Raw genomic sequence first — 55,315 nt, forward strand, 5'->3', positions numbered from 1 at the left:
AGCTGCCGTCGTTTCCGAAACTGATGTCGCGTAGCAGGAAATAGCGCAGCGCGTCGACGCCGAAGCGGTCGGCGAGCTCGACGGGGTCGACGATGTTGCCGGTCGATTTCGACATTTTCTCGCCGCGGTTGAGCACGAATCCGTGGCCGAAAGTTTGCAGCGGCAGTTCGATGTTGGCGGACATCAGGAAGGCCGGCCAGTAGACCGTGTGGAAGCGGACGATATCCTTCCCGATTAAATGGAGATTTGCCGGCCAGTAGCGCGCGAAGTCGCCGCCAACATCGGGGTAGCCGAGGCCGCTGATGTAATTGGTCAGCGCATCGACCCAGACGTACATGACATGGCCGGGGCTGCCGGGCACGGGGACGCCCCAATCGAAACTGGTCCGCGAGACCGAGAGGTCCGACAGCCCGCCCTCGACGAAGCGGAGGATTTCGTTGCGGCGGCTCTCGGGCTGGATGAACTCGGGATGCGCGGCGTAATGGTCGAGCAGTTTCTGCTGGTATTTGGAGAGGCGGAAGAACCAGGTTTCCTCGGCGGTCCATTCGACCGGCGTGCCGTTGGGCGAGAGCTTGCCCCCCTCCCCGTCGACCAGTTCCTTCTCGTCGTAAAACGCCTCGTCGCGGACCGAATACCAGCCCTCGTAGCGATCGAGATAGAGGTCGCCGGCGGCCTCCATCGCCTTCCACAGCGCCTGGCTGGCGGCGTGGTGATCGGGCTCGACGGTGCGGATGAAGCGATCGTAGGAGATGTTGAGCTTCGCCGCCATCGCCTGGAAATGGCCGGACATTTCATCGGCCAGCGCGCGCACCTCAACGCCGCGGGCGCGCGCGGTCTGGACCATTTTCAGGCCGTGCTCGTCGGTGCCGGTCTGGAAGCGCACGTCGCGCCCCGCCTGGCGGTGAAAGCGCGCAATCGCGTCGGCGGCGATCGCCTCATAGGCATGGCCGATATGCGGGCGGCCATTGGGATAATTGATCGCGGTGGTGATGTAGAAGGGCTCGGCCATGCGCGCCGCTTAGCCGATTGGCGGGCGGGGGCAAAGGGGATCGCGAACGAGGCTCAGTTTGACGGTGGCGTCATTGTCCAAGTCGTCGTGAAATCCGGGTCATTTACGACATCGCCAGTACCCTTCAGATGATACGATCCCGGTTTGGCGGGGAAAAAGGCTCGCAGATCCGGTGGTAAGCGGAACTGTTCTCCAGTTCTGCTGCCTTCCAACCGTAACGTGATGCCGTCGCTCTGATCGACGTTAACGACAGTTCCAAAGAACTGATCCAGCCGATCTCCGCCAGGTTCCTTGTACGTAATGCCGACGAGGACGACCGAGCCGTCCAATCGATTAGCTGCCTGCTGATCCCATCTCGGCGTGTCTTCGCTCATTCCTTCCCCCCTATACATCGCACCGCTAAGCCAGTCGCGCCACCAACCCCGCCATCTCATACACGCTTGCGCGCTGGTCGAGCGACAGGCCGCGGGCGCTGGCGGCGAGCGCGCGGGCCGCTTCGTGGGCGTCGAGGGCGGTGCGCAGGGCCTCCCCTGCCCGCGTCGTCGCGGCTTCGGCGATGAAGGCGGGGGCGCGGTCGAGAAAGGCTTCGTAGCGTTGTTGCTGGGCCTTGAGGGCCAGGCTCTTCGCCAGCGCGGAGCGTTCGGCGTTGGTCGGATCGCCGGTGGTGGCGATCGTTTGCAGCGCCTTGTCCATGCCGGCGATGTCGAGGCCGGCGAAATCGAGCGCGCGGCCGAGCGAGCCCTTGGCGCCGGTGACGATCGCGGCGATTTCCTCGTGCGGGGCATCGGGCATGCGGCGGGCGAGTTCGTCGGCGAGGAGGTGGGGCGGGAGCGGCTCGAAACGCAGGATGCGGCAGCGCGAGCGGATCGTCGGCAGCAGGCGGCCGGGGGCGTGGCTGACGAGCAGGAAGATGGTGCCGGCGGGCGGCTCCTCGAGGTTCTTCAAGAGCGCGTTGGCGGCGGCGCGTTCGAGGTCGTCGATCGCGTCGATGATGACGACGCGGCGCGGCGACAGCGAGGGGGTGGTCGCGAACAAAGGCTGCAGCGCGCGGACCTGCGCGATCGGGATCGAGCGGGCGAGGTCCTGGTCGGGCTTGTCGGGGTCTTTCGGCAGGCGGGCGAGGACGCGGTAATCGGGGTGCGAGCCAGCCTCGATCAGCGAGCGGGTGCGGGTGCCTTCGGGGACGACGAGATCGGGCGATGACGGGAGTTCGCCTGCCGCTTCCGCAAGCATTCGCATCGCCGCCATCCGCGCGAAACTGCCCTTCCCCACGCCTTGCGGGCCGGCGAAGAGCCAGGCGTGATGGAGCGAGCCGCCGTGCATCGCGGCGAGAAATGCTTGTTGCGCCCGCTGGTTGCCGATCGGTGACGTCATGGCAGCAGATCGGCGAGGCTCGCCAACAGGCGCTCGGTCACCACTTGCGGAGCGCCGGTGGCATCGATCAGGCGGATGCGGCCGGGCTCGTCGGCGGCGAAGCGACGGAAGGCTTGCGCGACGTCCTGGTGAAAGCCCTCTCCGCGCGCGGCGAAGCGGTCGGCGGCGGCGCCGTCGCGGCCGGCGGCACGCTCGGCGCCCTCCGCCACCCCCATTTCGAGCACGAAGGTGCGATCAGGCAGCAGCCCGCGCGAGCCGAAGCCGTGCAGGGCAAGGATCGCGGCGTCGTCTATCCCGCCGGCGAGCCCCTGATAGGCGCGGCTCGAATCGATGAAGCGGTCGCAGATCACCCATGTCCCCGCGCCGATCGCGGGATTGATGCGCTTTTCGACATGGTCGGCGCGCGCCGCGGCGAACAGCAGCGCCTCGGCATGCGGGCTCCAGCGCGTCACCTCGCCCTGCATCAGCAGCGCGCGGATCGCCTCGGCCCCCTCGCTGCCGCCGGGCTCGCGGGTGACGAGCGTCTCGATCCCGCGTTCGCCGAGCGCGGCGGCGAGACGTGTCGCCTGGGTCGACTTGCCCGCCCCTTCCCCGCCTTCGAGCGAGATGAAGCGGCCCGGCGTCACAGCCCCGAACTCACAGCAGCGTCAGCAGGCCATTCCACGCGCGGCGGAAGAAGCCGGCCTTGCCGACGTCCTTGGCGGCGACCAGCGGCATGGTCTGTGCGCCGCTGTCGGGCGTGGTGACGACGATATCGGCAATGTGCTGGCCGGCCTTGATCGGCGCCTGGATCGGGCCCTGATAAACCACCTTGATCTGCATGTCCGGGTTCGAGCCCGCCGGGATCGACACCGCGATATCCTGCGGCGCGACGAGGCCGACCGTGGTCGAATCGCCGCCCTGCACGTCGGCCTGCTCGACCACCTTGCCCTTGGGCGCGAGCGTCTTGTCCTGCCAGGCGTGGAACCCCCAGTTCATGAACGCGACTGATTGCTGGATGCGCTGGTTGAAGCTGGTCATCCCGCCCATCATCATCACGATGCGGCGACCGTTCTGTTCGGCCGAGCCGGTGACGCTGTAGCCGGCTTCCTCGGTATGGCCGGTCTTGAGCCCGTCGGCGCCCGGCACGCGGCCGAGCAGCGGATCGCGGTTCGCCTGGGTGATGGCGTTGCCGCCCATCGTCTGGCCCCAGGTGAAATCGGGCTTGGCATAGAATTGCTTGTAGAGATCCGGGAAGTCGCGGATCGTCGCCTCGGCGAGCTTGACCATGTCGCGCGCGGTGACGTGGGTCACGCCATTGTCCGGCCAGCCATTGGCGGTGCCGAAATAGCTGCCGGTGAGGCCGAGCTTCTTGGCATTCTCGTTCATCCGCTGGACGAACGCCGCTTCGGTGCCCGAAACGCCGTCGGCAAGCGCGATACAGGCGTCGTTGCCTGACAGGGTGATGATGCCGAGCAACAGGTTGGCGACGCTGACCTCCTCGCCCGAGGAAAGGAACATGGTCGAGCCCTGGCTGTGCCACTGCTTCCAGGCATCGGGCTGGAACGTCACCTTCTGATCGAGCTTGACGTCGCCGCGCTTGATCATGTCGAACACGGTATAGACCGTCATCATCTTGGCGAGCGAGGCCGGCGGGATCTGCTGATCCGGGTTCTTGGCATAAAGCACCGCGCCGGTGTTCATATCCTGCATGAAGGCGACCGTCGCCGGCGTATCGAACGGCGGCGCCTCGGCCAGCGTGGGCGTGGCGATCAGCGCGGCGAACAGGGGGGCGGCAATAACGATCTTCATGGGATTACGACTCGGCTCCGTACGCTGGAGGGTGAACGATCAATCGGTGATCACGCGAGCATCGCCATAGCCCCGCTTGGCGGCGCCGTCACGGGCGCTTTTCGCGGCGGCGGCATCGGCGAAGGGGCCAAGCTCGACGAGCCAGAACTTGCCCGATTGCGAGACGTGGCCGCCGAGCCTGGCGGCAAGCCCCTTGGCATTGCCCTCGTTCGAGAAGGTGCCGACGCGGACGCGGTATTTGCCGGTTGCGGGAGCCGGCTTGGCCGGGGGCTTGGCGGCTGCACGCTCCGCTGTCGCCTTGGCCGGCTTTACCGGGCCGGGGGCGGAGGCTTTCGCGGGCGCCGCGGGTTTTGACGGCGGCGCATAGGATGTTCCGGGCTTCGGCGTCGCGGGCACGGGCTTGGACGTGGCGGGCCCAGGCTTGACAGCGGCGACGGGCGGCGCCGGCCTTGCGGTCGCCGGCGCGGCGACATCGGCGACGCGCGCGCGCAAGCCATTGAGCAGGATCGGCGGCGCGTCGAGCCGGGGTGCCGCGGGCCGCCCCTGCGACAGCGCGACCTGATCGGCCGCGATCGGATCGACCTGGCGGATTCGCACGGCCGCAGTGCCCGTCATCCCGATCAGCTTTGCCGCCTTGGGCGATAGCTCGGCGAGAACCCCGCGTGTCGCCGCCGGCGTGGCACGGGTTTCGAGCAGCGCGGTGCGGCCGGTGGCGAGATCGGTCACTTCGGCAAAGCCCCCCGCGGGCAATCGCGCGCCCGATACGGTGATGCCGCCGGCCCCCGCCCCTGCGACGGCGGCATAGCCGACCTCGTCGAACCGTTCGGCCCCCGATGTCGCGCTCGGGCCGCTGCCGGCGGGCAGGTTCGCGGGCGGCGTCGCATCGCCGACCGGCGCGACCGACGGCACGCCGACCGGCTTTTGCTGGGCAGCAGCCGCAGCGCCCGCGATCAGCCCCGTCATCGCCAGCGCGGCGAACGCGCCCTTATTGAGATACCGCATCCGCCAACAGCCCCACCGATAATGCGTAGAAATTCGAGCAATTGTAATCGAGGATCACCCGGTAATTGCCGGTCAGCAGATAGGCGGTGCGCCCCGGCCCGTCGGGCTCCAGCAGCGTCGCCAGCATGTCGTTGTCGGCCGGCCAGCTACGCGTCAGCGGCACGAGCCCCAGCGCGCGCCACTCCGCCATCGTCTTCCATTCGCTGTGCCGGGCATAGACCTTCTGGCAGCGCGGCGCGACCGTTTTGCCGGCAATCGCATCGGCATCGACGCTCGACGGCACCGAGACGGCGAAGCCCCAGGGCTCCCCCTTGCGCCAGCCGGCATTGACGAAATAATTGCCGATCGAGGCCAGCACATCGGCATCCGAATGCCAGATATCGGCATGGCCATCGCCATCACCATCGGTGGCGAGGCGCAGATAGACAGATGGCAGGAATTGCGGGCCGCCGGTCGCGCCCGCCCAGCTTCCTTGCAGCGTGCTGCGCGAGACGCCCTTGTCCATGATCTTCAGCGCGTCGATGAATTCCTTCTCGAACAAGCTGCGCCGGCGGCCTTCATAAGCGAGCGTCGCCAACGAATTTGGCAGATCGAAATTGCCGGTATAGCCGCCGTAATTGGTCTCATGCCCCCAGATCGACACCATGATCGATTCGGGCACGCCGGTTTCTTCCTCGATCCGGGCGAGCTTGCCACGATTTTCCTGATACGCGGCCTGACCACGACGGATTCGTGCGGCATCGACATGCTTTGCCTTGTAGGGCGCGAACATCGGGATCGGCGCGTTGGGATTGCCGCCGGGCTGGCCGCGATCGAGTTCGATCACGCGATCACTCATCGTCAGCGTCGGGAACACGCTGTCGATCGTGCGCTGCGAAACGCCGGCGGCGGCGGTCTTGGCGCGCAGCGTCTGCAGATAGGATTGAAATCCGTCCTCGGTCTGCGCGACGGCAGAGCCGCCGGTCAGCGCACAGGCGACGACGCCCGTGGTGATGAGAAGGAAACGCTTCGCTCGTGCTGGTACACCCCACATAGCGGCGACGATGCCACAGTGCGGGCGCGGGATGAACCCCCTGTCGTCGGGGCTCTTGCACAAAATGCCGCTTGATGCCTATGCGCTTGGCGCACGCGGAGAGGTGGCCGAGTGGTTTAAGGCAGCGGTCTTGAAAACCGCCGTGGGTTCACGCTCACCGTGGGTTCGAATCCCACCCTCTCCGCCATTATTCGATCTCGCGGCCTGTTCGCTTCGCTCACGCCTCCGATAGGGCGGCCGGTCGCGCAGTCGCGCTCCTGGCTCCGAGTTCGAACTTCGTCCCGAACTCTCCGCCGCTCACCAATCGCAGCGCAGCGTTTCGTCGAGGTCGAGCAGCGTTTCGAAGGACTCGTCGTCGAGCGGCTCGTCGAACTGGCAGCCGGCGAGGAAATCGTCGGACCAGATGATCGTCGCCGCGCGCGGACCGATTACCGGCAAGGTAAGCCACATCGTCGTGCCGCGCTTCAATGCCGAATAGATTTGCAGCCGCGCGCCGTGGAGCGACAGATCGACCACCCGGCACAGCGCGCGATCGAGCCCGCCGCGACCAATCCGCGCATCGAGCGACACCGGCTTGCGATGGCTGCGCCGGCCGACCGCCAGCGTCAATTCGATTTCGGCAGCGAGCATGACCCGTTACTCCTCACGCGACGAACGCGAGGAAGGCTATGCCCGGGAGGGTTAACGCGCCGTCAACGAGGACGGCGCGTGAGGCGATTACTTCTTGCCGAGCGAGAGGCCGCCGAAGCGCTTGTTGAAGCGCGCGACCTGGCCGCCCGAATCGAGCAGGCGCTGGTTGCCGCCGGTCCAGGCCGGGTGCGAGGTGGGATCGATGTCGAGCGCCAGCGTGTCGCCTTCGCTGCCCCAGGTGGAGCGCGTCTCGAACACGGTGCCGTCGGTCATCTGCACCTTGATCATGTGGTAATCGGGGTGGGTGTTCTTCTTCACGTCACAAACTCCTTGAGCCGCTGGTTTCCGACCAGCCGCGAGCGCGCGCCTGTACACGGCGCTTCGGTGAATGGCAACCTTCGGTCAGGCTTTCGGCGGATCGGCGATCATCGCGGTGAAGTTCGCTTCGGCGGCGACCTGACCGTCGATCGTCGCGCGGCCGGTAAATTTGCACACCGTCGCGCGCTTCTGGACGAATTCGACCTCGAGCTTGAGCAGCACGCCGGGCTCGACCGGCTTGCGAAACTTGGCGCCGTCGATCGCCATGAAATAGACCAGCTTGCCCGAACCCGCGAGGCCGAGGCTTTCGACTGCCAGCACGCCGGCGGCTTGCGCCAGCGCCTCGACGATCAGCACGCCGGGCATGATCGGGCGTCCGGGGAAATGGCCCTGGAAAAAGCCCTCGTTGATCGTCACCGCCTTCACGGCCGTGATCGACCGGTCGAGGATGATCTCCTCGACGCGGTCGACCAGCAGCATCGGATAACGGTGCGGCAGCGCCGCCATCACCTGGCCGATATCCATCGGCCCGGTGCGGCGGTCCGCCGTCGCGTCGTCGCTCACCGGCCCGCCGGCGCTGACGGGTTGGCGGCCGGTGCCGCGGGGGCAGCCTGTTGCTGCTGCTGACCCGGCTGCCAATTGGCCGGCGGCGTGACGCTGACCGGCGCGGTGATCAGGCGATCGAGCTCGGCGGTGACGGCGCTGGTGACGTCAGCCGAGGGATCGGCGACGAAGGTCGCTTCCGGGCGCAGCAGCACGGCGATCTTGCGCTGCTTGACGACGTTGGAAACAGCATCGTCCTCATGCCCGCTGATCTGTTCGATCGCATAGGCCTTGGCACGATTGAACGGCAGCGACATCCGCTGCAATTCCTGCTGCGCCGACTGCTCCTTGGCCTGGAGCGCCTTCACCGCGTTCGGATTCGAGGTCTGCGCGGCCTGCAGTTCGGCCTGCGAGATCTGGCCGTCCTTGTTGGTATCGAGCGGCGCGGCCGAGGTCTTGATCTCGTTGGCGAGCGCGGTCTGGCGCGCCTGCACCTGGGCGATCTGGGCCTTGTAGGTGGTCTGGATCGTCTGCGCCGCCGTCTTCCATGCATTGGAATTGGCGATCGCCGCATCGGGATCGAGCACAGCGACCGACTGGGCGCTGGCCGGCGCCGCGGCAGCGATCAGGCCGGGAGCGGCAATCGCGGCGGCAAACACGAGTTTGGAGATATTGGTCATCAGTAAGAAGCCCCTACATTGAAGGTGATAAGTTTCTTGTCATCGCCCGGTTGCGTCACCAACGCCTTGGCGACGTCGATCCGCAACGGGCCGAACGGTGAATTCCAGTTGACGCCGATGCCGACGGAGACGCGCGGGCTCGGCGAATCGCCGAGATAGACTTCCTTGAACGGCGAAACGGTCTGGCCCAGCGCGGTGTTCGAGGTCACACCGTTACAGCCGCCGCTGCCGTCGGGCACGCCGGCCGCGCAGGTCGTCTGGATATAGGAGCCGTCAGCACCGACATATTCGTACAGTGGGTTGCCCGAGCTGTCCTTGGTGGCGATGAACAGCGGATCGACGATCGTGTTGCCGTTGGTATCGACATGCGTCGGGAAGCTCGCGGTCGGCAGCGGCTTCTTGAGCCCGAACAACGCGCCGACATCGACATAGATCGACGGCCTGAGCCCGAGTTCCGATGCGCCCGCGCCGAGCGGCAGCTCGAGCTCGAGGTGGCCGAGATAATAAGCGCGCCCACCAAGTGCGTCGTCCGCCACCGAATTCTTGTCGGTATTGAGGACCTGCTTTCCGTCGGAATCGGTGGTGTAATAATAACGCTTCACGCGCGGCCCGATGCCGCGAATGTCGAAGCCGCGGAACTGCGGTTCGCCGAGCAGGAAGCGGTCGGTCAGCCGCACCGCGTCGATGCCCGGGCCGGGGTTCTTCTCCAGCGGCGCGATCCAGCCGCCCTCGGCACGCGCCGACAGGATCCAGCCGCTGCCGAAGCCCCAATAATGGGCGTAATCGGCGCGCGTCTTGACGTAGCGCACATTGCCGCCGAGGCCGGCGAAATCCTGGCTGAACGTCATCCGCGTGCCGGCGCTGGGATGCAGCGCATTGTTCAGCGTCGAATAGATGATCGAATAGCCGAGCGCCGAGGTCCAGCGATTGCCCAGCGAATCGCAAAGGTAGCGCCCGGCCTTGAGCGGATCGCAGGCGCCGTCGGTATAATAGGTGCCCTTGTCGAGCGACACCTGATCGTAGGTCAGCTGATAGCGCCCGGCGAGGCTCCAATATTCGGTAATCGGCACGCCGGTGCGGATCTGGAAACCGGTCGAAACGTCGCCATAGGTCGTCTCGCGGCTGTCACCGATATAGTTGAACGCGTTGTAATCGCGGCGGAAGATATTGCCGCCAAGCGCGATTTCCTTGTCGAACAGATGCGGCTCGGTGAAGCCGAGATCGATCGACTTGGAATAATAGGACCATTGCACGTTGGCGCTGAGCGTCTGGCCCATGCCGCGGAAATTGTTCTGGGTGATGCCGCCCTGGATGATGAAGCCTTCGAGATCCGAATAGCCCGCCGAAAGCGACAGCTCGCCGGTTGCCTTTTCCTGGAGATCGGCCTGCAGGATCACGCGATCGGGCGCCGAGCCCTGCGCCTGCTTGATCTCGAACTTGTCCTGGAAATAGCCGAGGCTGTTGATCCGATCCGACGACCGCTTGACCTGGAAAGTGTTAAAAGCATCGCCTTCCGCGAGCCGCATCTCGCGACGGATCACCTTGTCCTGTGTCTGCGTATTGCCGTTGATGTCGATCCGCTCGACATAAGTGCGCTTGGCCTCGCCGATATGGAAGTTGAGGTCCATCGTCTGCGTGTCGGGATGGGGCGTGTATTCCGGATCGACATTGGCAAAGGCATAGCCGAACAGGCCGGCCGTGTTGGTCAGGCTGTCGAGCGCGTCCTCGACCGACTTGGCGTTGTACCAGTCGCCCTTGTGGAACGGCAGCGTCTTGGCGAGGCGCTTGCCGTCGAAATCGCGGATGTCGCTGTCGACCGTGACGTCACCGAACTTGTAGCGTTTTCCTTCCTCGATCACATAAGTGATGATGAAGTCCTTCTTGTTCGGCGCCAGCTCGGCAACGGCGGACGTCACGCGGAAATCGGCATAGCCTTCGGTCAGGTAGAATTGACGCAGCTTCTGCTGGTCATAGGCCATGCGATCCTGATCGTAGGTCGTGTTCGACGACAGGATCGTCAGCAGCCGCGCTTCCTTGGTCGCCATCTGCTTGCGCAGCTTGCCGTCGGAAAAGACGTGGTTGCCGATGATGTTGATCTGGCGGACCTTGGACTTGTCACCCTCGGTAATGTCGAAGATCACGTCGACGCGGTTCTGATCGAGCGCGACCATCTCCGGCTGCACATTGGCGCCGAACCGGCCTTCGCGGCGATAAAGCTCCAGGATGCGCGACACGTCCTGGCGAACGCCGGTGCGGGTGAAGATCTGCCGCGGTGCGAGCTTGATCTCCTTCTGGATTTTGTCGCTCTTGAGGTGCTTGTTGCCTTCGAGGATCACCCGGTTAATCAGCGGGTTTTCCTTCACCTTGACGACGATGTTGCCGCTTTCGACGCCATCGATGCTGACATCGGCGAAGAAGCCGCTGTTGTAGAGATCGCGGATCGCCTGATCGAGGATCGCATTGTCATAGGGCTCGCCGACCCGCAGCTTGGTGTAGGAGAGCACCGTCGCGGGCTCGATCCGCTGCGAGCCGTCGACGCTCAGCGACTTGATGATGCGCACCGGCGCCGGGGCGGGTGCAACCGCGGGCGCGCCGGCCGCTCCGGCGGGTTGCGCGGCCGCCGGGGCGGTCTGCCCCTGAGCTGGAGCGGGCGCAGACTGGTCTTGCGGCGTGGCCTGACCCTGGGCAGCCGCATCCTGCGCGGACGCGACGGCGGGCAGGCCCGACAGGATCGTGCCGGCCAGCAGCCAGGTCAATGCTCGCGTGCCGAGCTTCGATGCGTTGGTTACTGTCACAGTCCCACCCTAAACGGAATCGCTTTGCCGGAAACGGCGCGCCATGCCCTGCCCTAACCGCCTCACCCGATCAACCCGGCGAGGTTCTTCCACAGTCCGAAAGCGCCCAAATCGTTGAACGTCACCACCAGAATCAGCGCAGCCAGTGCCGCCAGCCCGCCGCGAAACGCCCATTCCTGCGCTTCGGCGCCGAGCGGCCGGCGCCGGACCGCCTCAATCGCGTAGAACAGCAAATGGCCACCATCGAGCATGGGAACTGGCAACAGGTTGATGAATCCGAGGTTAATCGAAACGACCGCGATCAACGCGACGAAGGCATCGGGCCCAAGCGTCATCTGCTCGCCGGCGATCCGCGCGGTGCCGACCGGGCCGTTCAAGTCCTTGACCGAGCGCCGTCCCGAGACGATCTGGCCGATCCCGTCGATCGTCACCTGAACGAGCTCGCCGGCTCTGCGCAGGCCGACCACCGGCGCTTCGGCAAGGCCGACCGTGGTGAGAACGGGATCGGTCGCCTGCACGCCGAGCTGCCCGATGACGAAATGGTTGCCGAAGCGATCGCGCTGCTCGACGCGGCCGAGCGTCGCCTGCTGCGCCATCGGCTTGCCGTTGCGGACGAAATCGATCTCGACCTTCTCGCCGGGCCGCAACACGACATAGCGCGCGAGCTGATCGAACGTGTCGAACGAACGCCCGCCGACGGCGGTGATGCGGTCGCCCGCCTGCAGCCCCGTGACCTGCGCCGGACTGTTCGGCATCACCGCGCCGACCACGGTGGGCGTGCGCAAGTCGCCATAAGCGAAGGCAAAGGCCGACAGGATGGCGATGGCGATGATGAAATTGGTGATCGGGCCGGCGGCGACGATGATCGCGCGCTGCCACAACGGCTTGGCCTGGAAGGTCTGCGCGCGCTCGGCCGGCGGCAACGAAAGCCAGTCGGCGCTCGGCTGGCTGGCCGGGTTCATGTCGCCGGCGAAGCGGACATAGCCGCCGAGCGGCAGCCAGGCGAGCTTCCAGCGCGTGCCGCGCTTGTCGGTCCAGCCGGCGATTTCGTGGCCGAAGCCGATCGAGAAAGCCTCGGCCTTCACCCCGAACCAGCGGCCGGCGAAATAATGGCCGAGCTCGTGCACGAACACGAGCGGACCGATCACCAGCATGAACGCCAGCAAACTGAATAAAATGCCGGGATTTTGAGTCAAACGAGGCAATCCTCTACACGCTGACGCGCCACCGCCCTGGCTTCTGCGTCCACCGCCAGGACCGCTTCGAGCGTTTCCGGCGCCTGGGGCTGATAACGCATCATCGTATCGGCGACGATTGCGGCAATTTCGAGGAAGCCGATGCGCCCGTCAAGAAACGCCGCAACGGCGACTTCATTGGCGGCGTTCAGGATCGCCGGCATCGCGCCGCCCGCAGCCAGCGCCTCACGGGCCAGACGGAGCGCAGGAAAGCGTTCCTCGTCCGGCGCCTCGAAATCGAGCCGGCCGATGCGGACCAGATCGAGCGGCTGCATCGGCGTCGCGATGCGATCGGGCCAGGCGAGCGTGTGCGCGATCGGCACCCGCATGTCGCTGGGCCCCATCTGCGCCAGCATCGAGCCATCGACATAATCGACGATCGAATGGATGATCGACTGGCGATGAACGACGATCTCGATTCGCGCCGGATCGACCGGAAACAGCCGCGCCGCCTCGATCAGTTCGAGGCCCTTGTTCATCATCGTCGCCGAATCGACCGAAATCTTGGCGCCCATCGACCAATTGGGATGCGCGACGGCCTGCGCAGGAGTGACGACGCGCATCGCTTCGCTCGTCCATTCGCGGAACGGGCCGCCCGACGCGGTGAGGATGATGCGCCGTACCCGCTCCGGCCGCTCGAAATCGAAGCACTGGAAGATCGCATTATGCTCCGAATCGGCCGGCAGCACCGTCGCGCCGCGCCTCTTCGCCTCGGCGAGCACGAGGTCGCCGGCCGAAACCAGCGGTTCCTTGTTGGCGAGCACCACCGTGCCGCCGCCCGCCAGCGCCGCGATCACCGGCTCGAGCCCGGCGCAGCCGACGATCGCGGCCATCGTCCAGTCGCTGTCGGCCGCGGCCTCGCACACCGCCTGCCGGCCTGCCGCCGCGGCGATGCCGGTGCCCGACAGACGTGCGCGCAGATCGGCGAAGCAGCTTTCGTCGGCGACCACCGCGCGCTTGGCATTGGTGCGGATCGCCGCGGCGGCAAGCTCCACGACGTTGCAATTGGCGGTCAGCGCGACCACCTCGAACTCTTCCGGCGACCGCTCGATCAGGTCGAGCGTCGACCGCCCGACCGATCCGGTCGCGCCCAGCACGGAAACGCGCTTCACCATCCGATCAGCGGATACAGCTTTGGCACGACGACGACCAGTACCGCCGCGACGGGCGCCACCGGCACCAGCCCGTCGATACGATCGAGCACGCCGCCATGGCCGGGCAGGATGTTGCCCGAATCCTTCACGCCCGCGCGGCGCTTGAGCCAGCTTTCATAGAGATCGCCCGCCTGCGCGACGATCGCCAGCAGCGGCGAGGCCAGCGTCAGCCGCAGCGCAAGCCCGTAAGCGACGTGCATGATGATCCCGAACAGCGCCGCCAGGACCATCCCGCCGATCAGCCCGGCCCAGGTCTTGTTCGGGCTGATCGCCGGGGCGAGCTTGGCGCCGCCGATCGCGCGACCGGCGAAATAGGCGCCGATATCGGTCACCCACACCAGTGCCATCGCCCAGAAGGCGTAGAGGATGCCGTCCTCCTGCCGCCTGATCAGGATCAGCGACAGCACCGGCAAGCCGGCGTAGACAATGCCCAGGGCCAGCGGCGGACGCTGGCTGACGATGACGATGAAGAATGCCGCACCGGCCAGGATGCCGAGCGCGAAGAAGCCGGGGCCGGCGGCGAGCGGGCTCATGATCGCCAGCGGCACGACCAACGTGAATTGCGCCAGCCGCTTGGTTCTGGCTGGCACCGCGAACAGATCGCTCCATTCGGCCATCATCAGCAAGGCGACCAGGCAGGTCAGCGCCCAGAACACCACGCCACCGACCATCAGCGCGATCGCGGCGACCGCGATCAGCGCGACGCCGACCAGCGTCCTGAGCGTCAGCTCGGACATCTGCCTTGGGGGAGCGTCGTCGCTCACAGGCCCCCGAAACGGCGCTGGCGGCGACCATAAGATCCGATCGCTTCGGCCAGCGCGGCACCGTCGAAATCGGGCCACAGCGTGTCGACGAACAGCAATTCGGCATAGGCCGCCTGCCACAGCAGGAAATTGGACAAGCGATGCTCGCCCGAGGTGCGGATCAAGAGGTCGAGCGGCGGCAGGTCGCGGGTATCGAGCCGCGCCTCGATCGCCGCTTCGTCGATCGTCTCGGGGTTGAGGTGCCCCGCCGCCGCGTCCGCCGCGAGCGCCTTGGCCGCGGCGATCAGCTCGGCCTGCGCCCCGTAATTGAGCGCGATCGCCAGGATCGGGCCGGTGTTGCCCGCGGTCCGCGCCAGCGCGTCGTCGACCATCTCGACCAGATCGGGCGCGAAACGGCGATAATCGCCGATCACGCGCAACCGCACGTTTTCGCGGATCAACTCGTCGAGATCGCTGCGGATGAACAGCCGCAGCAGCCCCATCAGGTCGCTGACTTCGCTTTCGGGCCGGCGCCAGTTTTCCGAGGAGAAGGCGTAGAGCGTCAACGCCTCGATCCCCATCGCGCGCGCCGCACGCGTCACCTTGCGCACCGCTTCGACGCCGGCGCGATGCCCGGCGGCACGCGGCAGGAAGCGCTTCTTCGCCCAGCGCCCGTTGCCGTCCATGATGATCGCGACATGGCGCGGGGTCGCGCCCTCGCCACCATTGGCCAGGGCCGGAACGGTGCTCATCGGGCAGCCCCCTTCACGCTCGCGCCGAGCATGTCGACGCACGAGAAAGCGCCCTTCGACAAGCTCAGGGCAAACGAATTAGGGGCGCGCGGCTCGATCACTGCCCCATGATTTCCTTTTCCTTGGCCGTCGCGGCCGCGTCGATATCGGCGATCGTCGCGTCGGTCAGCTTCTGCACCTCGGTTTCGAGCCGCTTGCGCTCGTCTTCAGAATAGACGCCCTTCTTCTCGTCGGTCTTGAGGCTGTCATTGCCGTCACGCCGCACGTTGCGCACCGCGATCCGCGCCTTTTCGGCATATTGCCCGGCGAGCTTGGCGAGCTCCTTGCGACGTTCCTCGGTAAGATCCGGGATCGGCAGGCGCAGCGTGTTGCCGTCATTGATCGGGTTGAGCCCCAGGCCGGCCGAACGGATCGCCTTTTCCACCGGCCCGATGTTCGACTTGTCCCATACCTGCACGCTGAGCATGCGCGGCTCCGGCGCCGAGACGGTGGCGACCTGATTGAGCGGCATGTGCGCGCCATAGACCTCGACCGTCACCGGATCGAGCAGCGCGGTCGACGCGCGGCCGGTGCGCAGGCCGGCGAGATCGTGCTTGAGCGCCTCCACGGCACCGCCCATGCGGCGTTCGAGATCGGCCTTGTCGTATGCGGGCATCACTGGCTCTCCTGATCGGTGACGATCGTCGACGTTCCCTCGCCCTGCAGGACGGCGGCGAGATTGCCCTCGCCGCGAATGTTGAAGACGACGATCGGAATGTGGTTATCGCGGCACAAGGCCACCGCGCTGGCGTCCATCACCTTCAGATTATCGGCGAGGACCCTGTCGTAAGAGACTGTTTCGTATCGCTTCGCGGTGGGGACTTGCTTGGGATCGGCATCATAGACGCCATCGACCGAGGTGCCCTTGAACAACGCGTCGCACTTCATCTCGGCGGCGCGCAAGGCAGCGCCGGTATCGGTGGTGAAATAGGGGCTGCCGACGCCCGCGGCGAAGATCACCACGCGGCCCTTTTCCAGGTGGCGTTCGGCGCGGCGGCGGATGAACGGTTCGCACACGCTGGCCATCGGGATCGCCGATTGCACGCGGGTATCGACGCCGATCTGCTCGAGCGCGTTCTGCACGGCGAGCGCGTTCATCACCGTCGCCAGCATGCCCATATAATCGCCGGTCGCGCGATCCATGCCGCGCGCCGCGCCCGAGATGCCGCGGAAGATGTTGCCGCCGCCGACGACGACGCAGAGTTCATGCCCCATTGCGCGCACCGCGGCGATTTCCTCGGCGACGCGGCCGGTGACCGCGGGATCGATCGCGAGACCGCCCTCGCCCATCAGGACCTCGCCGGAAAGCTTGAGAAGGATGCGTTTGAAACGGGGCGTGGACATGAAACCTACAGGATTGTCAGCGAGGCGGCGGCGCGGACCTTAGAGGCGCGTCTCGCGTGTGCCAAGCGTTGATACCACCGAGCGATCGTGCAGAAACGATGCACGTTCGCCGGGCGCAAAAAGGGCGGACGCCAGCCGCTGCCGGCGCCCGCCCCTTCGATGGTGCGCGATTACTTCTTGATACCGGCGGTCGCGGCGACCTCGGCAGCGAAATCGCTCTCTTCCTTCTCGATGCCCTCGCCGAGCTGGAAGCGGACGTAATCCTTGAGCGTGATCGGCTTGCCGGCGTCCTTGCCAGCCTTGGCGACGACGTCGGCCACGGGGGTCTTGTTGTCCATCACGAAGAGCTGCGACATCAGCGCATTCTCCTTGGCGAACTTCTTCACCGCGCCATCGACCATCTTCGCGACGATCTCGGCGGGCTTGCCCGATTCGCTGGCCTTTTCGGTCGCGATCGCGCGCTCGCGCTCGAGCACGTCCTGGTCGAGCCCGGTCTCGTCGAGCGCCAGCGGGAACGCCGCGGCGATGTGCATCGCGATCTGCTTGCCGAGCGGCTCGAGCACGTCGGCGCCGGCCTCGCTCTCGAGCGCGACGAGCACGCCGATCTTGCCGAGGCCGGGGGCCTGCGCATTGTGGACATAGGGCACGATCGCGCCGTTCGACACTTCGAGGCGCTTCGCACGGCGGATCGACTGGTTCTCGCCGATCGTCGCGATGTTGTTGGTCAGCACTTCCTCAACGGTCTTGCCGTCAAGCGGCGCCGCCTTGATCGCCTCGACGTCGTCGCCCGCGTCGAGCGCGACCGTGGTGACGTCACGGACGAACGCCTGGAACTGCTCGTTCTTGGCGACGAAATCGGTCTCCGAATTGACCTCGACGGCAGCGCCCCTGGTGCCCTGCACCTCGATGCCGACCAGGCCCTCGGCCGCGGTGCGGCTCGACTTCTTGGCGGCGGCGGCGAGGCCCTTGGTGCGCAGCCAATCGACCGCCGCGTCCATGTCACCGCTCGCTTCGGCCAGCGCCTTCTTGCAATCCATCATGCCGGCACCGCTCTTTTCGCGGAGCTCCTTGACCATCGCTGCCGTGATCTCGGCCATGTCTTTTTCCTCTAGCTTTCGTGAATATGGGTGCGGGCGAGGTAGAGCGCGCGCCCTACCCCGCCCGTATTGCAGTTCCGCGACGGCGGATCAGGCGTCGATCTGGCGCTCGGTCTCGGCAGCCGCCTCGGCGACTTCGGCCTCGGTCGGCGCGTTGGTCTCGGTGACCGCGGCCGACTGCTCCTCGGGCTCGGCCGCCGGGGTGGCGACGGCCTGCTCGACCGGCGGCTCGGCCATCGCGCCGAAATCCTGCCCGCTCATCTGCGCGGCGTCCTGGCCGCCACGGGTCGCGGCGATCGCCACGGCTTCGCAATAGAGGCGGATCGCGCGGCTCGCATCGTCGTTCGCCGGAACCGGGAAGGCGATGCCGTCGGGCGAGACGTTCGAATCGAGGATCGCAACGACCGGGATGCCGAGCGTGTTGGCTTCCTTGATCGCCAGCTCTTCCTTGTTGGCGTCGATCACGAACATGACATCGGGGATGCCGCCCATGTCGCGGATACCGCCGAGCGACAGCTCGAGCTTGTCGCGCTCACGGGTGAGCTGAAGGACTTCCTTCTTGGTCAGGCCCGCGGTGTCGCCCGACAGGCGCTCTTCCAGCGTCTTGAAGCGCTTGATCGACTGCGAGATCGTCTTCCAGTTGGTCAGCATGCCGCCGAGCCAGCGATGGTTGACGAAATGCTGGCCCGACTTGCGCGCGGCCTCGGCGATCGGCTCCTGCGCCTGGCGCTTGGTGCCGACGAACAGCACCTTGCCGCCGGCGGCGACGGTCGAGCTGACGAATTCGAGCGCGCGCGCGAACAGCGGCACGGTCTGCGACAGGTCGATGATGTGGACGCCGTTGCGATCGCCGAAGATGTACGGCTTCATCTTGGGGTTCCAGCGGTGCGTCTGGTGACCGAAATGCGCGCCGGTCTCGAGCAACTGCTGCATGGTGACGACGGGAGCCGCCATAATCAAATTCCTTTCCGGTTAGTCCTCTGGGAAGCAGTGACCCTTCAAGGGCACCGGTATGTGCGCTTCCCATGCGGGGTTGAGGCGGCGCGCTTAGCCCAGCGCTGCGCGCAAATCAAGCGTTGACATGGGGAACATTGATGGAACATAAAGGCTCCGAAGAACGAACACGGAACCTTGGCGGCTTGTTTTCGGTTTAGCCGCTCGCGTTTCCGCCCGAGGCAGGAGAATGGTCATGGCGGTGATTTCGGCTCTGATTTTCGCAGGCGCGGTGGCGCTGATCGTCGCAGTGATCGCGGGCACGCTGGTGCCGTCATGGGATAGCATCGTTGCCGCGCTTGCCGGGAAACCGATGCCGCAGCCGCGCCTGGTGTTGGCGCGCCGGCATCAGGCCGTCAGGCAGGATCGGCGGGTGACGCGTCTCGCGGAGCGGATGCGCGAAGCCGCCTGACTCGGCTATAAGCGCGCACGCTGAACGGGATCGCGAGGACGTAACCGACGCACAGCACGGTCAGCGTCTGCCAGGGCGCGGTAAGCAGTGCCGCGCCGAACAGCACGATCACCGCCAGCGCCTCGAAGCGGATGTTGCGGCGCAGGCGCATCGACGACCAGCTGAAGGTCGCGACGCTCGACACCATCATCAGCGCAACGAACGCGACCCAGGGGGCCACCAGCAGCGGCGAGCGGAACCAGTCGAGATCGCTCCAGAACCAGCAATACATCGGCAGCATCGCCAGCAGCGCCCCCGCCGGCGCGGGGACGCCGGTGAGGAAGCCCGCCGATTTATGCGGTTGCTCGCTCACGTCGATATTGGCGTTGAAGCGCGCCAGCCGCAGCGCGCAGAACACGGCAAGGACGAGCGCGCAGATCCAGCCCAGCTTCGGCACCCCGATCAGCGCCCATAGATAGACCACCACCGCCGGCGACACGCCGAAGGACACAACATCGGAAAGCGAATCGAGCTCGGCCCCGAACCGGCTCGCACCATGCAGCATTCGGGCGACGCGACCGTCGAGCCCATCGAGCACGCCCGCGACCATGATCATCAGGACGGCACGCTCCCACTCGCCGCCGATCGCGTAACGGATCGCGGAGAGGCCGAAGCACAAGGCCAGCGCGGTGACGGCGTTGGGCGCGACGGCGCGAAGCGGCAGGCCGCGAACCGGCCGGCGGAGCGGCGGCCTCATGCTCGGCACGCCGCCAAAGCCATCACCCCGGACGTGTTCCGGCATGACGAATGGTGTGAGCGGTGCGTCATCATCACCACGCTCTACGCCCGACGCAGCCGGATCTTTCCGTCACTGCGCCACGCCGATCGCCGCCGGCAGGCCGATCCGGCCGAGCACGGTTTCGCCGGCGATGCTGCGCTGGCCGAGCGCGACCTGCGGCTCGACGCCCTCGGGCAGATAGACGTCGACGCGGCTGCCGAAGCGGATCAGCCCGACGCGCTGCCCCGCCGCGACGATGTCGCCCGGCTTGACGAACGGCACGATCCGCCGCGCGACCAGCCCCGCGATCTGGGTGAACCCGATCCGCCGCCCGTCGAAACTCTCGACCAGGATATGCTGCCGCTCATTCTCCTCGCTCGCCTTGTCGAGATCGGCGTTGAGGAACTTGCCCGAAATATAGACGACCGAGCGGATCGTCCCGGCGATCGGCGTGCGGTTCACATGCACGTCGAACACGCTCATGAAGATCGAGATGCGCACCAGCGGCGCATCGCCGAGCCCGTTCGGCCCGGCCATCTCGACCGGCACGGGCACGCGCTCGATCATCGTCACCAGCCCGTCGGCGGGTGCTACGATCAGGTCGTCGCCCTGCGGCGTGACGCGCACCGGATCGCGGAAGAACACCGCCACCCACACCGCAAGGCCGATCAGCGGCCAGGTCGCGATATCCCAGATCCAAAACGACACCAGCGCGATGACGCCGGCGATCAAGACATATTTGCGCCCCTCCGGATGCATGTCCGGAAAGCGCCATTTTACCGTGGAAGTGCCGACCGGCGGCTTTTCGAGCGAACTCATGGGCGCCGGGTCTAGCTGTGTCGCTGACATAAGACAACGCGCTCCGCTCGCCGAAATCGCTTTCCTACACGCGTGTCTCGTCATATGTTCTTTTTATGTTCTATACGCACGCCCTCCCCCTGCCGCTTCCTCCTCTATCATGCGGCGATCGCGGCGAAGTGGACGAAACCGTGCGACGCTCTCCACTTTCTCCACTTCACCGGTCGAGCGAGCCGCGGCTTGATCGCGCGACGCCATGCCCTTAGTGGCCAGCGCGACCCCTTCCTTTTGACGAAAGAGAGACAATGGCGAAGATCAAGGTGAAAACGCCCGTCGTGGAGATCGACGGCGACGAAATGACGCGGATCATCTGGGAATGGATCCGCGAGCGCCTGATCAAGCCGTATCTCGACATCGGCCTCGAATATTACGACCTGTCGGTCGAGAAGCGCGACGAGACCAACGACCAGATCACCATCGATTCGGCCAAGGCGATCCAGAAATACGGCGTCGGCGTGAAATGCGCGACGATCACGCCGGACGAGGCGCGGGTCGAGGAATTCGGCCTCAAGAAGATGTGGCGCTCGCCCAACGGCACGATCCGCAACATCCTGGGCGGCACGATCTTCCGAGAGCCGATCGTCATTTCGAACGTCCCGCGCCTGATCCCGGGCTGGACCAAGCCGATCGTCGTCGGCCGTCACGCCTTCGGCGACCAGTATCGCGCGACCGACTTCCGCGTCCCCGGCCCCGGCAAGCTGACCATGAAGTGGGAAGGCGAGAACGGCGAGACGCTCGATTTCGACGTGTTCGATTTCCCGTCGTCGGGCGTCGCGATGGGCATGTACAATCTCGACGATTCGATCCGCGATTTCGCCCGCGCGTCGATGAATTACGGCCTCAACCGCAAGTGGCCGGTGTACCTGTCGACCAAGAACACCATCCTCAAGGCCTATGACGGCCGCTTCAAGGATCTGTTCCAGGAAATCTACGAGGCCGAATTCGAAGGCAAGTTCAAGGAAGCCGGCATCGAATATCAGCACCGCCTGATCGACGACATGGTGGCGAGCGCGCTCAAGTGGAGCGGTGAGTTCGTCTGGGCGTGCAAGAATTATGACGGCGACGTGCAGTCGGATCAGGTCGCTCAGGGCTTCGGCTCGCTCGGCCTGATGACCTCGGTGTTGATGACCCCCGACGGCAAGACGATCGAGGCCGAGGCAGCGCACGGCACCGTCACGCGTCACTACCGCCAGCACCAGCAGGGCAAGGCGACCTCGACCAACCCGATCGCCTCGATCTTCGCCTGGACCGGCGGCCTCAAGTTCCGCGGCCAGTTCGACGGCACGCCCGACGTCACCAAGTTCGCCGAGACGCTCGAGCGCGTCTGCGTCGAGACGGTCGAGAGCGGCCAGATGACCAAGGATCTCGCCATCCTGATCGGTCCGAACCAGCCGTGGATGACCACCGAGCAGTTCTTCGAGGCGATCCGCTCGAATCTGGAGAAGGCGATGGCGGAACAGGGGCTGGGCTGAACGATTTGGTAGGAAGCGACCTTTCTTCTATCGTCATGCTGGACGTGTTCCGGGTGACGACTGGAAGAGAGGTCGCTTCAATGCCAGCTGATCGGAACCGCCCCTAAATGCCCCGTTCGACCACCAAACGCCTCGAAGTCCGCCTCGCCACGACGCGCGACGTGCCCGGCATCATCGATCTCGTCGAGCGCGCTTACGACCGCATCTCGGGCTACAGCCGCGGTCAGGTTCGCGGGCAGATCAACCACTTCCCCGAAGGCCAGTTCGTCGCGCTCTACGACGGCAAGATCGTCGGCTATTGCGCGTCGATGCGGCTCGACGAGGACGTCGCCTTCGCACCGCACGACTGGGAAGAGATCACCGCCAACGGCTTCGGCTCGCGCCACGATCCGACCGGCGCGTGGCTCTATGGCTACGAGATGTGCGTCGACCCCAAGGTCCGCGGCGTGCGCATCGGGCAGCGGCTCTACGATTCGCGCAAGGCGCTGGCCGAACGCCTCGAGCTGAAAGGCATCGTCATCGGCGGCCGGATGCCCGGCTATCAGCGCAATCGCCGCAAGGTGGATGGCCCCGCCGGCTATCTGGAAGCGATCGCAACGCGCAAGCTGCGCGATCCCGTCGTCAGCTTCCAGTTGCGCAACGGGTTCGAGATCAAGGGCGTCTTCGAGAATTACCTGCCCGAGGACAAGCGCTCGGCGGGCAATGCCGCGCTGCTCGTCTGGCGCAACCCTTATGTGCCCGACGATGCCGACAAACGCTATTCGCTGCCACGCGACGTCGAGAGCGTGCGCCTCGCCACCGTCCAGCTCCAGGCGCGTGCCGTTACCGATTTCGAGGACTTTCTCGGCAACATCGAGTATTTCGTTGATGTCGCGGCCGATTATCGTTCCGATTTCGTCGTTTTTCCGGAGCTGTTCACCCTCCCCCTGCTCTCGTTCGAGAAGCGCGAACTATCGCCGATGGATGCGATCGACGCGCTGACCGATCATACGCCGCGGCTGGTGAGCGAGCTCAGCCGGATGGCGCTCAAATACAATATCAACATCATCGGCGGATCGCATCCGACCCGCACCGACGACGGCGACATCCAGAATGTCGCCTATGTCTGCCTGCGCGACGGATCGGTCCATGCCCGCGAAAAGATCCATCCAACCCCGAACGAACGCTATTGGTGGAACATCAAGGGCGGCGACGAGGTAGACGTGATTCAGACCGATTGCGGGCCGGTCGGCATCCTGATCTGCTACGACAGCGAGTTTCCCGAGCTCGCGCGGCGTCTGGTCGACGAGGGCGCGCGCATCCTGTTCGTGCCGTTCTGCACCGACAACCGCCAGGGCTATCTGCGCGTGCGCTATTGCTGCCAGGCGCGCGCGATCGAGAATCAATGCTACGTCGTATTGTCCGGAAACGTCGGCAATCTGCCCAATGTCGACAATATGGACATCCAATATGCGCAGAGCTGCATCCTGACGCCGTGCGATTTTCCCTTCGCGCGCGACGGTATCGCGGCCGAAGCAAGCGAGAATGTCGAGACGCTGACGATCAGCGACGTCAATCTCGCCGATCTTACCTGGGCACGCACCGAAGGCACGGTGCGCAACCTCACCGATCGCCGCTTCGACCTCTATCGCATCGATTTCGAGCAGCACACGCCGCACAATGCGCCGCGCCGGACCCCCGCCGAGGGGCCGCACGGGCCCGGCGGGGGGTGAGGATCAAGCCGCGACACGCGGGGCCGCCTGGCGGACACCTTCGTCGACCGCTTCCTCGAACTGGGCGAAATTCTCGACGAACAGGTCGACCAGCGTCGCGGCCATCGCATCGTAAGCCTGCTTGTCGGCCCAGGTCGCGCGCGGATCGAGGATCGCCGGATCGACTCCCGGCACGGCCACCGGCACCTTGAACCCGAAATTGGCATCGGTGCGGAACGCGGCATCGTTCAGGCTGCCGTCGAGCGCGGCATTGAGCAGGGCGCGCGTCGCCTTGATCGGCATGCGGCTGCCGGTGCCGTATTTGCCGCCGGTCCACCCGGTGTTGACCAGCCAACAATCGACGCCGCCGCTGGCGATCCGCTGCTTGAGCAGATTGCCATAAACCGAGGGATGCCGCGGCATGAACGGCGCACCGAAACAGGTCGAGAAGGTCGCCTCGGGCTCGGTGACGCCGATCTCGGTGCCGGCGACCTTGGCGGTGTAGCCCGACAGGAAATGGTACATCGCCTGATCGGGCGTCAGCTTGGCGATCGGCGGCAGCACGCCGAACGCATCGGCAGTGAGCATCACCACGTTGCGCGGCACCGGCCCCATGTTCTCGGCCGAGGCATTGGGGATGAAATCGATCGGATAAGCGCCGCGGCTGTTTTCGGCGAGGCTGTTGTCGTCGAGATCGAGCATGCGCGTCTCGTCATCCAGCACGACATTTTCGAGCACCGTACCAAACCGCTTGGTGGTGGCGTAGATTTCCGGCTCGGCTTCGGCCGACAGGCGGATCATCTTGGCGTAGCAGCCACCCTCGAAATTGAACACGGCGGTATCCGACCAGCCATGCTCGTCATCGCCGATCAGCGTGCGCGCGGGATCGGCGGACAGCGTCGTCTTGCCGGTGCCGGATAAGCCGAAGAATACCGCCGTGTCGCCTTGCGGGCCGATGTTGGCTGAACAGTGCATCGGCATCACGCCGGTCGGCGGCAACAGGTAATTGAGCACGCCGAACACCGATTTCTTCATCTCGCCGGCGTAGCGTGTGCCGCCGATCAGGATCAGCTTTTCGGTGAAGCTGATCGCGATCACCGTCTCGCTGCGGCAACCATGGCGCGCGGGATCGGCGCGAAAACTCGGCAGGTCGATGATCGTGTAATCGGGCGTGAATGCCGACAGATCGGCCTCTTCCGGCCGGACCAGCATCGTGCGGATGAACAAGCTGTGCCAGGCGAGTTCGTTGACGACCCGCACACGGACGCGATGGGCGGGCTGCGACCCGCCGTAGAGATCCTGGACGAAAAGATCGTCCTTGTCGGTCAGCTCAGCGAGGAAATCGGCCTTGAGCGCGGCAAAATGTGCCGGCGCCATCGGCTGATTGGTCTTGCCCCACCACACCGTCCGTTCGGTCTCGGCATCGCGAACGGTGAACTTGTCCTGCGCCGAGCGGCCGGTGTGCCGCCCCGTTTCGACGACCAGCGGCCCATCGGCGGCCAGCCGCCCCTCGCCCCGCGCGACCGCCGCTTCGACAAGCGGTGCAGACCGCACGTTCCAGTGAATTCTTGCAGACGTAAAAATGCCCTGGGCGCCAAGGCCCGTGGCCGGTACGCGATCCGACACCATCACTCTCCCCAGTCATTACATCGCCGCGATCTGTCGCCGCGTGCCGATGCGATTGCCTTTAACCGGCTTATCCCCGGCTCCTTGCCGCGTCAAACCCTGCTCCCCGGCTTCGTCATTCGTTAACGCTTTGGGGGTATGCGCCGGCAGTGGTGGGAGAATAGGCGATGACAAAGGCGCTTGCGCGGCTGTGCCTCAGGCTTGCCGCAAACCGCAGCGGTGCAACGGCGATAGAATACGGCCTTATCGTCGCGTTAATCGTCATTGCCATGATCGCATCGCTACAAGGTCTAGCTAACGTGACGACCAAGATTTGGAATAATGTCTCTACCCAGGTGAGCACGTCGCATTAATCGTCGGCCATTTAAACTTTCTCAACTTCTTCCGCTTACACGAGTCGACGCTGGTCCGGTTCCATCCGGTTCAGCCGGGTGACTGAAGCATTAGAATTATTGGAGACCGGAAATGCAGAAGATTCGTCATTTCATTCGCAACAACAAGGCCGCGACCGCCATCGAATATGGCCTGATCGCTGCGCTGATCGCGGTCGCCGCGATCGCTGCGATGCAGGGCCTCGGCAACTCGCTGAAGAAGACCTTCAACAACGTGTCGGACACGATGAGCGCCAAGGTCAGCTGATCGACCGACAATCGGTAAGAGGGGGCGGTGGAACTTCAGTTCCGCCGCCCTTTTTCTTTTGTGCCTAAAGCCGCCCGATCGCGAGGAACTTGTCGCGGCGCTGACGGCGCAGCGCATCACGATCGAGCCCCGACAACGCATCGAGCGCTTCGTGCATCGCCTCGCCCAGCGCGGCCGCCGCCGCAGCGGGATCACGGTGCGCGCCGCCCAGCGGCTCGGGCACGATCGCGTCGATCACGCCGAGCTTGTAGAGGTCCTGCGCGGTGACTTTCATCGCTTCCGCCGCATCGGCGGCCTTGTCGGCTGTGCGCCACAGGATCGACGCGCAGCCTTCGGGCGAGATCACCGAATAGACCGCGTGCTCGAACATCAGCACCTTGTTGCCCGTGGCGAGCGCGATCGCGCCGCCCGAGCCGCCTTCGCCGACAATCGCCGCGACCAGCGGCACGCCCAGGGCGAGACACGCTTCAGTCGAGCGCGCGATCGCCTCGGCCTGCCCGCGTTCCTCGGCCTGCACGCCGGGAAACGCGCCCGACGTATCGACCAGCGTCAGCACCGGCAGCCCGAAACGGTCGGCAAGCTCCATCAGCCGGATCGCCTTGCGATAGCCTTCGGGCTTGCCCATGCCGAAATTGTGCTTGAGCCGGCTAGCGGTATCGTCACCCTTTTCGTGGCCGATCACCATCACCTTGCGGCCCCGGAACCGCGCCAGTCCGCCAAGGATCGCCTGATCGTCGGCAAAGGCGCGATCGCCGGCAAGCGGCATGAAATCATCGAACAACGACGCGACGAGATGCTTGAAATGCGGCCGCGCCGGATGGCGCGCGACCTGCGTCTTCTGCCACGGCGTCAGCCTGGCGTAAGTGTCGCGAACCAGCCGGTCCGATTTGGCTTGCAACCGCGCGACTTCCGCGTCGATGTCGACGGAGCCGTCGGCGGCCGTTTCGCGCAATTCGTCGATCCGGTTCTGCAACTCGGCGACAGGTTTCTCGAAATCCAGAAAACTAGGCATCAGGCGGCCTCGGTTAGGGCCGCTTGGCGTTTACGTCAACGAGCGGGTGGCGCTGGTTGACCAGCTCGACCAAGCGGCGGCTTTCGACATGGGTATAGATTTCGGTCGTCGCGATGTCGGCGTGGCCGAGCATCGATTGCAGCGCGCGCAGATCCGCGCCGCCCTCCAGCAGATGCGTGGCGAAGGCGTGGCGCAGCACGTGCGGGCTGACGCGATCGGGCGGAATCCCGGCATCTGCGGCCAGCGCCTTGAGGATCTGATAGAGCCGGATGCGCGAAAGATGGCCCTTGCCGGACGGGAACAACCATTGCCGATCCGGGGCGACGTGCGCGCGCCATGCGGCAACCGCCGCACGGGCACGATCGGAGATCGGCACCAGCCGCTCGCGCCCTCCCTTGCCCTTCAGGATGATGAACGGGCGATCGGGCGCCACGGCGTTTCGCGGCAGCGATACCAATTCGCTGGCGCGCAATCCCGAACCGTAGAGCAGTTCCACCAGCGCGGCGAGCCGGAGGTCATTGGGATCGGTCGGCACGCGCGCGATCCGCTCGGCGATACCGGCAAACAGGCGATCGACATCGGCGCGGCTGAGCGTTTTGGGCAGCGCGCGGGCGGTGCCGGGGCGCGGCAGCGCGGCGCCGGGATCGTCGGCGCGCAATCCTTCATCGGCGAGAAACGCGAAGAATCGCCGCAACGCCGCCGATTTGCGGGCCACGCTGGCCCGCGACAACGCGCGCCATTCGTCACCGAGCCGCCCCAGCGCCGCATCATCCGCCGTCGCAAGCGCGCCGCCGAGAAACGTCGACGCGAGCCTGAGGTCGCTGCCATAAGCCGCGATCGTATTCGCCGCGGCGCCGCTTTCGGCCGCAAGCATTTCGAGAAAGCGATCGATCAGCGCGGCGTCGCCGCCGGTCAAGCGCGCGCCACCGCTTCGGCAGCGATCATCCGCGCTTCGCCGCTCAGCCCCACGGCATTGAGCGCGGCGACAATGCGATAGAGCGCCTGGGGCGGCACGCCGTCCCACCCCGGCGTCTGCATGCCTACAGCCGCAAGCAGGACGACCATCCCCGGCTGTCGCGCCTCCACTGCCCGGGTCAACGCCCGCGTCCAGGCGTTTTCCGTGCCGATCGATACACCGACCGCCTTGGCCGCGCGTTCACTGTCGCTCGGCGAAAGACGCCCCAGCCCGGCAAGCCCGGCGGCCAGCATCCGCGAGCGGATCTTGCCCGGGCTGTCGTCATTGTCGCTGAACGCGTCGAACAGATGATAGGAAACTGGCCCCGCCGGTGCCGGATTGGCCACTGCGAGCAAACCGGCAGCGAGCGACCCCGAGGCGACGTGGTCTTCCCAGCGCATCGCGGCGCGATCGAACCCGGCCGACAGCATCGAGGCGATCAGTCGGTCGGCATGAGCGACCTTGTCCGCCGGGGTGATCCGCGCAGCAGCCACCGCCGTCATCACCTCGCGGGCATAGCGCCCCTGCTCGGTGTCGGGCGCGTTCCACAGCTTGTCGAGCGCGGCGAGGCGGCCTGATTGATCGGCATCGTCATAGGCCGAACGCAGATCGCGCGCGACGCCGTCCTCCGTCGTGCCGCCGTTATCGCCGGCATCGATATCGCCATAGAGATCGATCAACGCCGCCGACGACAAGACGCCACGCGCCGCGGCGCGATCGGCGAACACGGCGCGCGCCCGCGCGTCCAGCATCGGCGACAAGGCCTGCCAATAAGCGACCTGATTGCCGACCGTCTTCATCAGATCGGCAGGGATCTCGACGCCCGTCGCGGTGGCGAGCCCGTAACGCCAGGCGTTGAGCTGGGTCACCCCGGTCCATTCGATCGTGACCGATTGATCGCCGCGCATCCCGGCGCCCATCACCTTTTCGGCGAGGTGCAAATCGATGCCGGTCGCGACCCGGTGCCGGCGCGCGTCCTTCATCAGCGCATCGGCCTGCTGCGGATAGCCCGCAAGCCCCGCACAGATAGGCTTGGCCATCACCCAGGCCGGTTCATCAGGCGCGAACCGATCCGCGACGCCGGTCAACGAGCACCATTGCCCCGGATCGCCATTGGCCAGCGCCGTCTGCATGGCGACCTGCAACAGCTTGGGCGTATAATCCTGCCGGTCGACCTGCTGGACGATTGCCCGCGCGACGGTCGATTCGCCCATCCGCAACAGCAGCCAGGCGCGCTCGGCAGCGAAATCGGCTCCGTTGACATGGGCCGGCGATGCCAGCGGCGAGGCCAGCGCACGCCGCAGGAAGATGTGCATCCAGCGCGACGCCAGCGGCGCATCGAGCCGCCGCATCAGTCCCTCGACGAACCGCCCATCGGCATTGCCGAACGCGTCGGCGGGCAACGTGCCGCGCCCGTTGCCTACGCCAATCCGATCGAGCGACCGCCGCGCGAACGGCGGCAATTCGTACTTGCCCGGCATCTCGGCATAGGTCGGCACCGGGGTCTCGGTCGGCGTGGGCGTCGGGCTCGGGCCAGGCGTCGCCTGATCGCCGGGAAGGATCGACAGATTGAGCGGATTGGTCGGCGCCGACGCCTGCCCGCTCGCACTCGCTGCCGGGGCCGGTGCCGGCCGCGCGGCGGATGGCGCCGGGCTGGGTGCAGGCGCGGGTGCCGGCGCCGATTGGCCGAAGCCCGGCGGCAGCAGCGATTCGGGTTTGTCCTGCTGCTGCCCGAGCGCCGGGATACCGACGCCGACGAGCACCAGCGCGATCGCGCCGAGCGCGACCTTATTGCGGGGTGGCTGCATTCTGCAGGTTCGCCAGCGGGACGGTCTTTTCGATCTGGTGGGTCGGCCGCTGCGCGTCGCGCCCGGCGAGCCAGAACAGCCCGCCGACAACCACGACGATGACGAGGATCAACACAACCAGCGAACGAGACATGCAGCTACCTATAAAAGAATCTTGTGATCGGCCAAGTGCGCGGCCTTTTGCCCGAAGCCGACCCTCGCTGTATAGCCCCCGCCGCGATGTTGCAAAGACGTGACCCCCATTCCCGCTGGAGCGGCAAGCCGATCGTGCTGGTCGGGCTGATGGGCGTCGGCAAATCGACCGTCGGGCGCCGGCTGGCGCAACGGCTGGGCCTGTCGTTCGTCGATGCGGATAACGAGATCGAGGCCGCTGCCGGCATGTCGATCGCCGACATCTTCGATACCTATGGCGAACCCTATTTTCGCGACGGCGAGCGGCGCGTAATTGCCCGGTTGCTCGACGGACGGCCCAAGGTGATCGCCACTGGCGGCGGCGCCTTCATCAACGACGAGACTCGGGCGCTGATCCTGCAAACCGCCATTGCCATATGGCTCGACGCGCCGCTCGACGTGCTGGTCGATCGTGTCGCCCGGCGCGATCACCGGCCGCTGCTGCGCAATCGCGATCCGGCGACGGTGCTTGCCGAACTCGCCGCCACGCGCAACCCGATCTATGCCGAAGCCCCGATCCGCGTGCCGAGCGATCATAATCCGCACGACGTGACGGTAAAGGCCATACTGGAGGCACTCGACGCATGAACCGCATCCCCGTCGCGCTCGGCGACCGCAGCTACGACGTGGTGATCGAGGCGGGACTGCTCTCGCGCGCGGCCGACTATCTCGCGCCGCTCGCGCGCGGACGCACGACGGCGATCGTCACCGACGAGAATGTGCGCCGGCACCTTGCGACGGTGCAAACCGCGCTTTCCGCCGCCGGCGTCGAAAGCGAGGCGATCGTCCTGCCGCCGGGCGAATCGACCAAGAGCTGGGCGCAGCTCGAAGCCCTGACCGATCGGCTGCTTGCGCTGGGCGTGGAGCGCAACGATCACGTCATCGCGCTCGGCGGCGGCGTGATCGGTGATCTCGTCGGCTTCGCTTGCGCGATCCTGAAGCGCGGTTGCCGTTTCGTCCAAATGCCCACCACGTTGCTCGCTCAGGTCGATTCGTCGGTTGGCGGCAAGACGGCGATCAACGCGCGCGCCGGCAAGAACCTGATCGGCGCCTTCCACCAGCCCAGTCTGGTGTTGATCGATCCCGACACACTCGACACGCTGCCCGAGCGCCAGGTCCGCGCCGGCTATGCCGAGGTGGTGAAATACGGCCTGATCGACGACCCCGATTTCTTCACCTGGTGCGAGGAGAACGGCGTCCGCCTGCTCGCGGGCGATGCGCAAGCGCGGGCTTATGCGATCGCGCACTCGGTCGCCGCCAAGGCGCGGATCGTTGCCGAGGATGAGCGCGAGACGAGCGGCAAGCGCGCGCTGCTCAACCTCGGCCACACTTTCGGCCACGCGCTGGAAGCCGAAGCCGGTTTCTCGGACGAGCTGCTCCACGGGGAGGCCGTCGCCGCCGGCATGGCGCTGGCGTTCGCCTTCTCCGCGGACAAGGCTCTCGCGCCTGCTGAGGATGCAGCACGGGTGGCCCGCCACCTCGCCGGAAGCGGCTTGCCGGTAGACGCAAGCTCAGCGGGCATTACCGCGTCGGGACAAACCCTTACCGCGCACATGCTGCACGACAAGAAGATGGAGGCAGGCACCCTTCCCTTCCTCCTCGCGCGCGGCATCGGCCGAACCTATCTCGATCGCGAAGTCGATCTGGCGAGCGTCGCTGCGTTTCTCGATTCCACGCGCGGCGCGGCCTGAGGCGAGCGGAACTCGCTTCGGCATCGGAACGTTTGAGGCATCCAACCATAACCAGGGGACATTCGATGCTTCTGACGCTCGCCGGTATTCTCGTCATTCTATGGCTGCTCGGCTTTCTTGCCTTTCACGTCGCGGGCGGGCTCATCCACCTGCTGCTGGTCATCGCCGTCATCGTCATCATCGTTCACTTCATCCGCGGCCGATAGCCGACGACCGGGCCTGGGGCGGATCGCAATTGCTGCAGAGAAGAACTGCAAGCAGTCCGCCCTAGCCGCGCAGGCCGCTCCACGCGAGCCACAGCCAGCCGGCGATAAGCAGGACGCCACCGATCGGGGTTACCGCGCCGAGCCAGCGCGGGCAGCCGAACGCCATCAGGTAGAGCGTGCCACCGAATATGGCGCCGCCGGCAAGAAACAGCCACGCCGGGCCGCGTGCGCCAAGGTGCAGCGCAACCAGCGCGGCGATCGCGTGGATCAGTTGATAATGGCCGCCGGTCTTGAGCCATTCGGCTGCCTCGCCGCTCGCACCATGCGCGCCGAACGCGCCTGCGCCGACGGCGATCGCGCCTGACATCCCGGCCAGCGCGACGATCCAGTTCATCCGCATTCCCCCTTGGCGACCGGCCTGACGATCATCCTGTCGTCACCGGCGTGCATGTCGCCCGATTCGGCCTGACGCCGAAGCCGTTCGCCATCGCGATCGCGATAATCGGCCTCTCCATTGTTGATCGCTTCATCGTCGAGCCCGAGTTCTCCGAGCGCCAACCGCCCCATGCAGATCGCCGATTCGTAGACTTCGCGGACCACCGCCTTGTACGGCGCGCCGTCGAGCTTGATCATCGCGCGACGATCATAAGCGCGGATGAAGATCGTGGCGTCCGGAAAGGCATTGGCGATCGCGCGTACCGCGTCGGCGTCGAGCGGGTCGCCGTCCATGCAGAACAGCAGCAATTGCGCGTCTGCCGCCCCCGCCTGGCGCAGCAGATCAAGCCGCGTCCCGTCGCCATAATAGACTTTCGCGCCGAACGTACCGGCGACCTGGATCATCTCGACATCCTGATCGATCAGCGTCACCGAGACATTCTGGCCCATTAGCATCTGCGCCACCGTCTGCCCGAAGCGGCCATAACCGACCACCAGCGCGCTGGCGCCATCCTGGTTGGGCGTCTCCAGCCCGTCGGCACTTGGCGCGGCTTCCGCCCGCAATCGCCGCGTCGCCATCATCAGGAACGGCGTCGTCGCCATCGACAGCGTGACGACCGCGCCGAATAGGCTCGCGGCTTCGGGTGCGATCAGATAGGCGCGCTGCGCCTGCGCAAACAGGACAAAGCCGAACTCGCCACCCTGGCTGAGCAGCAGGCCGAGCGCGAGCGCACCACGCCAGTTCATCCGCGCGACCAAAGCCATGCCGCCGATGATTACCGCCTTGGCGACGATCAGCGCCGCGGCCATCGCGACGACGAACAGTGGCCGCTCGGCGATCGCATGAAGATCCAGCACCATGCCGATCGACAGGAAGAACAGCCCGAGCAGGATCGATCGGAACGGCTCGACATCGGCCTCAAGCTCGTGCCGATAGGGGCTGTCGGCGAGCATGACGCCGGCGATGAACGCCCCGAGCGCGGTCGACAGGCCGAGCGATTCCATCACAGCGGCGCTGGCGAGCACGGTGAACAGGCCGGCGAAAACGAACATCTCGCGCTCGCCGAGGTTGCCGATCAGCATGAACAACGGCCGGAGGATGAACCGCCCGGCGAGGATCAAACCGGTGATCGCGACGACGGTATAGACCGCCAGCAACCACCCCGGCGGCCCCATCTGGTCGGCCGGATTGCGCGACAGCGCGGCGACGATCGTGATCATCGGCACGATCGACAGATCCTGGAACAGCAGCACCGAGAAGGCGCGTTCACCGAACGGCGTGCGCATGCGCCCGGCCGATTGCAGCATCGGCAGCACCTGAGCGGTGGAGGACAGCGCCAGCGGCAGGCCCAGCGCGATCGCCGCGGCCAAAGTGAAGCCGGTGAACAGCCAGACGATCGCCGCCACCGCGAGCCCGCACAACACCACTTGCAGCAGGCCGAACCCGAAAATGTCGCGCTTCATCCGCCACAATCGGCTCGGCGACAATTCGAGTCCGACGAGGAACAGCAGCAGCGTGATCCCAAGCTCTGCGACGCCCATCTTGCTTTCGGCATCGCCGACCAGCCCGAGCACCTGTGGCCCGACGACCGCGCCCGCGACGAGATAGCCCAGCGTCGCGCCGAGGCCGAGCTTGCGGAAGAGGAGAACGAAGGCGAGGCCCGAGCCCAACAGCAGAAAGCCATCGCGCAGCAGGGAGGTGCCCTGCTCCATCAGCGGCGCGCCTCGGCCGCGGCCTGGGCGACCGCCTCGAACGCCAGCCTGATCGACGGATGGCGCGCGGTGACGCCGAGCGCCGGCGTAAAGAGGTCGAGCCCCGGCCATTCGGGGGGATCGTGCCGCTCCCCGGCAAGCCAGGTGGTCAGCTCGTCGCGCGCGGCGGCGAGTTCATCGGGCGATTTGCCGATGGCATGGCTGGCCATCAGCGCCGAGGATGCCTGGCCGAGCGCGCAGGCGCGCACCAGCAGGCCCAGTTCGGCAACCCGCCCGCTCGCATTGAGATTGACGTCGACCGTCACCCGGCTGCCGCAAATCGGCGACCGCTTTTCGGCCGATGCCATCGGCGCGGCGAGGCGTTCATGGTGCGGGATCGATACCGCGAGGCGAAGAATCTCGTCATTGTAGAGCGGCGCATCCATCGCCTGCATGTAGGACGTAGCGGCGATTCCGCCCACCCTGAATCAACCGCCCGTGTTTCCCGGCACCGGCGGCTGTTCGTAGCGATGCCCGAACACCGGTTCGCCATGCCGTCGGCGATCGACAAAATCGGCAACGCTGGCGCTGGTCACGTCGAGCAGCGGGTAAACGCGTGCCTCGGTCAACCATTGCGGGCGATCGCGCGGGCCGCCGTGCAGCGTATCGAGCACCAGCACCGCGAGCAGGAAAGCGAGGCTGGCGACGATCAGGCCCTTCAGCGCGCCGAAGCCGAATCCCAGCGCGCGATCGATCGGCCCGAGGATCGAGGTTCGCGTGCGTCGCCCGATCGCGTTGGCGACCAGGCGGCCGCCGAGATAGGTCGCCCCGGCAATCACGGCGAAGGCGAGCACCGCCGCCCCGGCATCGGTGCCGACATAGCCGGCCAGCGTGTGCGACAGCGTCGTGTGGAACATCTTGAGCATGAACACGACGAGGAACAGCGCGATCACCGACAGCACCTCGGTAACGAAGCCGCGCATCCAGCCGAGCACGGCGCTGCCGCCGACGAACAGCAGGACGATGATGTCGAGTGCGTTGAGGCCCATGACGAGCGGCTAGCCGCGCCCGAGCATATGATCAACCAGCGCGCCGAGCGTACGGAAGCCGGTGAGCCGCAACCCGCCATCGTCACGCGTCATCGCCGCGGGCACCAGCGCGCGCTCGAAGCCGAGCTTGCCGGCTTCCTTGAGCCGCAGCGCGCCGTGCGCGACCGGACGCACCTCGCCCGACAATGCGACCTCGCCGAACGCCACCGCGTCGGCCGGCACCGGACGTTCAGACAGCGCCGAGACCAGCGCCGCCGCCACCGCGAGATCGGCCGCGGGGTCCTGCACGCGGTAGCCGCCGGCGATGTTGAGATAGACCTCGGCCGACGAGAAGCTGAGCCCGCAGCGCGCTTCGAGCACCGCGAGGATCATCGCGAGGCGCCCCGAATCCCAGCCGACCACCGCCCGCCTGGGCGTCGCTCCGCTTGCCAGCCGGACCACCAGCGCCTGGATCTCGACCAGCACCGGGCGCGTGCCTTCCAGCGCCGGAAACACCGTCGCGCCGGTCACGCCCTCGTCGCGGTGCGTGAGGAACAGCGCCGATGGGTTCGCCACCTCGCTCAACCCGCCGGTTTCCATCGAGAAAACGCCGATCTCGTCGGTGCCGCCGAAGCGGTTCTTGATTGCGCGCAGGATGCGATATTGGTGGCTGCGCTCGCCCTCGAACGACAGCACGGTATCGACCATATGCTCGAGCACGCGCGGCCCCGCGATCGCGCCGTCCTTGGTGACATGGCCGACCAACACCAGCGCGGTGCCGCGCTCCTTGGCGAAGCGGATCAGTTCCTGCGCCGAGGCGCGCACCTGGCTGACCGTTCCGGGCGCGCCCTCGATCAGATCGGAGTGCATCGTCTGGATCGAATCGATGACGAGCAAGGCGGGCGGTCTGCCCTGCCCCAGCGTCGTCAGGATATCGCGCACCGACGTCGCCGCGGCGAGCCGCACCGGCGCGGCACCGAGCCCGAGCCGCCGCGCGCGCAGCCGGACCTGATCGGCCGCTTCCTCGCCCGAGACATAGGCTACCCCGCGCCCCGCCAGCGCGAGCCGCGCCGCCGCCTGGAGCAGCAGCGTCGACTTGCCGATCCCCGGATCGCCGCCGATCAGCGTCGCCGATCCCTCGACCAGCCCGCCGCCGAGCGCGCGATCGAGCTCGGCAATGCCCGTCGCCATCCGCTCGGGGAGCGCCACCTCGGCATCCAGCCCGACCAGCGACAGCGCGCGACCGCCACCTTGCAGATTGTGCTTGGCGGCAAACGGCGTGACGACCGCACCGGCTTCCTCGACCAGCGTGTTCCACTCGTTGCAATCGGCGCACTGCCCCGCCCAGCGATGGCTTACCGAGCCACACGATTGGCAGACGTAGCGCTTCTGGGGCTTGGCCATTCTCAGAGCCTAGCAGCTGCGGAACGAGAGGGGAACATCGAATCGCGATTCGGCCGCTGCCATAGTGTGTCGATCGCGCGGAAATTGACCAAGTTGACCATCCGCCGACCTTGAATCCGGCACGCGCGGCAACGATCGATGAAACCCGAGAAAGAGCGTGCGAAGGGCTCGGCACCGCGCATGCGACCGCTATGACAGCGATAGTCCAACATTGGTAGGTGCCGCTGCCTAATTGATGGAAATCAACACGATTCCAGCGGAACGCCGCAAGCAGTTGATGCGTATGTTCCGCCAATGTCCGCTCGTTCCCCGATCTTCCCCTGGCTCCACGCCGCGCAAGCCGATCTGCAGCAGAAATTGTTCGCACATGTGGGGGATCGCGCATTTCCGTGCGTTGGCGCCAAAGCGGCGTTGGCGCGCGGCAGCCTGAACGTGCTCGCCTGCGATCGCATCGACAGCGCATGGGACGATCTGCGGATACATGACGCGTTGCTTGATTTCGTCCAGACGTATCGAGCGGATCCCGGATTGTATCGCAGCTTCGCGGTGATCTTCGCGGATCCCGCCGATCTCGACGAGGCGGCGTTCGAGCGCGCGCTGTGGGCGCGCGTTCAATCCTTGTCGGACAAGGACGTCTGGCGCGGCCAGGACTACGATCCCCGGGTCAGCGCCGATCCGGACAATCCGCATTTCTCATTGAGCTTCGGCGGCGAGGCGTTTTTCATCGTCGGGCTGCATCCGCGCGCCAGCCGCCCCGCCCGCCAATTCGAGCGGCCAACCTTGGTGTTCAATCTGCACGACCAGTTCGAGCGGTTGCGCGCGGCCAGCAAATATGAAGGCATGCGTGAGAAGATAATGGTCCGCGACGAGGAACTGGCCGGATCGCGTAACCCGATGCTCGCGCGCCACGGAGAGGCAAGCGAAGCCCGCCAATATAGCGGCCGGCTGGTCGGCGACGACTGGCGGCCGCCCTTCGAATATCACGGAGAGCCATGAGCAAGACGCACCGTATACCCGAACGCAGCGGCGCCGCCTTTCGGCTGGACAAGGGTGAGACGTTGACGGTGATCGACCCCAAGGGCAAGCAGGTCGCCGATCTGCTGGCGTTCAATGCCAAGGATATCGACGAAGTGATCTCATCGGGCCGCACGCTCGATTATGCCGAGACGATCGCGCTCACCACTGGCCACAAGCTCTATTCCAATCGATCTAACGTGCTGCTGGAAATCGTCGGAGATACCGTCGGGCGGCACGATTTCCTGTTGACGCCGTGCTCGGTCGATACGTTTCGCCATTTCTATCCGGATCAGCCGGAACATCGCGGGTGTTTCGGCAACCTTGCCGAGGCGTTGGCGCCCTATGGCGTCACCCCGGACCGTATCCCGGTGGCGTTCAACTGCTTCATGAACGTGCCGATCGACGGCGAAACCGGCAAGCTGCGGGTGCTGCCTCCGATCAGCAAGGCGAACGACCGCATCGTCTTTCGGGCGGCGATGGACCTGGTGATCGGCCTGACCGCCTGCTCGGCATTGGACAGCAACGGCGGCAGCTTCAAGCCGATCGACTATCGGATCGACTGAGGCCGTCGGCCGTCGTCATTCTTTCGACGGAATCTTCAGCCCCCGCTGCACAGCCGGACGGGCCAGGCCGCGATCGAGCCAGGCCGCGACGTTCGCGAAGCTATCGAAGCCGACCAGGTCGCGCGCTTCGTAGAAGGTGATGAGGTTGCGGACCCAGCCGAGCATCGAGATATCGGCGATCGTGTAGTCATTGCCGAGGAACCAGCTCTTGCCCGCGAGCGCGTCGTCCACCACGCCCAACAGGCGCTTCGATTCATCGACGTAGCGTTGCAGCGGGCGCTTGTCCTCCCAGTCCTTGCCGGCGAATTTGTTGAAGAAGCCGAGTTGGCCAAACATCGGGCCGATACCACCCATCTGGAACATCACCCACTGGATCGCATGCCAGCGCCCGGCGGGGTCGGCGGGAATGAACGTGCCCGTCTTGTCCGCCAGATAGAGTAGGATCGCGCCGCTTTCGAACAGCGCCAGCGGCGCGCCGCCCGGCCCGTCGGGGTCGATCATCGCCGGGATCTTGCCATTGGGATTGAGGCTGAGAAACTCGGGCGATTTCTGATCGTCCTTCGCGAAATCGACGAGGTGGGCCTCATAGGGCAGGCCCGTTTCCTCGAGCATGATCGACGCTTTCACGCCATTGGGCGTGTTCAGCGAATAGAGCTGGATGCGGTCCAGATGAGCGGCCGGCCAGCGGCGGGTGATCGGGAAATCGTCGAGCGACGCCATATACGGTCTCCTTGAGCCGATCGAATCGGCTGTGTTTAAGGAGATAGGTGGAATTCGCCTCGACGCCACCGCCATTTCAACGGCGCCAGTTCCGAGTGGCGTTTCGCGAAAAGGGCGGCTATCGGCGCTCCATGAAGCCGAGCGATCTCCGCGTGGCGCTGTTCAGCGGCAACTATAATTATACCCGGGATGGCGCCAATCAGGCGCTCAACCTCCTCGTCGCGCACCTGCTCGACGCGGGGGTGTCGGTGCGCGTCTATTCGCCGACCTCGAAGCACCCGGCGTTTCCGCCGACAGGCGATCTCGTCTCGGTGCCGGCGATCCCTTTTCCCGGCGAGCGCGGCGAATACAAGATGGCGGTGGGGCTGCCGCGGCGGCTGCGGCGCGACCTGGAGGCGTTCGCGCCCGATATCGTTCATGTTTCCGCCCCCGATTTTCTCGGCCATGCCGCGTTGCGCTGGGCGAAGCGGCGCGGGATCGCCACGCTCGCCTCGTTGCACACGCGCTTCGAAACCTATCCGCGTTATTACCATCTGTCGGTAATCGAGCCGGCGATCGTCGCGCTGCTCAGGCGCTTCTACGGCCGCGTCGACAAGGTGATGGTGCCCGGCGAGAGCATGGCGGCGCTGCTGCGCGAATGGGGGGTGACGACGCCGACCGGCATCTGGTCGCGCGGCATGAACCACGATCGCTTCAAGCCCGAGCGGCGCGACCTCGCCTGGCGGCGCGGGATGGGCATCGCCGATGGCGACATCGCGCTCGGCTTCCTCGGCCGGCTGGTCAAGGAAAAGGGGCTCGACATCTTCGCCGAAGTATCGCGCGAGCTGGAACGCCGCGGGGTGCCGCACAAGGTGCTGGTGGTCGGCGAAGGGCCGGCGCGCGACTGGTTTGCCGAGCAGGTGCCCGCGGCGGTGTTCGCCGGCTTCCAGTCGGGCAACGATCTCGGCCGCGCGGTCGCGTCGATGGACGTGTTCTTCAACCCGAGCGTGACCGAGACGTTCGGCAACGTGACGCTGGAGGCGATGGCGGCTGGCGTCCCCGTGGTCGCGGCGCGGGCGACGGGCGCGATCGACCTCGTCGACGAAGGCGTCACCGGCTATCTGGTCCCGCCGCGCCAGATCCAGGCCTATGCCGACGCGATCGCGCGGATCGTTGCCGAGCCCTCGCTGCGCGATTCGCTCGGCGCGGCGGGGAACGCCAAGGCGGCCGGATACAATTGGGATACCGCCAACCAGGCGGTGCTCGACGCGTATCTGGAATTGTTGCGCTAGTCACCTGAATCTGACGTTCGCGTCATAAGTTTCGTCATGCTGAACTTGTTTCAGCATCCATGGCGCAACGCAAACCGGCGCGCTCGACGGTGATGGAGCGCCATGGACCCTGAAACGAGTTCGCCGGTGACGGTTCGATCTTGATGCAGCGAAGTTCGTTTTCACCGCACCAGAAGCAGCCGGCAGGACGTTTTGAGCTCAGGCGCGTTGCCAGTCGAACGGCAGCGGCGCCTCGCGGAAAGCGAAGCGATCGAGATGGCGCTGGACGACGCCTTCCAGCGCCTCGGCATGATCGGGGCCGCTGGCGTCGATCGTCACGGTCAGCGCGTCGTCGGCCGCATCGAGCCGTGCGACGCCATCGCTCGGCCAATTGGCGCCGCGGGCATCGCGCGGAAAGGTGATCCTGCCCTGCTCGGGCGTGAACTCGACAGCGAGATTGTGCTGCCAATGCTTGCACAATTGCTGCAGATATTTGCTGGCGTGAGCGGTCGGCACGCGGGCGGTGGTCGTGGTCATTCGATATCCTCGTTGCGTGGCTGCGGCGGCGATACCAAGTCGCCGCCGCAGCATTTCCAGTCTGGTCAGAGCCGCTCGACCTTCTTGGCGGTCTCGTCGATCAGGTCGACCAGCTTGCGCAGCGTCTCGTCGTCGAAATCGCCCGCCATATAGCGGTTGCGCAGCGCCATGCCGAGATTCATCATCGCCCGGCGGACGCCATGGCCCTGCGAACTGCGGCTCTTCTCGCCGAGCCGGGTGAGCCGGGCGATCAGCGCCTCGACCTCCTCGGCATGCTCCTCGAGATGGGCGCGGCCCTCGTCGGTGACGGCGTAGAGCTTTTTGGCGCCCTCCGCCTGCTGTTCGGCGATCAGGCCGGTGTCGTCGAGCAGCGTCAGCGTCGGGTAGATCATTCCCGGGCTCGGCGTGTAGCCGCCACCGGTGATCTCCTCGATCTCGCGGATCAGATCATAGCCGTGGCGCGGCTGATCGGCGATCAGCTTCAGCAGCACGAGCCGGAGCTCGCTGCCGTCGAACATGCGCCGGCCGCGACCGCCGCCGCGTCCGCCCATGGCACCGCCGAAGCCTTCCCAACCCCACTCGCCGCCGAACCCGCGACCGGGGCCGGCATGGCGACCGTGATGGCCGTGATGCCCGCGCGGATGCCCGCCGCACTCTCCTCGCATTGCAAACATAAAGTCACTCCTGTGTTTTCGATTGCGTCAAGATATATCTTGATCGCATTCTGACAAGCCCCTTGATGCAATTTTTTCAGCTCGCCTTATGTTCCGCGAACGATGGCCGACCTGTTTGCCGATTTCGATCCACCGGCCGCCGACGCCGATGCGCCGGGCGATGATGCGCCGCTTGCCGATCGCCTGCGCCCGCAGCGGCTGGAGGATGTCGTCGGGCAGGAACACCTCACCGGCCCCGACGGCGCGATCGGCCGCATGGTCGCGGCGGGCAAGCTGTCGTCGATGATCCTGTGGGGGCCGCCCGGCACCGGCAAGACGACGATCGCGCGCCTGCTGGCGGATGCCGTCGGCCTGCACTTCGTGTCGATCTCGGCGGTGTTCTCGGGCGTTGCGGACCTCAAGAAGGCGTTCGCCGACGCGCGCGAACACGCCCGGATCGGCAAGCGCACGTTGCTGTTCGTCGACGAGATCCACCGCTTCAATCGCGCGCAGCAGGACGGCTTCCTGCCCTATGTCGAGAACGGCACCGTCACGCTGGTCGGCGCGACGACCGAGAACCCCTCGTTCGAATTGAACGCCGCGCTGCTCAGCCGAGCGCAGGTGTTGATCCTGCAACGGCTCGATCGCGGCGCGCTGGAGCAATTGCTCGACCGCGCCGAGGCGGTCGAGGACCGTCCCTTGCCGCTGACCCGCGAAGCGCGCGACGCGCTGGTGGCGAGCGCCGATGGCGATGGTCGCTTCCTGCTCAATCAGGCCGAGACCTTGTTCTCGGTCGCTCTCGACGACCCGCTCGATCCCGCCGGGCTGTCGGCGTTCCTGCAGCGCCGCGTCGCGGTCTACGACAAGGATCGCGAGGGGCATTACAACCTGATCTCCGCGCTGCACAAGGCAATGCGCGGCTCCGACCCGCAAGCCTCGCTTTATTACCTCGCGCGGATGCTGACGGCGGGCGAGGAGCCGCTCTACGTGTTGCGCCGCATCACCCGCTTCGCCAGCGAGGATATCGGCCTCGCCGATCCCCATGCGCTGGTGCAATGCCTCGCCGCCAAGGATGCCTATGAGTTCCTCGGTTCGCCCGAGGGCGAGCTCGCGATCGTCCAGGCGTGCCTCTATTGCGCGACCGCGCCGAAATCGAACGCCGCCTACAAGGCCGCTGGCGCCGCCTGGCGGAGCGCGAAGGAAACCGGCTCGCTGATGCCGCCGCAGAACATCCTCAACGCGCCGACCCGGCTGATGAAGGAAATCGGCTACGGCAAGGGCTATGCCTATGACCACGACACCGACGACGGCTTTTCCGGCGCGAACTACTGGCCAGAGGAGATGAGCGCGCAGACGTTCTACACCCCTACCGGCCGGGGCTTCGAGAAGCGGGTGGCGGAGCGCATGGCGTGGTGGCAAGAGCTGCGGGCACGACAGGGAGGCGAGGCATGACGATCCGATTGCTGCAAGGCCTGGCGATTCTGTCGCTGGTGCTGATGGTTGTTGCGGTTTTCGTGCGCGGCGGTTTCCCGGCGGTCGGGCTATTGCCGTTCCTGCTGGCGGCACTGGTGTTCCATGTTCTGGCGCGTATTCTGATCCTGCTCGAAGAGATACGCGATCGACGCAGCGGAGCAGCCGATGACCTTCGATGACGCGATCGCTTATGCGCTGACGCTGCCCGATACGGTGCGTTCGACCCATTATGGCGGCCCCGCGGTCAAGGTCGCGAGCAACGGCCGCGCGTTCCTGTCGGCCGGACACGAGCCGCAGGAGGCGTTCTGCCTCTCGATCGATCGCGATACGATCGAGATGCTCAAGGAAACCGATCCCGACAGCTTCTTCCAGACGCCGCATTATATCGGCTGGGATGCGGTGCTGGTCCGCTACGACAGCCCCGATCCCGAGCGTGTCCGCGCGACGATCGCCCGCGCGCGCGATTGCGCCGCGGCAAAGAAGCCGGCGCGATCGCGCAAATGAGCCGCTTCGCCCATTTCGTGGCGATCGACTGGTCCGGCGCAATAGGCCCCCGACAGAAAGGCATAGCGGTGGCGATCGCTGCCATCGGGGACGCCGCGCCACAACTCGTTCGCCCCGGCCATATCTGGTCGCGTGGCGACGTGCTTGCCTGGTTGCGCGAGGACATGCCGCCCGACGCCATCGTCGGCCTCGACCTCGGGCTGTCGTTTCCGTTCGTCGATGCCGGCGCCTTCTTTCCGGCGTGGGAGGCGAGCCCGGCGGACGCCCGCAGCCTGTGGTCGCTGGTCGATCGGTTGTGCGATGACGACGCCCATCTCGCGGCGTCGCGTTTCGTCGATCATCCGATCGCCGCGCGTCATTTCCGCCGTCCCGGCGGCCGCACCGGCGATCTGTTCGGGATCGGCCGCGGTCGCCTGCGCATCACCGAGCATGCCCAGCGCGACCAGGGGCTCAATCCCTACAGCAATTTCAACCTCGTCGGCGCCGCGCAGGTCGGCAAGTCGTCGCTGACCGGCATGCGCGTGCTCAACCGGCTGGCGGGCACGATCCCGGTCTGGCCGTTCGATCCACTGCCTGCCGCCGGCCCGGTGATCGTCGAAATCTACACGAGCCTCGCCGCGCTCGCCGCCGGGCGCCGCAAGGGGCGGACCAAGATGATGTCGGTCGATGCGCTCAACACCGCCCTCACCCACCCCGCGATCGCCAGTGCGCCGACCCTCGGCGCCGGCGCGATCGACGACCATAGCGCCGACGCGCTCCTCACCGCTGCCTGGCTGCGCCGCAATGCCGATCGCGCCGCGCTTTGGCGCCCGGCGGCGCTCACCCCGAGGATCGCCGCAACAGAGGGCTGGACCTTCGGCGTCGTCTGACGCATGGGGAGGATCGCTGGTGGGGCAGCCGGCCGACGCCGCGCCCGCACCGATATGCCGGTTTAGCTCAGTTGGTAGAGCAGCGGTTTTGTAAACCGAAGGTCGCGGGTTCGAATCCTGCAACCGGCACCGCTGATCATTGATCGTGTTGTGGTGCGAGAAGAAGGACACCGGGCGGCGACCGTCTCCCACTTGCGACACCTACAAGCAAACGCCCGGAAGCCTTCGGCTACAAAGACGTGTAGCGGTAGCCATGGACCGTCATCAACAGCGCTTCGTTGGGTGCCAAGCCGGCCCATTGGCCGGCCCAAAACGAAAATTGGCTGTTGGATGGATTCGCCGCCCACATCTCCATCCACGGCTTTAGCCGATGCGAGACGAAGAACGGCATCGTCTGGCGATCCCATTCTTGGATCATCTGCCCGTTCAGGAACATCTGGATGACGCCGGCATATTCGTCGACCTTGATCTCGAACCGCATCCGCCGCCCTGAAAAATCCTCGCCGGCGAACAGTCGCACCGTCTGCTTGTGCTCGACGCCGTCCGGATAGGCGTGGATCGAAACGTCCAGTCCCTTGCGACCGGCGAATTCGAAATCGATCTCGTCCTTACTACCTGAGTTATAGAGCCATAGCGGCGCGACGATCAGGCCGTCCTTCAGCTGCGGCAGTGTGACGTCGGTTTCCCACAGGCCGCTGTTATAAGCAGGCGTGCCATTGACCGCTTGCAATTGGGGGGCGCCGTTCGCGTCCAGCGTGAAATAGGTGTCCCCTCCATTCGGCTGCTGGATATGGTTGTAACGCCAGGGGATCGGGCTGAACGCGTTGTCCCAGTTGGATGCGGTCCATTTCGCGTTCCAGTTCCACAACGCCATATCGGTGAGATCGAGCGGCGGCAGCGTGCCGACCGTCTGCGAAAGCGCCGGGGAAACGTCGCTGACGGCGACCGCGGCGGATTTCGCGGGGGCTTTCGGCAAGGCCGATGACGTCGTGTCTCCCGTCACCGGCGCGGTAACGACAGTTAGAGGGTTGTCGGACCGGACTGCTCTCCCGTTCTTAGGATGAGCCTCCATGGTCACGGCGAAAGCGGTCGTGGCGATAGCTGTGACGGCCGTGATGATCGCGCGCACCATGCGATCTCCTGAACAGGATGGAAAAATCTTCTCCTGCGATAATCTCGGGTCTCTGGAGGACCAGCGGGCTATCGCGCTAAATTGCCGCGACAACAAGGTGAACCTGCGAACAAATGGTAAATTTTTTATTAAGATTTGGTCCACTGCGTAAGAATCATCCGTGCGGCGGGGCGGCAGACCCGACCGGCTATCCCGCCTCACTCGAACCGAAAGCTACCCGAGCATCCCGACTATAGCCGTCGCAGGGATCGTAACCGAAGGTCGCGAACTCAAATCCTGCAACCGGCACCATTAACTTTTGAAGTTATTGCAGATTTGGCAGAATTCTGCGGCAAAATGGTTTTGCCGGGATCCCGCAGCGGCCATTGAGCGTCAGCGGAAAATATCCGGATAGCTGCCAATTTTATTCCGCGATGCGAATATCGCATCCGAGCCGGCGTGCTTGATCGAGGCTTTCTTCCGGGGCTCCAGCATCTGTTACAAGCATGTTCACCTCTTCGATGCCCATGATACGGTGCAAGCAGGTACGGCCGAACTTGCTGCTGTCGGTCACCGCGATGACCTCACGCGCGACGCGGGCCATCTTGCGGTTGAGCGCCGCCTCGCCCTCGAAATGCGTCGTGATGCCGCGTTGCAGGTCGATGCCGTCGACGCCGAGGAACAGCCGGTCGACCTGCAGGCTGTCGAGCGCCGCCTCGGTCTGGCCGCCGTAAAAGGCCATGTTCTTGCGCCGAAGCCGCCCGCCCAGCAGCACGATCTCGATATTGTCGCGGCGCATCAGCTGGTTGAGGATGCCGGCATCGTTGGTCAGCACGACGATGTCGCCCTTTTCGGGCAGGAAGCGCGCGATCTGCGCGGTGGTGGTGCCTGAATCGAGGATGATCGCGTCACCGGGCCTCACCATCGAGGCGGCGAGCCGGCCGATGCGTTCCTTTTCTGACATGTGCAGCCCACGCTTGGCATCGACCGGATCCTCGTCGACCACGCCGATCACGCCCGCCGCGACGGCGCCGCCATAACAGCGCACCGAAACGCCACGCTCTTCGAGGAAGGCGAGGTCTTTCCTGATCGTTTGCGTCGAAACCCCGAACCGATCCGAAAGCGCCAGCACCTGGACGCTCCCCTGATCGCTGAGCATGCCGATGATTTCCTGACGACGCCTACTTGTATCCCGCATCATGCCTCCAGCGGTCGATCTAGCGGCAAAATGCACACCACTCCATGCGTTTTTGTTTCGATGTGGTGCGGGCCGGCGCCGAGGGGCGGCGCTCATCTGTTCGTCGGCAGCTTCGTCGATCACCATTGGCCAAATCCCTCGTTGCAACGAAACATCATATAACGCAATATATCGCACAAACACTAGTCGGTTATAAGTTTCGTTATGTATCAAATTGGGGATCGACATGCAGCACAAACGGATTTCCGCTTTTCTCTCGGGCCTCGCGCTAATCTCCTTTGCGGCGAGCGCGGCGAGCGCTCAGGACAGCTATAGCGAGGCCGATTTCGTCCGGGTCGCCAAGTTCGACGCGCATGTCCACGATAATGTCGATCGCGACGCGTTTTTGGATATTGCGCGCAAGGACAATTTCGAGTTGTTGTCGATCAACGTCGATTATCCCGACTTCCCGCCGCTCGCGCTCCAAGCCGAGGCGGCCTTGCGTCATCACGGCGAGGATCCACAGCGCTTCCACTTTGCCACCACCTTCTCGATGAAGGGCTTCGGTGAGCCGGGCTGGACCGAACGTACCAATGCCGCGATCGATACCGCCGTCGCCAGGGGCGCGGTGGCGGTGAAGGTGTGGAAGAACATCGGCATGACGGTGCTGGACAAGAACGGCAAGCACATCTTCCTCGATGATCCGCGCTTCGATGGGGTGATGGCGCATATCCAGAAGCTCGGCATTCCGCTGATCGCGCATCAGGGCGAGCCGCTCAATTGCTGGCTGCCGCTCGATCAGATGACGACCGACAACGACCGCAGCTATTTCAAGGACCATCCCCAATATTACATGTACCTCCATCCGGAGGAGCCGAGCTACGAGATGCTGATGGCGGCGCGCGATCGCTTCGTCGCCTTTCACCCCAAATTGTCGTTCGTCGGCGCGCACATGGCGAGCCTCGAATGGAGCGTCGACCGGCTGGCGACCTTCCTCGATCGCTTCCCCAACGCCAATGTCGACATCGCCGCCCGGATCACGCAGGTCCAATACCAGTCCGACCACGATTACCAGAAGGTCCGTGACTTCTTCATCAAGTACCAGGATCGGCTAATGTACGGCACCGACATCGCCGACAATCCGCCCGATCCGTCTGCAAAGGCAGAGAATCCGCCTGTCAGCAACACGAATTTCGAAGCTGACGTCGATCGCACCTGGAGATCGGACTGGCGTTATCTGGCGACGCCCTTGACCCAGCACGTCGATGACCTGAAGGCCGATGTCAAAGGGCTCGCCTTACCCCGCGCGGTGATCGACAAGCTCTATTACAAGAATGCCCACCGGATCTATCTGAAGGGCAAATAAGGCTTCCTGCTGTCGTCACCCTGGCTTTGCCGGGTGATCGAACAACAAAAAGCCCGCCCGGAATTACCGGGCGGGCTTTTTTTGTCGCTGCCGGAATCAGAACCCGAAGCGGATGCCGGCGGTAAACGTCCGGCCGTAGGCGGTATAGCCGGCGCCGATGCTGCTGCTGGTGCCGGTTGCGCCAGAGGCCCAGATAATGTTGGGATCCCCGTTGAGATAGGTCCGGACGATCGAATTGGTCAAGTTACGTCCCTCGAGCGAGAGCTTGATCCGCTTGGTGATGTCGAACGAAGCGGTTGCCGTCACCCAGTCATAGGCCTTGGCGATCGCCGGCACCCCGTCGATCTCGGTGTAGGTGGCATAAGTGAACGAGCTCGAGTGATCCCATGATACGCTGAGCGAGATCGGGCCCTTTTCGTAGAACGGGTTGATCGAGAACGTCGTCGGCGAGATGCCGGCGATCGTACCGACGTTCTGACCCTCGACGGTCGATGCACTCCACGTGTGGGTGAACTGCGCGCGAATCCCGAGGCCGTTCTTGAGCATGTGCTGCCACGACGCTTCGACGCCGTAGACCCGCGAGCTGTCGCCGTTGATCGGCTCGACAACGCTGAACAGCAGTGGGGCACACGGATTGCCGTTGAAACAGCCCACCGCACCGATATCGACGCCGTTGCGCTCGATCGTGGTGATGTCGCCGCTCAGTTTCTTGCCGAAGACCGCCAGCGACAGCATGTCGTTGGGGTGGTAATACCATTCGAGCGACGTATCGAATTGCCAGGCCTTGATCGGCTTCAGCGCAGCGTTACCGTCATAATAGACGACATAATTCTGATTGCTGGTATCGTCGGTCTCGGTCGGCGCGAACTGGTTGAGATCGGGACGCGCCATTGTCCGCGCCGCCGCGACGCGCAGGTGCAGATTGTCGGTCAGCCCGAAATTGACATTCGCGGACGGGAGCGGGATCGTGTAGCTGCCCTTGGCACTGAGTGGCGAGGCTTCGGAATAGTCGGTCACCGCCGACGCTGTCGGGTTGGCGGTATCCTTCACCGTCACCGAGATGATCTTGTTGATCGCTGTCGCGGCGTGGGTGGTGGTGTGAACGAGCCGCAGGCCGATGTTGCCGGTCCAGCCATAACCGCTGAACGATCCCTCGATATAGCCCGAGATGGTCTTTTCGCTGACGACATAGGAGTTGGTCGGGTTGAATTGCGGTAACGTGTCGGCGAAATTGTAGACGCCCTCGCCCGAGGTGTAGTTCGGCGTGCCGTCGAGCGATTTGAGCCCGGCGAGCAGCGCATCGGCATTGATAAGCACCTGGGTGCGCGGGAAATTGCCGCCGGCACCGGCAAAATAATTGGGGAACGCGAAGGTCGAGATGACGTCTTGTCCCATCGACGCGAAGGTGATCGGGCCCGGCTGACCTGGCATCGTGTTGTACAGCGTGCTGTACTGGTTCGAGCCGTTGGTCCAATCGTTCGAGATGTCACGACGTGATTTCGAGCGCTTGAGGAAGCTCACGCCGGCGTCGATATGCTTGAGAACGCTGTTGTCGACCTCATAAGTGCCGTCGAGCTTGGCGCCGGTTACGGTGTCCTTGATCGTATCGCCCGACAGGCCGTCATAATGCGTGCTCCACAGACTGTTGTCGTCGAGCGCGCCCGAGGCGAGCGCCGTCGCGTAATCGCTGCCATCGGGCAGTGTCACGCTGATATCCGGCATCTTGTTCTTGTTGGCCGAGAAGGTCATGGTGTTCTGATTGTACGGTGTCGGCGAAACCAGTCCTGCGGTCAGGAAGGTATCGAGCCCGCCTTCGGGGCGGCTGGCGTGCGAGCGATAGACGTCGCCGCGCAACGTGAAGCGGTCGGTCGGCTTCCATTCGACATTGCCGCCGATCAGGTATGTGCTGACCTTGCGGTGGATCGTCTGATTGACCAGCTCGGGGTCGAAATTGTTCGCCGTGAACTGGGTTATGTACCCGTTTTCGACCGTTACGTTCGACCATTCGGGCAGGCCGTTCGCGTCATAAGTGAAATCGGGATAATAGCTCTGGTTGTACGCGACCTGCGGGTCGTTGAGCTTGGTGTACATCCCGTCGAGCGTGATGTGCAGTGTATCGGTCGGCTTCCATTCGACCGTACCGGTTATCGCCATGCGCTTCTTGCGATCGACCACCGAGCCGAACTGGATGCAGCACAGCCCGTTGACCGGCATCGCGTCGGCCGGCGGCTCGCCATCCGCGGTCGGCGCGGGTGGCCATACGCCGGGGCTGTACGGATCCCAGGTCGAATAATTGAGCGCGTCGGTACGGAATTTCATGTCCGAATAGACGACGCCGAGCAGCGCGCCGAAGGTGCCCGAGCTGTTGGTGTCGCTGACGAAGCCGGAGAGCTTGTAGCCCTTGTAATGCGACATGTCGTTGTAATTGCCTTCGACCCGCATCGCCATGTGTAGCCCGCGATGATCAAGCGGGCGCGCCGAACGCAGGTTGACGGTGCCGCCAATGCTGCCCTCGACCGCAGCGGCCTGCGGCGATTTCAGCACGTCTGCGCCCGAGATGACGTCCGCCGGAAGGATGTCGAACGCGAAGTCGCGGCCGTCGTCGTCGGTCGCCAAGATGCGATCGTTGAGCGTCGTGATATTATATTGCGAGCCGAGGCCGCGGACGCTGACATATTGGCCTTCGCCGCCGGTCGTGCGGTTGATCGTGATGCCGGTGATATGCTGCAGCGAGTCGGCGACGTCGCTGTCGGGGAAGCGACCGAGCTCGGTCGCATTGACCGAATCGAGCACCACGGCGGACTGGCGCTTGATCTCGACCGACTTGTCGAGGCTGCCGCGAATGCCGACGACGACGATATCTTGGCTCGCCTGGTTGGCGGCGGCGGTGTCCGACGTGCTGGTTGCCGGGGTGGACTGGCTCTGCGCTAATGCCGCGGTCGAGGCCGAGGCGAGTGCAATGGCGAGAAAGCGGGTGGTCGTGCGTAATGTGTGTGTGGCCATGATTTCCCCCTCAACCTCTTCGTGAAATTTCACTATGTTTCATTCTGTGTGGCGTTTCGTCACAAAGCAACCCCCTTTTTGTCATGGCACCGTAATAACCGTCACGTCACGGAATCTGCTGCAAAATGACCGCAGGTTGAGCATCGGCGCCGGTTTTTCGCGATTTTCAGGCCCTTTCGCTGCGAACAGCCGCCACACTCATGCGCATCTCCTGCTTCAATGGTGCGAGCCTACACCGAAAGAAAACGAATTTTTTCGGTTCATTTTCGTTTGCGTCTTTCGCGCGGCTCGTGCACCTTGGCTACTAGCAGGCGGAGAGGGGAGATCGAATGGCCAATCCGACAATCACGCGCAGGGCGACTTTAGCTGGCCTGATGGGCGGTGCCGCGGTCGTCGGCGCGGCTATTGCCGCGCCGCGCCGCGCCTGGGCGGCGCCGCGTCCCGCCGCCAGCGCCTCGGATGGCAATCTGACGATCGACTTCGACAGTGCCCTGCATTCGCGTTTGTCGCGGGGCGGCCAGCCGCTGACCGAGCTCGAAGCGGGCGAGGGCTTACGCTTGTCCGACGGCACCGTGCTGGATCGCTTCCTGCTCGTCGACCATCGCGAAAAGACGCTGGCCAACGGCAAGCGGCACAGCCTGCGAGGCATCGCCGGCACGCAGATCGAGAAGCAAATCGATATCGTCTTCGACGATTCGCGGCCGGGTGCTGCGCTGATGACTGTCCAGTATCGCAATCTCGGTAAGCGGCCGGTAACGATTGCCGCCTGGTGGTCGGCCGCGCACACGCTGCTCCCGCATCCCAGGGGGGCGTGGACCTTCGCGGGCTCTTCGCATCCCGACCGGCGTGACTGGGTGCAGCCGGTGCGCCCCGATTTCCAGCAGCGCAATTATATGGGGATGAACGGCTCCGATTACGGCGGCGGCACGCCGTTGGCGGTGGTGTGGCGGCCCGACGTCGGCTTGGCGGTCGGCCATGTCGAGACGGTGCCGAAGCTGATCGCGCTCCCTGTCGCGTCGCAGCCTTGCGGCACGCGCATCGCGATCGAGGGCGATCAGCCGATCGTGCTCGCCCCCGGCGAGTCGGTGACGCTGCCCGAAACCTTCATCATGGCGCATCCCGGCGACCATTTTGCGGCGCTCGACACCTATCGCCGCATCATGGCCGAGCGCGGACTCGCTGCGCCCGCAATCCCCGATTCGAGCTACGAGCCGATCTGGTGCGCCTGGGGCTATGAGCGCAACGTCACCCCCGCGCAGGTCTATGGCACGCTCGACAAGGCGAAGTCGGTCGGCTGCACTTGGGCGGTGCTCGACGACGGCTGGCAAAAGGCGGTCGGCGACTGGGTCGCGGACACGAAACGCTTTCCGAGTGGCAACGCCGGCGTGAAAGCGATGGCCGATCGTATCAAGACATACGGCATGCGGCCCAAATTGTGGATCTCGCCCTTGTCGGCAGCACCCGACAGCGACCTGATGCACGACCACCGCGACATGCTGCTGCTCGATGCCAGCGGCAGCGCGCAGAACGTGACCTGGTGGAACAGCTACACGCTGTGCCCGGCCTACCAGCCGACGGTCGACTATTTCAAAGCGGTCACGAAGCGCATCATCGGCGACTGGGGCTATGAGGGGCTGAAGATCGATGGGCAGGACCTGAACGGCGTCGCGCCCTGCTACAATCCCGCGCACAATCATGCGCGGCCGGAGGAATCGGTCGAGAAGCTGCAGGATTTCTGGAAGGCGATCTACGACACCGCGATCGGCATCAACCCGGACGCGAACATCGAAATCTGCCCCTGCGGCGACTCGTTTGCCTTCTTCAACATTCCCGGCATGAACAACACGCCCGCATCCGATCCCGAATCGTCGTGGCAGGTCCGCCTGAAGGGTAAAACCTTCAAGGCAATGATGGGATCGTCGGCGCCATTTTCGGGCGATCATGTCGAGCTGAGCGACGGCGGCGACGATTTCGCCTCGACCTACGGCATCGGCGGCATCCCCTCGACCAAGTTTACCTGGCCCAAGGACAGCGAGCACACCACCGATCCGCTGCCGCCCGGCGGCTTCGTGCTGACCCCGGCGAAGGAGGCGCTGTGGCGCAAGTGGATCGCGCTCTATCGCAAGAACATGCTGTCCAAAGGGCAGTATCTGGGCGAACTCTACGATATCGGTTTCGACAAGCCCGAAGGCCATGTCGTCGCGGCCGGCGAGAGCTTGCACTACGCTTTCTATGCCAAGAGCTGGAACGGATCCGTCGAGCTGCGCGGGCTGGGCAAGGGCCGTTACCGCCTCACCAACAGCTTTACCGGCGAGCCGATGGGTACCGTCAGCGCCGCTGACAACCGGATCAACGCCACGTTTAACCGCTTCCTCGTCATCGAGGCGGCGCCCGCAGGAGACGCCGCATGACCGCCACCCCGACGCCAGCAGGCCGTCAGCTCTGGCTGATCAACGCTTTGATCACCGTCGTGCTGTGGGGCGTGTGGGGCGCGTTTTCGGACCAGTCACCCAAGCACGGCTTCCCCGATACCCTGGTCTATTGCGTGTGGGCGCTGACGATGATCCCGCCGGCGTTCATCGCGTTGCGCGCCAGCGGAACGAAGCTGGAGACGAGTCCGCGCGCGATCGCTTATGGCATGGCGGTCGGGCTGCTCGGCGCGGGCGGGCAGATGGTGCTGTTCTACGCGGTGACGCGCGGGCCCGCCTACCTCATCTTCCCGATCATCTCGCTGTCGCCGCTGGTCACCATCGTCATGTCATTCGCGCTGCTCGGCGAGCGGACCGGCAAGCTCGGCATTCTCGGCATCCTTCTCGCGCTGATCGCGCTGCCGATCTTCAACTACTCGCCCGCCGACGGCGCCTCGGCGAGCGGGTCGACCTGGTTCGTGCTGGCGCTGATCGTCATGCTGTGCTGGGGCGTGCAGGCCTATTTCATGAAATCGGCCAACAACTACATGTCGGCCGAGGGCATCTTCTTCTACATGATGCTCGCCGGGCTGCTGCTGGTGCCGGTCGCCTGGCTGCTCACTGACCGATCGCAGCCGATCAACTGGGGCTGGAGCGGCCCCGCGCTCGCCGCCGGCATCCAGGTGTTGAACGCGATCGGCGCGCTGACGCTGGTCTTCGCCTTCCGCTACGGCAAGGCGATCATCGTCGCGCCGCTTTCCAACGCCGGCGCGCCGCTCGCCACCGCGATCATCTCGCTGATCGCGCTCGGGGTGATGCCGGGCACGCTGAAGATCATCGGCCTGGTGCTGGCACTCGCTGCCTCGGTGATGCTGGCGATCGAGCCCGACGCCGCCGACGAGACGCTCGAACCCGTCGCCGAACCCGCTACGGTATAAATTTCATTATGCATCGTTTTATTGTGTTTCGTTTTGTTTCTTTCTATGCGAGTTGCGTCTTCAAGGAGCAATCATGAAAGCAATTCGCGACCTTATCTCCTGCCACAAGGCGGGCGAGCGTGTCGGCATCACGTCGGTCTGTTCGGCGCATCCGCTGGTGATCGAAGCGACGCTGCGCCACGCGCTCGCGCATGATGCGCCGCTCGCGCTGATCGAGGCGACCTCGAACCAGGTCAATCAGGACGGCGGCTATACCGGTATGACGCCCGCCGATTACCGCGACTTCGTGTGGGCGATCGCGGATCGCGTCGGCTTCCCGCACGATCGGCTGGCGCTGGGCGGCGATCATCTCGGGCCGAATGCGTGGACGAAGCTCCCGGCCGTCGAGGCGATGGCCAAGGCCGAGGTGATGGTGGCCAATTACGTCGCCGCCGGGTTCGGCAAGATCCATCTCGATTGCTCGATGAGCTGCGCCGACGATCCCGTGCCGCTGCCCGAACGCACCATCGCCGAGCGTGCTGCGCGGCTGTGCACCGCCGCCGAGGCCGCCTATTCGGGCGATCCCGCCAATGCCCCGAGCTACATCATCGGCACCGAAGTGCCCGTGCCCGGCGGCGCGGCGGAGGATCTCGACGAACTCGCCGTCACCACGCCCGATGACGCGCTGGCGACGATCGACATGCACCGCGACCTGTTCGCCGAGCAGGGGCTTTCCGCGGCGTGGGACCGCGTCATCGCCACCGTCGTCCAGCCCGGCGTCGAGTTCGATCACGACAAAGTGGTCGATTACGTTCCCGAAAAGGCGACCGCGCTCAGCGCCGCGATCGCGCCGGTCGACCATATCGTCTTCGAGGCGCACTCGACCGATTATCAGACGCCCGCCGCACTCGCCGCGTTGGTCCGCGATCATTTCGCGATCCTCAAGGTCGGTCCCGGTGTGACCTTCGCGTTGCGCGAGGCGCTATGGGCGCTCGACGCGATCGAGCGCGAGATCGTTCCCGCCGACCGCCGCGCCAACCTGCGCGACGTGACGATCGCGCGGATGCACGCGGAGCCGGCCAATTGGTCGAAATATTATCACGGACAAGGCGCGGGCCTCGATTTCCAGCTCAACTACAGTTTCAGCGACCGCATCCGCTATTACTGGCCCAACAAGGCGATCACTGCAGCACAGGACAAGCTGTTCGCCAATCTGCGCGCGACCGTGCCGCCGCTGCCGCTGGTCAGCCAATATCTGCCCATCGCCTTTGCCGCGCACCGCGCGGGCCGCACCACGCTCGATCCGGTCGACCTGGTGATCGCCCACGTCAACGCGACGCTCGACGCTTATTACGGAG

General features: G+C 65.2%; 57 protein-coding genes and 2 tRNA genes (2 of these 59 only partly in view). 21 read left to right on the plus strand and 38 right to left on the minus strand.

Annotated features, from left to right (window positions below):
• The 7 genes in view from metG to K7G81_RS07190 are tightly spaced (at most 53 nt apart) and all read right to left on the minus strand, a layout consistent with a single transcriptional unit that may run on beyond the window.
• A protein-coding gene (metG, locus tag K7G81_RS07160; RefSeq protein ID WP_223030036.1) for a methionine--tRNA ligase crosses the window boundary here: on the minus strand, window positions 1-1,009 show its 5' portion. The gene continues 551 nt to the left of window position 1, outside the view; 1,009 of the gene's 1,560 nt are visible here — the first part of the coding sequence; it begins with the start codon at window positions 1,007-1,009; its stop codon lies beyond the left edge, outside the window.
• Between the two features lie 53 nt (window positions 1,010-1,062).
• Entirely contained in the window at window positions 1,063-1,383 is a 321-nt protein-coding gene (locus K7G81_RS07165; protein WP_223030037.1) for a hypothetical protein, read from the minus strand.
• A gap of 25 nt (window positions 1,384-1,408) precedes the next feature.
• Window positions 1,409-2,383, minus strand: coding sequence for a DNA polymerase III delta subunit-related protein (locus K7G81_RS07170; protein ID WP_223030038.1), 975 nt, complete (start codon window positions 2,381-2,383; stop codon window positions 1,409-1,411).
• Window positions 2,380-3,009, minus strand: a complete 630-nt coding sequence (gene tmk / locus K7G81_RS07175; RefSeq protein WP_223030039.1) for a dTMP kinase — start codon at window positions 3,007-3,009, stop codon at window positions 2,380-2,382. The genes K7G81_RS07170 and tmk overlap by 4 nt, the downstream gene beginning before the upstream one ends.
• 10 nt (window positions 3,010-3,019) lie before the next feature.
• A complete protein-coding gene (locus tag K7G81_RS07180) occupies window positions 3,020-4,174 on the minus strand; it encodes a D-alanyl-D-alanine carboxypeptidase family protein (RefSeq protein WP_223030040.1) in 1,155 nt (384 codons plus the stop codon).
• A gap of 39 nt (window positions 4,175-4,213) precedes the next feature.
• Window positions 4,214-5,176 (minus strand): SPOR domain-containing protein, encoded by a 963-nt coding sequence (locus K7G81_RS07185; protein WP_223030041.1) that lies wholly within the window; start codon window positions 5,174-5,176, stop codon window positions 4,214-4,216.
• Window positions 5,160-6,209 carry a lytic murein transglycosylase gene (locus tag K7G81_RS07190; RefSeq protein ID WP_223030042.1) on the minus strand — a complete coding sequence of 350 codons (1,050 nt, stop codon included), beginning with the start codon at window positions 6,207-6,209 and terminating at the stop codon, window positions 5,160-5,162. The genes K7G81_RS07185 and K7G81_RS07190 overlap by 17 nt, the downstream gene beginning before the upstream one ends.
• 97 nt (window positions 6,210-6,306) lie before the next feature.
• Between K7G81_RS07190 and K7G81_RS07195 the strand changes: the two genes are divergently transcribed.
• A tRNA-Ser gene (locus K7G81_RS07195) sits at window positions 6,307-6,396 on the plus strand.
• 110 nt (window positions 6,397-6,506) lie between these two features.
• Here the strand turns inward: K7G81_RS07195 and K7G81_RS07200 are convergent.
• From K7G81_RS07200 to rpsB, 13 genes are all read right to left on the minus strand, one after another.
• Window positions 6,507-6,839, minus strand: a complete 333-nt coding sequence (locus K7G81_RS07200; protein WP_223030043.1) for a PilZ domain-containing protein — start codon at window positions 6,837-6,839, stop codon at window positions 6,507-6,509.
• An 87-nt stretch (window positions 6,840-6,926) separates the two neighbouring features.
• Entirely contained in the window at window positions 6,927-7,157 is a 231-nt protein-coding gene (gene rpmE / locus K7G81_RS07205; protein WP_223030044.1) for a 50S ribosomal protein L31, read from the minus strand.
• Between the two features lie 84 nt (window positions 7,158-7,241).
• Window positions 7,242-7,682 (minus strand): 3-hydroxyacyl-ACP dehydratase FabZ, encoded by a 441-nt coding sequence (fabZ, locus tag K7G81_RS07210; RefSeq protein WP_223030167.1) that lies wholly within the window; start codon window positions 7,680-7,682, stop codon window positions 7,242-7,244.
• 35 nt (window positions 7,683-7,717) lie between these two features.
• Entirely contained in the window at window positions 7,718-8,380 is a 663-nt protein-coding gene (locus K7G81_RS07215) for an OmpH family outer membrane protein (protein ID WP_223030045.1), read from the minus strand.
• Window positions 8,380-11,175: an outer membrane protein assembly factor BamA gene (gene bamA / locus K7G81_RS07220; protein WP_223030046.1), complete on the minus strand. Its 2,796-nt coding sequence runs from the start codon at window positions 11,173-11,175 to the stop codon at window positions 8,380-8,382. Before bamA ends, K7G81_RS07215 begins: the two co-directional genes overlap by 1 nt.
• A 62-nt stretch (window positions 11,176-11,237) precedes the next feature.
• The gene (locus K7G81_RS07225) at window positions 11,238-12,371 is read right to left on the minus strand and encodes a M50 family metallopeptidase (protein ID WP_223030047.1); all 1,134 of its coding nucleotides are present in this window, start codon (window positions 12,369-12,371) and stop codon (window positions 11,238-11,240) included.
• Window positions 12,368-13,525, minus strand: a complete 1,158-nt coding sequence (locus K7G81_RS07230; RefSeq protein WP_223030048.1) for a 1-deoxy-D-xylulose-5-phosphate reductoisomerase — start codon at window positions 13,523-13,525, stop codon at window positions 12,368-12,370. The genes K7G81_RS07225 and K7G81_RS07230 overlap by 4 nt, the downstream gene beginning before the upstream one ends.
• Window positions 13,519-14,301, minus strand: coding sequence for a phosphatidate cytidylyltransferase (locus K7G81_RS07235; protein WP_223030049.1), 783 nt, complete (start codon window positions 14,299-14,301; stop codon window positions 13,519-13,521). The genes K7G81_RS07230 and K7G81_RS07235 overlap by 7 nt, the downstream gene beginning before the upstream one ends.
• A gap of 23 nt (window positions 14,302-14,324) precedes the next feature.
• Window positions 14,325-15,059 carry an isoprenyl transferase gene (locus K7G81_RS07240; protein WP_223030050.1) on the minus strand — a complete coding sequence of 245 codons (735 nt, stop codon included), beginning with the start codon at window positions 15,057-15,059 and terminating at the stop codon, window positions 14,325-14,327.
• A gap of 97 nt (window positions 15,060-15,156) precedes the next feature.
• Window positions 15,157-15,714: a ribosome recycling factor gene (gene frr / locus K7G81_RS07245; RefSeq protein ID WP_223030051.1), complete on the minus strand. Its 558-nt coding sequence runs from the start codon at window positions 15,712-15,714 to the stop codon at window positions 15,157-15,159.
• Complete coding sequence (gene pyrH, locus K7G81_RS07250) at window positions 15,714-16,442, minus strand: UMP kinase (RefSeq protein WP_223030052.1); 729 nt, start codon at window positions 16,440-16,442, stop codon at window positions 15,714-15,716. The genes frr and pyrH overlap by 1 nt, the downstream gene beginning before the upstream one ends.
• Before the next feature lie 170 nt (window positions 16,443-16,612).
• Window positions 16,613-17,539 (minus strand): translation elongation factor Ts, encoded by a 927-nt coding sequence (gene tsf, locus K7G81_RS07255; RefSeq protein ID WP_223030053.1) that lies wholly within the window; start codon window positions 17,537-17,539, stop codon window positions 16,613-16,615.
• 90 nt (window positions 17,540-17,629) lie between these two features.
• On the minus strand, window positions 17,630-18,493 hold the full coding sequence (gene rpsB, locus K7G81_RS07260; protein ID WP_223030054.1) for a 30S ribosomal protein S2: 864 nt from the start codon (window positions 18,491-18,493) through the stop codon (window positions 17,630-17,632).
• Between the two features lie 235 nt (window positions 18,494-18,728).
• Here rpsB and K7G81_RS07265 point away from each other — a divergent pair, with 235 nt between their 5' ends.
• Entirely contained in the window at window positions 18,729-18,944 is a 216-nt protein-coding gene (locus K7G81_RS07265; protein WP_223030055.1) for a hypothetical protein, read from the plus strand.
• Here K7G81_RS07265 and K7G81_RS07270 read toward each other — a convergent pair.
• Together K7G81_RS07270 and K7G81_RS07275 are read right to left on the minus strand one after the other, a co-directional pair.
• The gene (locus K7G81_RS07270) at window positions 18,889-19,680 is read right to left on the minus strand and encodes a CDP-alcohol phosphatidyltransferase family protein (protein WP_223030056.1); all 792 of its coding nucleotides are present in this window, start codon (window positions 19,678-19,680) and stop codon (window positions 18,889-18,891) included. The genes K7G81_RS07265 and K7G81_RS07270 overlap by 56 nt on opposite strands.
• Before the next feature lie 111 nt (window positions 19,681-19,791).
• Entirely contained in the window at window positions 19,792-20,520 is a 729-nt protein-coding gene (locus tag K7G81_RS07275) for a phosphatidylserine decarboxylase (RefSeq protein WP_223030057.1), read from the minus strand.
• A gap of 284 nt (window positions 20,521-20,804) precedes the next feature.
• Here K7G81_RS07275 and K7G81_RS07280 point away from each other — a divergent pair, with 284 nt between their 5' ends.
• Entirely contained in the window at window positions 20,805-22,031 is a 1,227-nt protein-coding gene (locus K7G81_RS07280; protein ID WP_223030058.1) for an NADP-dependent isocitrate dehydrogenase, read from the plus strand.
• Between the two features lie 107 nt (window positions 22,032-22,138).
• A complete protein-coding gene (locus K7G81_RS07285; RefSeq protein WP_223030059.1) occupies window positions 22,139-23,743 on the plus strand; it encodes a bifunctional GNAT family N-acetyltransferase/carbon-nitrogen hydrolase family protein in 1,605 nt (534 codons plus the stop codon).
• A gap of 3 nt (window positions 23,744-23,746) precedes the next feature.
• Here K7G81_RS07285 and K7G81_RS07290 read toward each other — a convergent pair whose 3' ends face one another.
• Complete coding sequence (locus K7G81_RS07290; protein ID WP_223030060.1) at window positions 23,747-25,351, minus strand: phosphoenolpyruvate carboxykinase; 1,605 nt, start codon at window positions 25,349-25,351, stop codon at window positions 23,747-23,749.
• A 164-nt stretch (window positions 25,352-25,515) separates the two neighbouring features.
• Here K7G81_RS07290 and K7G81_RS07295 point away from each other — a divergent pair, with 164 nt between their 5' ends.
• Together K7G81_RS07295 and K7G81_RS07300 are read left to right on the plus strand one after the other, a co-directional pair.
• Window positions 25,516-25,701: a Flp family type IVb pilin gene (locus tag K7G81_RS07295; protein ID WP_223030061.1), complete on the plus strand. Its 186-nt coding sequence runs from the start codon at window positions 25,516-25,518 to the stop codon at window positions 25,699-25,701.
• A gap of 112 nt (window positions 25,702-25,813) precedes the next feature.
• A complete protein-coding gene (locus tag K7G81_RS07300; RefSeq protein ID WP_223030062.1) occupies window positions 25,814-25,987 on the plus strand; it encodes a Flp family type IVb pilin in 174 nt (57 codons plus the stop codon).
• A gap of 64 nt (window positions 25,988-26,051) precedes the next feature.
• Here K7G81_RS07300 and K7G81_RS07305 read toward each other — a convergent pair whose 3' ends face one another.
• The 4 genes from K7G81_RS07305 to K7G81_RS07320 are packed head-to-tail and all read right to left on the minus strand — an operon-like array spanning window position 26,052 to window position 29,895.
• On the minus strand, window positions 26,052-26,999 hold the full coding sequence (locus K7G81_RS07305) for an acetyl-CoA carboxylase carboxyltransferase subunit alpha (protein ID WP_223030063.1): 948 nt from the start codon (window positions 26,997-26,999) through the stop codon (window positions 26,052-26,054).
• 13 nt (window positions 27,000-27,012) lie between these two features.
• A complete protein-coding gene (locus tag K7G81_RS07310) occupies window positions 27,013-27,915 on the minus strand; it encodes a tyrosine recombinase (RefSeq protein ID WP_223030064.1) in 903 nt (300 codons plus the stop codon).
• On the minus strand, window positions 27,912-29,762 hold the full coding sequence (locus K7G81_RS07315; RefSeq protein ID WP_223030065.1) for a hypothetical protein: 1,851 nt from the start codon (window positions 29,760-29,762) through the stop codon (window positions 27,912-27,914). The genes K7G81_RS07310 and K7G81_RS07315 overlap by 4 nt, the downstream gene beginning before the upstream one ends.
• On the minus strand, window positions 29,743-29,895 hold the full coding sequence (locus K7G81_RS07320) for a hypothetical protein (protein WP_223030066.1): 153 nt from the start codon (window positions 29,893-29,895) through the stop codon (window positions 29,743-29,745). The genes K7G81_RS07315 and K7G81_RS07320 overlap by 20 nt, the downstream gene beginning before the upstream one ends.
• A gap of 86 nt (window positions 29,896-29,981) precedes the next feature.
• Between K7G81_RS07320 and K7G81_RS07325 the strand changes: the two genes are divergently transcribed.
• The 3 genes from K7G81_RS07325 (at window position 29,982) to K7G81_RS07335 (ending at window position 31,830) form a co-directional block, all read left to right on the plus strand.
• Window positions 29,982-30,521: a shikimate kinase gene (locus K7G81_RS07325; protein WP_223030067.1), complete on the plus strand. Its 540-nt coding sequence runs from the start codon at window positions 29,982-29,984 to the stop codon at window positions 30,519-30,521.
• Window positions 30,518-31,624 (plus strand): 3-dehydroquinate synthase, encoded by a 1,107-nt coding sequence (aroB, locus tag K7G81_RS07330; protein ID WP_223030068.1) that lies wholly within the window; start codon window positions 30,518-30,520, stop codon window positions 31,622-31,624. Before K7G81_RS07325 ends, aroB begins: the two co-directional genes overlap by 4 nt.
• Window positions 31,625-31,689: 65 nt before the next feature.
• Complete coding sequence (locus tag K7G81_RS07335; RefSeq protein ID WP_223030069.1) at window positions 31,690-31,830, plus strand: lmo0937 family membrane protein; 141 nt, start codon at window positions 31,690-31,692, stop codon at window positions 31,828-31,830.
• 61 nt (window positions 31,831-31,891) lie between these two features.
• Here K7G81_RS07335 and K7G81_RS07340 read toward each other — a convergent pair whose 3' ends face one another.
• From K7G81_RS07340 to radA, 5 genes are read right to left on the minus strand one after another with little or no spacing between them, the layout of a single operon-like run.
• Window positions 31,892-32,224 (minus strand): DUF423 domain-containing protein, encoded by a 333-nt coding sequence (locus tag K7G81_RS07340; protein ID WP_223030070.1) that lies wholly within the window; start codon window positions 32,222-32,224, stop codon window positions 31,892-31,894.
• Window positions 32,221-33,978, minus strand: coding sequence for a cation:proton antiporter domain-containing protein (locus K7G81_RS07345; RefSeq protein ID WP_223030071.1), 1,758 nt, complete (start codon window positions 33,976-33,978; stop codon window positions 32,221-32,223). Before K7G81_RS07345 ends, K7G81_RS07340 begins: the two co-directional genes overlap by 4 nt.
• Window positions 33,978-34,403, minus strand: a complete 426-nt coding sequence (locus tag K7G81_RS07350) for an iron-sulfur cluster assembly scaffold protein (RefSeq protein WP_223030168.1) — start codon at window positions 34,401-34,403, stop codon at window positions 33,978-33,980. The genes K7G81_RS07345 and K7G81_RS07350 overlap by 1 nt, the downstream gene beginning before the upstream one ends.
• Window positions 34,404-34,445: 42 nt before the next feature.
• A complete protein-coding gene (locus K7G81_RS07355; protein WP_223030072.1) occupies window positions 34,446-35,006 on the minus strand; it encodes a CvpA family protein in 561 nt (186 codons plus the stop codon).
• Between the two features lie 9 nt (window positions 35,007-35,015).
• Window positions 35,016-36,389, minus strand: a complete 1,374-nt coding sequence (radA, locus tag K7G81_RS07360) for a DNA repair protein RadA (protein WP_223030073.1) — start codon at window positions 36,387-36,389, stop codon at window positions 35,016-35,018.
• A gap of 294 nt (window positions 36,390-36,683) precedes the next feature.
• Here radA and gntA point away from each other — a divergent pair, with 294 nt between their 5' ends.
• Both gntA and K7G81_RS07370 read left to right on the plus strand, forming a co-directional pair.
• Window positions 36,684-37,385, plus strand: a complete 702-nt coding sequence (gene gntA / locus K7G81_RS07365) for a guanitoxin biosynthesis heme-dependent pre-guanitoxin N-hydroxylase GntA (protein ID WP_223030074.1) — start codon at window positions 36,684-36,686, stop codon at window positions 37,383-37,385.
• Window positions 37,382-37,969 carry a DUF1989 domain-containing protein gene (locus K7G81_RS07370; RefSeq protein ID WP_223030075.1) on the plus strand — a complete coding sequence of 196 codons (588 nt, stop codon included), beginning with the start codon at window positions 37,382-37,384 and terminating at the stop codon, window positions 37,967-37,969. Before gntA ends, K7G81_RS07370 begins: the two co-directional genes overlap by 4 nt.
• 15 nt (window positions 37,970-37,984) lie before the next feature.
• On the opposite strand, the gene K7G81_RS07375 is transcribed toward K7G81_RS07370, so the two are convergent.
• Complete coding sequence (locus tag K7G81_RS07375) at window positions 37,985-38,689, minus strand: glutathione S-transferase family protein (protein ID WP_223030076.1); 705 nt, start codon at window positions 38,687-38,689, stop codon at window positions 37,985-37,987.
• A 131-nt stretch (window positions 38,690-38,820) separates the two neighbouring features.
• Between K7G81_RS07375 and K7G81_RS07380 the strand changes: the two genes are divergently transcribed.
• The gene (locus K7G81_RS07380; protein WP_223030077.1) at window positions 38,821-39,960 is read left to right on the plus strand and encodes a glycosyltransferase family 4 protein; all 1,140 of its coding nucleotides are present in this window, start codon (window positions 38,821-38,823) and stop codon (window positions 39,958-39,960) included.
• A 198-nt stretch (window positions 39,961-40,158) separates the two neighbouring features.
• Here the strand turns inward: K7G81_RS07380 and K7G81_RS07385 are convergent, their stop codons facing one another.
• Both K7G81_RS07385 and K7G81_RS07390 read right to left on the minus strand, forming a co-directional pair.
• On the minus strand, window positions 40,159-40,476 hold the full coding sequence (locus tag K7G81_RS07385) for a DUF2218 domain-containing protein (RefSeq protein ID WP_223030078.1): 318 nt from the start codon (window positions 40,474-40,476) through the stop codon (window positions 40,159-40,161).
• Between the two features lie 65 nt (window positions 40,477-40,541).
• The gene (locus tag K7G81_RS07390; RefSeq protein ID WP_223030079.1) at window positions 40,542-41,150 is read right to left on the minus strand and encodes a PadR family transcriptional regulator; all 609 of its coding nucleotides are present in this window, start codon (window positions 41,148-41,150) and stop codon (window positions 40,542-40,544) included.
• A gap of 102 nt (window positions 41,151-41,252) precedes the next feature.
• Between K7G81_RS07390 and K7G81_RS07395 the strand changes: the two genes are divergently transcribed.
• The 5 genes from K7G81_RS07395 (at window position 41,253) to K7G81_RS07415 (ending at window position 44,104) form a co-directional block, all read left to right on the plus strand.
• Window positions 41,253-42,581, plus strand: a complete 1,329-nt coding sequence (locus tag K7G81_RS07395; protein WP_223030080.1) for a replication-associated recombination protein A — start codon at window positions 41,253-41,255, stop codon at window positions 42,579-42,581.
• On the plus strand, window positions 42,578-42,781 hold the full coding sequence (locus tag K7G81_RS07400) for a hypothetical protein (protein WP_223030081.1): 204 nt from the start codon (window positions 42,578-42,580) through the stop codon (window positions 42,779-42,781). The genes K7G81_RS07395 and K7G81_RS07400 overlap by 4 nt, the downstream gene beginning before the upstream one ends.
• Window positions 42,768-43,106, plus strand: coding sequence for a hypothetical protein (locus K7G81_RS07405; RefSeq protein ID WP_223030082.1), 339 nt, complete (start codon window positions 42,768-42,770; stop codon window positions 43,104-43,106). Before K7G81_RS07400 ends, K7G81_RS07405 begins: the two co-directional genes overlap by 14 nt.
• On the plus strand, window positions 43,103-43,975 hold the full coding sequence (locus K7G81_RS07410; RefSeq protein WP_223030083.1) for a hypothetical protein: 873 nt from the start codon (window positions 43,103-43,105) through the stop codon (window positions 43,973-43,975). The genes K7G81_RS07405 and K7G81_RS07410 overlap by 4 nt, the downstream gene beginning before the upstream one ends.
• 56 nt (window positions 43,976-44,031) lie before the next feature.
• Window positions 44,032-44,104 (plus strand) — tRNA-Thr (locus tag K7G81_RS07415).
• A gap of 100 nt (window positions 44,105-44,204) precedes the next feature.
• On the opposite strand, the gene K7G81_RS07420 is transcribed toward K7G81_RS07415, so the two are convergent.
• Both K7G81_RS07420 and agaR read right to left on the minus strand, forming a co-directional pair.
• Window positions 44,205-45,107: a family 16 glycosylhydrolase gene (locus K7G81_RS07420; protein WP_223030084.1), complete on the minus strand. Its 903-nt coding sequence runs from the start codon at window positions 45,105-45,107 to the stop codon at window positions 44,205-44,207.
• Between the two features lie 403 nt (window positions 45,108-45,510).
• Entirely contained in the window at window positions 45,511-46,512 is a 1,002-nt protein-coding gene (gene agaR / locus K7G81_RS07425; protein WP_255586713.1) for a transcriptional repressor AgaR, read from the minus strand.
• Here agaR and K7G81_RS07430 point away from each other — a divergent pair.
• The gene (locus tag K7G81_RS07430; protein WP_223030085.1) at window positions 46,511-47,629 is read left to right on the plus strand and encodes an amidohydrolase family protein; all 1,119 of its coding nucleotides are present in this window, start codon (window positions 46,511-46,513) and stop codon (window positions 47,627-47,629) included. The genes agaR and K7G81_RS07430 overlap by 2 nt on opposite strands.
• A 96-nt stretch (window positions 47,630-47,725) precedes the next feature.
• Here K7G81_RS07430 and K7G81_RS07435 read toward each other — a convergent pair whose 3' ends face one another.
• The gene (locus K7G81_RS07435) at window positions 47,726-50,632 is read right to left on the minus strand and encodes a TonB-dependent receptor (protein WP_223030086.1); all 2,907 of its coding nucleotides are present in this window, start codon (window positions 50,630-50,632) and stop codon (window positions 47,726-47,728) included.
• 329 nt (window positions 50,633-50,961) lie between these two features.
• On the opposite strand from K7G81_RS07435, the gene K7G81_RS07440 reads away from it, so the two are divergent.
• The 3 genes from K7G81_RS07440 to K7G81_RS07450 all read left to right on the plus strand — a co-directional run.
• Entirely contained in the window at window positions 50,962-53,043 is a 2,082-nt protein-coding gene (locus K7G81_RS07440; protein WP_223030087.1) for a glycoside hydrolase family 36 protein, read from the plus strand.
• A complete protein-coding gene (locus K7G81_RS07445) occupies window positions 53,040-53,978 on the plus strand; it encodes a DMT family transporter (RefSeq protein WP_223030088.1) in 939 nt (312 codons plus the stop codon). The genes K7G81_RS07440 and K7G81_RS07445 overlap by 4 nt, the downstream gene beginning before the upstream one ends.
• Before the next feature lie 73 nt (window positions 53,979-54,051).
• A protein-coding gene (locus K7G81_RS07450; protein ID WP_223030089.1) for a D-tagatose-bisphosphate aldolase, class II, non-catalytic subunit crosses the window boundary here: on the plus strand, window positions 54,052-55,315 show its 5' portion. The gene runs 20 nt beyond the window's last position; 1,264 of the gene's 1,284 nt are visible here — the first part of the coding sequence; the start codon lies at window positions 54,052-54,054; its stop codon lies beyond the right edge, outside the window.

It is taken from the genome of Hephaestia mangrovi (genome assembly GCF_019880555.1).
In the GTDB taxonomy this organism is placed as follows: Bacteria; Pseudomonadota; Alphaproteobacteria; order Sphingomonadales; family Sphingomonadaceae; genus Sphingomonas; species Sphingomonas mangrovi.

Bases quoted from the DNA above. Each gene is read 5' to 3' on its own strand.
- K7G81_RS07435 (WP_223030086.1), bottom strand. From the start codon at position 50,632: ATGGCCACACACACATTACGCACGACCACCCGCTTTCTCGCCATTGCA.
- K7G81_RS07345 (WP_223030071.1), bottom strand. From the start codon at position 33,978: ATGGAGCAGGGCACCTCCCTGCTGCGCGATGGCTTTCTGCTGTTGGGC.
- fabZ (WP_223030167.1), bottom strand. From the start codon at position 7,682: ATGGATATCGGCCAGGTGATGGCGGCGCTGCCGCACCGTTATCCGATG.
- K7G81_RS07165 (WP_223030037.1), bottom strand. From the start codon at position 1,383: ATGAGCGAAGACACGCCGAGATGGGATCAGCAGGCAGCTAATCGATTG.
- K7G81_RS07325 (WP_223030067.1), top strand. From the start codon at position 29,982: ATGTTGCAAAGACGTGACCCCCATTCCCGCTGGAGCGGCAAGCCGATC.
- K7G81_RS07380 (WP_223030077.1), top strand. From the start codon at position 38,821: ATGAAGCCGAGCGATCTCCGCGTGGCGCTGTTCAGCGGCAACTATAAT.
- K7G81_RS07430 (WP_223030085.1), top strand. From the start codon at position 46,511: ATGCAGCACAAACGGATTTCCGCTTTTCTCTCGGGCCTCGCGCTAATC.
- K7G81_RS07335 (WP_223030069.1), top strand. From the start codon at position 31,690: ATGCTTCTGACGCTCGCCGGTATTCTCGTCATTCTATGGCTGCTCGGC.
- K7G81_RS07240 (WP_223030050.1), bottom strand. From the start codon at position 15,059: ATGAGCACCGTTCCGGCCCTGGCCAATGGTGGCGAGGGCGCGACCCCG.
- K7G81_RS07270 (WP_223030056.1), bottom strand. From the start codon at position 19,680: ATGAGGCCGCCGCTCCGCCGGCCGGTTCGCGGCCTGCCGCTTCGCGCC.
- K7G81_RS07280 (WP_223030058.1), top strand. From the start codon at position 20,805: ATGGCGAAGATCAAGGTGAAAACGCCCGTCGTGGAGATCGACGGCGAC.
- K7G81_RS07315 (WP_223030065.1), bottom strand. From the start codon at position 29,762: ATGCAGCCACCCCGCAATAAGGTCGCGCTCGGCGCGATCGCGCTGGTG.
- tsf (WP_223030053.1), bottom strand. From the start codon at position 17,539: ATGGCCGAGATCACGGCAGCGATGGTCAAGGAGCTCCGCGAAAAGAGC.
- K7G81_RS07305 (WP_223030063.1), bottom strand. From the start codon at position 26,999: ATGCCTAGTTTTCTGGATTTCGAGAAACCTGTCGCCGAGTTGCAGAAC.
- radA (WP_223030073.1), bottom strand. From the start codon at position 36,389: ATGGCCAAGCCCCAGAAGCGCTACGTCTGCCAATCGTGTGGCTCGGTA.
- rpsB (WP_223030054.1), bottom strand. From the start codon at position 18,493: ATGGCGGCTCCCGTCGTCACCATGCAGCAGTTGCTCGAGACCGGCGCG.
- K7G81_RS07410 (WP_223030083.1), top strand. From the start codon at position 43,103: ATGAGCCGCTTCGCCCATTTCGTGGCGATCGACTGGTCCGGCGCAATA.
- K7G81_RS07170 (WP_223030038.1), bottom strand. From the start codon at position 2,383: ATGACGTCACCGATCGGCAACCAGCGGGCGCAACAAGCATTTCTCGCC.
- K7G81_RS07320 (WP_223030066.1), bottom strand. From the start codon at position 29,895: ATGTCTCGTTCGCTGGTTGTGTTGATCCTCGTCATCGTCGTGGTTGTC.
- K7G81_RS07230 (WP_223030048.1), bottom strand. From the start codon at position 13,525: ATGGTGAAGCGCGTTTCCGTGCTGGGCGCGACCGGATCGGTCGGGCGG.
- K7G81_RS07385 (WP_223030078.1), bottom strand. From the start codon at position 40,476: ATGACCACGACCACCGCCCGCGTGCCGACCGCTCACGCCAGCAAATAT.
- K7G81_RS07350 (WP_223030168.1), bottom strand. From the start codon at position 34,403: ATGGATGCGCCGCTCTACAATGACGAGATTCTTCGCCTCGCGGTATCG.
- K7G81_RS07390 (WP_223030079.1), bottom strand. From the start codon at position 41,150: ATGTTTGCAATGCGAGGAGAGTGCGGCGGGCATCCGCGCGGGCATCAC.
- agaR (WP_255586713.1), bottom strand. From the start codon at position 46,512: ATGTCGATCCCCAATTTGATACATAACGAAACTTATAACCGACTAGTG.
- K7G81_RS07355 (WP_223030072.1), bottom strand. From the start codon at position 35,006: ATGGGCCTCAACGCACTCGACATCATCGTCCTGCTGTTCGTCGGCGGC.
- K7G81_RS07215 (WP_223030045.1), bottom strand. From the start codon at position 8,380: ATGACCAATATCTCCAAACTCGTGTTTGCCGCCGCGATTGCCGCTCCC.
- K7G81_RS07235 (WP_223030049.1), bottom strand. From the start codon at position 14,301: ATGTCCGAGCTGACGCTCAGGACGCTGGTCGGCGTCGCGCTGATCGCG.
- K7G81_RS07275 (WP_223030057.1), bottom strand. From the start codon at position 20,520: ATGAGTTCGCTCGAAAAGCCGCCGGTCGGCACTTCCACGGTAAAATGG.
- K7G81_RS07185 (WP_223030041.1), bottom strand. From the start codon at position 5,176: ATGCGGTATCTCAATAAGGGCGCGTTCGCCGCGCTGGCGATGACGGGG.
- K7G81_RS07375 (WP_223030076.1), bottom strand. From the start codon at position 38,689: ATGGCGTCGCTCGACGATTTCCCGATCACCCGCCGCTGGCCGGCCGCT.
- K7G81_RS07285 (WP_223030059.1), top strand. From the start codon at position 22,139: ATGCCCCGTTCGACCACCAAACGCCTCGAAGTCCGCCTCGCCACGACG.
- K7G81_RS07440 (WP_223030087.1), top strand. From the start codon at position 50,962: ATGGCCAATCCGACAATCACGCGCAGGGCGACTTTAGCTGGCCTGATG.
- gntA (WP_223030074.1), top strand. From the start codon at position 36,684: ATGTCCGCTCGTTCCCCGATCTTCCCCTGGCTCCACGCCGCGCAAGCC.
- pyrH (WP_223030052.1), bottom strand. From the start codon at position 16,442: ATGTCCACGCCCCGTTTCAAACGCATCCTTCTCAAGCTTTCCGGCGAG.
- frr (WP_223030051.1), bottom strand. From the start codon at position 15,714: ATGCCCGCATACGACAAGGCCGATCTCGAACGCCGCATGGGCGGTGCC.
- K7G81_RS07295 (WP_223030061.1), top strand. From the start codon at position 25,516: ATGACAAAGGCGCTTGCGCGGCTGTGCCTCAGGCTTGCCGCAAACCGC.
- K7G81_RS07290 (WP_223030060.1), bottom strand. From the start codon at position 25,351: ATGGTGTCGGATCGCGTACCGGCCACGGGCCTTGGCGCCCAGGGCATT.
- K7G81_RS07300 (WP_223030062.1), top strand. From the start codon at position 25,814: ATGCAGAAGATTCGTCATTTCATTCGCAACAACAAGGCCGCGACCGCC.
- K7G81_RS07340 (WP_223030070.1), bottom strand. From the start codon at position 32,224: ATGAACTGGATCGTCGCGCTGGCCGGGATGTCAGGCGCGATCGCCGTC.
- K7G81_RS07200 (WP_223030043.1), bottom strand. From the start codon at position 6,839: ATGCTCGCTGCCGAAATCGAATTGACGCTGGCGGTCGGCCGGCGCAGC.
- aroB (WP_223030068.1), top strand. From the start codon at position 30,518: ATGAACCGCATCCCCGTCGCGCTCGGCGACCGCAGCTACGACGTGGTG.
- K7G81_RS07420 (WP_223030084.1), bottom strand. From the start codon at position 45,107: ATGGTGCGCGCGATCATCACGGCCGTCACAGCTATCGCCACGACCGCT.
- K7G81_RS07190 (WP_223030042.1), bottom strand. From the start codon at position 6,209: ATGTGGGGTGTACCAGCACGAGCGAAGCGTTTCCTTCTCATCACCACG.
- K7G81_RS07265 (WP_223030055.1), top strand. From the start codon at position 18,729: ATGGCGGTGATTTCGGCTCTGATTTTCGCAGGCGCGGTGGCGCTGATC.
- K7G81_RS07180 (WP_223030040.1), bottom strand. From the start codon at position 4,174: ATGAAGATCGTTATTGCCGCCCCCCTGTTCGCCGCGCTGATCGCCACG.
- K7G81_RS07370 (WP_223030075.1), top strand. From the start codon at position 37,382: ATGAGCAAGACGCACCGTATACCCGAACGCAGCGGCGCCGCCTTTCGG.
- K7G81_RS07445 (WP_223030088.1), top strand. From the start codon at position 53,040: ATGACCGCCACCCCGACGCCAGCAGGCCGTCAGCTCTGGCTGATCAAC.
- K7G81_RS07405 (WP_223030082.1), top strand. From the start codon at position 42,768: ATGACCTTCGATGACGCGATCGCTTATGCGCTGACGCTGCCCGATACG.
- K7G81_RS07400 (WP_223030081.1), top strand. From the start codon at position 42,578: ATGACGATCCGATTGCTGCAAGGCCTGGCGATTCTGTCGCTGGTGCTG.
- K7G81_RS07395 (WP_223030080.1), top strand. From the start codon at position 41,253: ATGGCCGACCTGTTTGCCGATTTCGATCCACCGGCCGCCGACGCCGAT.